The following is a 56,694-nucleotide window of genomic DNA, read 5'->3' on the forward strand; positions in this document are numbered from 1 at the left end:
GCGGGGCGGATGGTCAGAGAATTCATGCAAAAAACAGCGGCGGGGGCCCGCCTCGGCGCTGGCGAGGTAGGGCGAAAATGCTATGTTATTCATAGCGTAAACCGCTTGACTGACAAGCGGTAGCGACCGATTTCGTTCAAACCTGGCGGCGCATGGCTGCGGCGGCCTTCGCCAGTTCCGTGACCCGTGCCCAGTCGCCCTGCTCCAGCGCATCGCCCGGCACCAGCCAGGAACCGCCCACGCAGGCCACATTGCCGAGCGCCAGGAACTCGGCCGCGTTGCCTGGCTGGATGCCGCCTGTAGGGCAGAACACCACGTCGCCGAACGGGCCCTGCCAGGCCTTGAGCATCGCCAGCCCGCCGGCCTGCACGGCGGGGAAGAACTTCAGCGCATGGAAACCCTCTTCCTGCGCCATCATGATTTCGCTGCCGGTCGCCACGCCTGGCAGCAGCGGCAGACCCAGGTCGCGGCAGGCGCGACCCACGGCCGGGGTGAAGCCGGGGCTCACGGCGAAGCGGGCCCCGGCGCGCGACGCGGCTTGTGCATCGGCAGCGCTGCGGACGGTGCCCGCGCCCACCACCGCCTCGGGCACCTCGCGGGCAATGGCCTCCATGCAGGCCAGCGCCTGAGGGGTGCGCAGGGTCACTTCCAGCATGCGGATGCCGCCCGCCACCAGCGCGCGTGCCATCGGCACTGCATGGGCCACGTCTTTCAGGACAATGACGGGGATGACCGGCGCGTCCCGCATGACGTCGGTGGACGTCAGCGCGGCACCCTGCGCGGCACCCTCGGCGGCGCCGCCACTGCGGTGTTGATTCTGGTCCTGGGTAGAGTCTTTTAAAGCCACGAGCAAGCCCCCTCTTCTGCGCTCAGCGCGTTGCGCCGGAATCCGGCAAACAGTTCACGGCCCCATCCATGGCCGTTGTCCACGGCCTGGACCGGCGGCATCACGGCCGGCGTGCGCGCCTGCCATGTGGCCTCGTCGACCAGCACGTCGAGCGTGCCCGCGACGGCATCCATGCGGATCACGTCGCCGTCCTGCACGCGGGACAAAGGGCCACCCGCATGGGCCTCGGGCGAGACGTGGATGGCGGCCGGGACCTTGCCCGATGCGCCGCTCATGCGGCCATCGGTGACCAGCGCGACCCGATAGCCCTTGCCCTGCAGCACGGCCAGCGGTGGCGTCAGCTTGTGCAGCTCGGGCATGCCGTTGGCCTGAGGCCCCTGCCAACGCACCACACAGACCACGTCGCGGTCCAACTGGCCGGCCTGGAAGGCGGCCTGCAGTTCGGCCTGGGATGCGAACACGGCGGCGGGCGCCTCGATGACATGGCGGTCTTCGGGCACCGCCGACACCTTGATCACGCTGCGGCCCAGATTGCCCTGAAGCAGCTTCAGGCCGCCCGTGGGGCTGAAGGGGGTGGCAGCAGGGCGCAGCACCGCGTCGTCTCCGCTCGCGCCGATGTCGGTCCAGGTCAGGCGCTCCGTGCCGCCGTCCTCGCCGCCAGGCAGGCGCGTGAACTCGCGAATGCCGCCGGGCCGCACCGTCAGTACGTCGGCATGCATCAGGCCCGCGTCCAGCAGCTCGCGCAGCACATAGCCCGGGCCTCCGGCGGCCTGGAACTGGTTCACGTCGGCGCTGCCGTTCGGGTAGACCCGTGCCAGCAGCGGCACCACGTGCGACAGCGCGGCGAAGTCGTCCCAGTCGATCACGATGCCCGCAGCGCGGGCCACGGCCACCCAGTGGATCAGATGGTTGGTGGAGCCCCCGGTGGCCAGCAGCGCGGCCATGGCGTTGACGATGCAGCGCTCGTCCACCACCCGGCCGATGGGCGCACACGCCGGGCCGAGCACCGTGCGGGCGGCCTCCCGCGTCAGTTCCTGCCGCAGCGACTGGCCCGGGTTGATGAAGGCGGTGCCTGGCACATGCAGGCCCATGGCTTCCAGCAGCATCTGATTGCTGTTGGCGGTGCCGTAGAAGGTGCAGGTGCCCTCGCCGTGATACGCGGCGGATTCGGCTGCCAGCAGCTCGGCCCGGCCGACCAGACCTTGCGCTGCCTGCTCGCGGACCTTGGCCTTGGCATTGTTGGGCAGCCCAGAGGTCATCGGCCCGGCCGGCACGAAGACGGTGGGCAGGTGGCCGAACTGCAGCGCGCCGATCAGCAGGCCCGGCACGATCTTGTCGCAGACGCCCAGCATCAGCGCGGCGTCGAACACGTCGTGGCTCAGCGACACCGCGGTGGCCATCGCAATCACGTCGCGGCTGAACAGGCTCAGTTCCATGCCGGGCGTGCCCTGGGTCACGCCGTCGCACATCGCCGGCACGCCGCCCGCCACCTGCGCGGTGGCGCCGTGCTTGCGCGCTTCTTCCTTGATCAGGTCAGGGTAGTGTTGCAGCGGCGCATGGGCCGACAGCATGTCGTTGTAGGCATTGACGATGCCGATGTTGGGGGCCTTGGCCGCCACCACGCGCAGCTTGTCGTTCTGCGGCATGCCGGCGAAGGCGTGGGCGACGTTGGCGCAGCCCATGCGGTCGGCGCCGCGGTCGCGCGCACCGAGCGTGGCGATCTGCTGGAGATAGGCCGCCCGCGTGGCGCTGCTGCGCTCGCGAATGCGCTCGGTGACGGCGTGGACGGTGGGGTGAAGAGAAGTCATGGCGTGGGGTGCTTCATTCGGTGGCCGCTGCTGCGGAAGATGCGCTCGGGCGGAGGGTGATCGTACCAACCGAGGACGTGCGGCCCGAGGCCGACGGCCTGTCGGACGGCACTGCCAACAAGCTGGCTGCCAGGTGGCGACGCGCCCCGGCGACGAGGCGGTGGCGTGACTCAGGCATGGGCCTGCCCCGCCGCTGCAAACACCCATGCGCGGACGTGCGCGGCGGATTCCGGGAGCGGAGCCACTGCCGATACGGTCAGCACGCCGGGCTCGCCCTGAGGGGACTCCAGCGTCTGGAACTGGCTGTCCACCAGGCTCGCCGGAAAGATATGCACGGCCGAACGGGCCTGCACCCGCGCCAGCGCCTCGTCGCGGTCGATCTGCATGAACACGAAACGCAGGCCGGGAACGGCTGCGCGCAGCCGGTCGCGGTAGGCACGCTTTAGTGCGGAGCACGTCAGCACCGCTCCGGCGCGGTGCGCGGCCAGTTCCTGACCGAGCCGGACCAGCCATCCTCCGCGGTCCGCATCGGTGAGCGGCACGCCGCTGTGCATCTTCTCGATATTGGACCGGGGATGGAAATCGTCCCCTTCGATCAGCGGCAGCGCCAGATCCTCTGCCACCGCGCGGCCGAGGCTGGACTTGCCGCATCCGGACACGCCCATCACCACCAGCCAGAGGCCCTCCACGGGAGTTTGCATCGTTCGCTTCCTTGTCAAAGTCTCAGGGGCACCGCCCCCGGCCGGGGGTTTGGATCCTGCGTTCCGCTGTCCGGTTCGGTTTCTCGCCGCCGTTCGGTGGGATAGCGCTATCCTAACGCCTCCGCCAGCCCTTTTCTTCCAAACTGCGACTGCCCCCGCATTCAGATGATTGATCCCCCTTCCACGGACCGCCGACGTTCCACCGGCCGGGTGACGTTGCGGGACGTGGCCCTGGCCGCCGGCCTGAGCCCGATCACCGTGTCCCGTGCGCTGCGGGGCGAACGGGCCGTGGCCCCGGCCCTGGCGGACCGCGCCAGGGCGGCGGCGCAGCAGCTGGGCTATGTGCCCGACCCCGCCGCGCGCGCGCTGGCCTCGCGTCACGGCAGCCAGGTGCTGGTGCTGGTGCCCATGCTGTCGAATGCCGTGTTCGTGGATGTGCTGGAGGCCGTGCACCGCAGCCTGTTCCCGCAGGGCTTCCATCCGCTGATCGGTGTGACGCACTACGACGCGGCGGAGGAAGAGCTGCTGCTGCGCACCTACCTGCCCCACCGGCCCGCGGGCCTGCTGTTGACCGGGTTCGACCGCAGCGAAGCCGCCCGCGACCTCATCCAGCGCAGCGGCGTGCCCTGCGTGCACCTGATGGAAGCGCCTACGCTGCCGGGCATCGCCTGCGTGGGCTTTTCCCAGACCGATGCAGCCGCTGTGGTGACCCGGCACTTGCTGGACCGGGGACGCAGGCGCATCGCGTTCTGCGCCGCACAGCTGGATGCGCGCACCCTGCAGCGCGCCGAAGGGTACCGGCGCTGCCTGCAGGACGCGGGCTGTCACGACCCGGCGCTGGAGTTTCTCTGCCCGGAACGCTCGTCCATGGGCCTGGGCGCGAGATTGTTCGAGGAGGTGCTTGCAAGGTCGCCCGACGTGGACGCGATTTTTTTCTGCAACGACGATCTTGCCCAGGGCGGGCTGCTGGCAGCGAATCGGCTGAAGGTGTCCGTGCCGGGCCAGATCGCGGTCGCCGGATTCAACGACCTGGCCGGCAGCGACCAGATGGTGCCGCCGCTGACGAGCCTGCGCACGCCTCGCGCCGAGGTCGGCCGCGCCGCTGCGGCCCTGCTGCTCGACATGATGCGCGGCGGCAGCGCTCACGCGCCGCGCTGCGTGCGGCTCGATTTCGAACTGATCGTGCGGGGCAGCACCTGAGAGCGCGCGGGCCCTCAGCCGTCAGCCGCCCAGCGCCGCAAAAAAAGCCCGGTCGAACCGGGCTCTGGATGCGAGTGCGAAGCGCGTTACACCGGTGCCAGCGTCACTTCGACGCGGCGGGCTTCGGCGTTGCTGCCGCCAGCCTGGGTGACTTCGGGCTTGCGCAGCTCGATCTTGTCTTCCGGCACACCGGCCGACTTCAGCGCCTCGCGCACATTGATGGCGCGGTCCTTGGCCAGCTGGGCGTTCACTTCGGCGTCGCCCGTGGCGTCGTGGAAGCCGGCGACGATCACCGAGCGGCCTTCGGCGACGGCGCGCGCGATGTCGGCCAGCGCAGGCTGGGCTTCCTGCGCCAGGTCGGCGCGGCCGGTGGCGAAGTAAAAGCGCACCACGCCGCCGTCAACCACCACGCGGGCGACGTCGTCCTCGGCCACCACCAGCGTGCCGGCCGGCGCCACCACCACCGCTGCCGGTTCGACCACGGGCGCACGCGCCGCGATGCGCTGCTTGTACACCGTGACCCCCACGACGGAAGACACCACCAGCGCGATCAGCGCGAAAAGGAAACCCAGGGCGAAACGTTGCTGGCTGTCGTCATCGGACGTGCTGAAGGACATGGTCGAAACTCCGTAAATAATGGGCTGAGGGGCGGGAACCTCTGTACGCCAACGGCGCCCAATCAGCGCACCGCACGCGCTGGTCCGGCGCGGCATGCCGCAGTGGTCCCGCACAGACAAAACCCGCTGATTGTAGAGTCTCCCCCATGCCTTCCCTTGCCGCTCCGCTGCGCGATCCCGCGCCCATGCTCGAACAAGCACTGTCCGACTGGGGCGGCGCGTCCGACCTGTGGGTGTTCGGTTATGGCTCGCTGATCTGGCGCCCCGATTTCGACTTCGCCGAGAGGCGGGAGGCCAAGGTGCACGGATGGCACCGCGCGCTCAAGATGTGGAGCCGGCTGAATCGCGGCACGCCGGAATGCCCGGGCCTGGTGTTCGGCATGCTGTCGGGCGGCAGCTGCCGTGGCATGGTGTTCCGCGTGCCGCAGGCGCAGGCGCGTCAGGTGATGATCAACCTCTGGCAGCGCGAAATGGCGCTGGGCGTGTACGACCCCCGCTGGCTCGACTGCCGCACCGCCCAGGGCACGGTGCGGGCGCTGGCATTCACGCTGTCGCGTCGCAGCCCCAGCCACGCCGGCGTGCTGCCCGACGTCGAATACCAGCGCATCTTCGCCGAGGCGGCCGGCATCTACGGCACCACCCGCGACTACGCGCAGGCCACCTACGACGAACTCCTGCGCATGGGCATCGACGACCGGGCGCTGGGCCGGCTGCTGGCCGTCGCCTGTGCGCCACGCCGGGCGTGAGCGACGGGCGATCGAGCCCAACTGGCGGCGATGTCCGACGCCCGGGCGGCCCCTTTCAGGTCACCATGCGCCTCGCCTTCATTTGTCAGGAGACATATATGCCAGCCTCTTTCCGCCCCTCCCGCGCTGCGCGGGCCTTCCTGCTCGGCCTGGGCGCCGTGGCACTTGCCGGCTGCGCGAGCATGTCGTCCCAACCCACGGCCACCGCCAAGCTGGAGCCCACCCGGGGCAACCAGACGACCGGCGAAGTGCGCTTCGTGCAGCATGGCGACCAGGTCCGCGTGACGGGCGAAGTGCGGGGCTTGAAGCCCGGCACCGAGCACGGCTTCCACGTGCATGAAAAAGGGGACTGCTCCAGCGGCGACGGCAACAGCGCCGGCGGCCACTTCAATCCGCTCGCCAAGCCGCACGGCCAGCACGGCCACGGCGAGCACCACACGGGCGACCTGCCCAGCCTGGTGGCCGATTCCGCCGGCGTGGCGCGTTTCTCGTTCGAATCGCGCAGCATCAGCGTGGGCAACGGCGCCACCGACATCGTGGGTCGGGGCCTGATCGTTCATGCCCAGGCAGACGACTACATGACCCAGCCCACCGGCAACGCCGGCGCCCGCCTGGCTTGCGCCGTGATCCAAGCCGCCAAGTAAAGCCGCGCGCAGCGCCACTGCAGGGCGGCATGCGGGCACAATTCCCGCATGACCGCCAGCCTCCCTCCCTCTGTTCCCGCCCCCCTGCCCCCTTCCCAGTCGCCGTCGCCGCTGGCCGCTTCCGTGGCTGACCTGCGCAAAAGCTACGAACGCGCGGAGCTGAGCGAAGACGCCTCCGACGCAGACCCGCTGCGTCAGTTCGATCTCTGGCTCGGCGAGGCGCTTTCTGCCCAGCTGCCGGAACCGAACGCCATGACCGTGGCCACCGTGGGCGCCGACCTGCGGCCCAGCACGCGGATCGTGCTGATCAAGGGCTACGACCAGCGCGGCATCGTCTGGTACACCAACTACGACAGCCGCAAGGGCCGCCAGCTGGCAGGCAACCCGTTTGCCGCGCTGCAGTTCCACTGGGTGGAGCTCGAACGCGTGGTGCGCATCGAGGGCGTCGTCGAGAAAGTCAGCGATGAGGAAAGCGACGCCTATTTCGCCAGCCGGCCGCTGGACTCGCGCATTGGCGCCTGGGCCAGCCCCCAGAGCCAGGTGATCGCAGGGCGGGGCGCGCTGGTGGCCAACGCGGCCCGCTATGCGGCGCAGTTCATGCTGCAGCCGCCCCGCCCGCCGCATTGGGGCGGCTACCGACTCAAGCCCGAGCAGTGGGAGTTCTGGCAGGGGCGCAAGAGCCGCCTGCACGACCGCCTGCGCTACCGCCAGGAAGCCGGCGCGTGGATTCGGGAACGGCTCGCGCCCTGACCCTGCTGCCTTCTGTACGCCCGGGCGTGCGGGCGCTCAGTGCGGCAGCCACCGCGTCAGCAGCAGGACCAGCGGCAGCGTGACGAGCGCCAGTCCGGTCGAAATGGCGATGCTGGAAGACACCTCGTCCTGCATCACCCCATAGCGCTGGGTGAAGAGGAACACGTTGGCGCCTACCGGCAGGCAGGCCACGGCGAACATCACCGCCACGGACACCCCCGTCAGCCCGAGCGCCCAGGCCAGCGCGAACACCAGCATCGGGTGCAGCAGGTTCTTCACCAGCGCGATGCCCAGCGCATCGCGCCAGTGCGCGCCGATCTTGCTGTACGCCAGGGTGATGCCCACCAGCAGCAGCGCGATGGGGCCGAGGGCCGTGCCCAGCACCTGCAGCGGCTTGTCGATCACCGCCGGCAGCGCCCAACCCGTCTGCGCCAGCAGCAGGCCCGCCAGGATCGGCATGGGCACCGGATGCACGATGCCGTTGCGCACGGCCTGCAGCACCGTGAACACCATGGGCCGGGGTGCGGTCAGGCCGGCGCGCTGCTGCTCCCGGGCTTCCGCCAGCTCGAAGACGATGGTGGTGGAGGTGAGCAGGATCAGCGAGTGCAACGAGATCAGCGTCAGCAGCGTGACCAGGCCGTCCTCTCCATACAGCAGGCCGATCAGCGGCACGCCGATCATCAGGGTGTTGCCGAACATGTGGGCCAGTCCGCGTGCCGCCGAGCGCGTGGAAAAGCCGCACACCGCCATCGTGCCCACGAACACCAGGCCGCTGGCCAGGAAGTAGAGGCCGACCGGCTGGAAGTCCAGGTCCTGCACCCGCACGCCCGCCATGGTGCGAAAAAGCAGTGCCGGCGTCAGCACCAGGAACACGAGATTCGACAGATCCTTGATGGCCGTGGCGCGCACCCAGCCGATGCGGGCGGTGAAGAAGCCCACGGCAATGCACAGGATGACCGGGACGAGTGATGCGAAGACGGGGGAATTCACGAAGAGCGGAGTGCGGCCAGACAGCGCGGCCGGTCCTCGAACGGGGCCGCCGGCTGCCCGGGCCGATGGCCAGAAGGCGGGAGCCGATTATCACTGGCTCCCGCGCGCCTTCCCTCCGCCGGGCCGATGCCTGCGAACCGCGTCAGTCCGCGTACACGCCTGCCTTGCGGATGACCGGCGCCCACTTGGCGATCTCGGCGGCCAGGTGCGTGCGCAGGCCCTCCGGCGTGACCTTTTCCATGGGCGGCACCTCGGAGCTGAGTTCCGCCAGCCGCTGGGTGACCACGGGGTCCTGCAAGGCCACCCGCAGTGCCTCGTTCAGCTTCTTGAGCGCCTCCGGCGGCGTGCCGCGCGGTGCGTAGAGGCCGTGCCACACCTTCACCTCGAAGCCCTTCAGGCCCTGCTCGTCCAGCGTCGGCACATTCGGCAGCGCGGCCAGCCGCCGGGGCATGGCCACGCCGATCACCTTCACCCGGTTTTCCTTGATGAACGGCACGGTCTGCGTCGTCTGGTCGCACAGCAGATCCACCTGGCCGCCCAGCAGGTCGGTCATGGCCGGGCCGGTGCCCTTGTAGGGCACGGTGGTGAGTTCCTCGCCGATCTGGGTCATGAACAGCAGGCCGCACAGGTGCGAGACGGCGCCCAGCCCGGCGTTCGCCAGCGTGACCTTGCCCTTGTGGGCCTGGATGTAGCGCTGCACGCCCGCCAGATCGCTCGCGGGGAAGTCCTTGCGCGCCAGCAGGGTCATGGGGACGTCCACCACCTGGCCGATGGGCTCGAAGTCCTTGACCGGGTCGAAGCTGAGCTTCTTGTAGAGCGCGGGGGCGGTCGCCATGCCCATGTGGTGCAGGAACACGGTGTAGCCGTTGGCCGGCGCCCGGGCCACCTTGGCGGCGGCGATGGTGCCGCCGGCCCCGGCAGCGTTTTCGACGATGACAGGCTGGCCGAGCGACTTGCCCATCGGGACGGCCAGCATGCGGGCCACCACGTCCGTCGGCCCGCCCGCGGCGAACGGGATCACGATGGTGACCGGTTTGTCCGGAAAACTGCCCTGGGCGCGGGCCGGCTGGGCCTGCCCGCCCAGCCAGGCCACCGCCCCGGCCAGGCAGATCAGGGCGACCGCGCGGCGCAGCCCGGGGCGCAGGCCCCGCGGGCGGGCTCCGGCAAAAGCGTGGGCGGTGGCCGTGGCGGTGGGATCCGTCGGGTGGGCTGCGAACGTCATGGTGCTTGTCTCCTCTAGGTATGGATGGGCCACGTGCGAGGGAATCGGGACCGGGTGCACGGCCCCGGCCGAAATGAAAGCGGTGCTTCAGGGCGGCGCCTGCACTGCACGCAGCAGGCGCTGCGCCAGCGCGATGACGGGGGCGTCCACCATCTTTCCGTCCACGCTGCAGGCACCGCCGTGCGCCGCGGCGTCGGCCTGCAGCACCCGCAGGGCCCAGTCGCGTTCGGCGACGGTGGGGGCGAAGCCCGCATGCACTCCCGCCACCTGTGCCGGGTGGATGCAGAGCTTTCCGCCGAAGCCGAAGCGCCGCGCGCGCGCCGTGTCGGCAGCCAGGCGGGCGCCATCGGCCAGCGCGGTGGTGACGCCGTCCGCCGGGGGCGGGAGACCGGCGCGGCGCGAGGCCAGCACCAGCGACCAGCGCAGCGGCGCCAGTTCCGCCTCGTCAGGCCCGCACAGCATGCCCAGGTCGGCCTGCAGGTCGATGTGGCCGAGAGCCAGGCGCAGCACGCCCGGCGCATGGGCGATGGCGTCCACCTGCGCTGCGCCTGCGGCCGATTCGATCAGCGGCACCAGCGCCATGCGCGTGCCCAGGGGCAGCGCTGCGGCCACGGCGGCCAGGCTGCCGGGGCCTTCGGCCTTGGGGACGACGAGACAATCGAGCCGCGCCGGGGCCAGCTCGCGCACCAGTGCCAGGTCGTCGGCGTGGTCCGCCGTGCCGACCGCGTTGATGCGCACGGCTACCTGGCGCCGGCTGGCGCTGCGCAGCGACTGCCAGGCCTGGGCCAGTGCGATGCGGGCCGCCGGCCGGGCCGCGGGGGCCACGGCGTCCTCCAGATCGACGATCACCGCGTCGGCGCCGCTGGCCAGCGCCTTCGGCAGCCGTTCGGGCCGGTCGGCGGGAACGAACAGCAGGCTGCGCGCCGTGGCGAGCGGGTGCGGGGCCGGGTGGTCAGGGCAATCGGCGCTCACAGGTCCTCCCCCACTGGCAGCAGCCGCCCCACCACGGGCCAGCCGGCCACGCTCCAGAGGCGCTCCACGGCTTGGCGCATGGCGGTGGCGGGCACGCCCCCGGCGTGTTCGGCCAGGCGCAAAGCCTTGGCGGTGATCTCCTCGCGGCTCAGCGTGTTGCCGGGGTCGCCCTTGGGTTCGTCGACACGGCCCTGCAGCACGCGGCCATCGGTGGTGGTCACCGTCACCTTGCCGATCCAGCGGCGCGGGTAGGCGCCGTCCACTTCCGCGTCGAGCACCATCTCGACCCGGTCGCGCAGGGCCTGCGTCGCCGGGCTGAGGTAGTGGGTCTCGAACTCCGCCAGGCCCGCGTGGCCGTACTGCGCCACCAGCGCCAGCACCGTTCCCATCGAGAACTTGCTCTGGTGCACGGTCGCCGGGTGCACCACCGGCCCCAGCACGTCGATGGCGCCCTGGTGCACATGCGTGACGATGCGCGTGATCTCCCGGGGCGTGAGCGCATGCTGCTGCATCACCTGCAGCAGCGCATCGGCGGCCGGGTGCGTGTGGCGGCAGCTGGCGTGGTACTTGAACGAGGTTTCCGCCAGCGCCCAGCGGGTGCCCAGGCCGTCGGTCAGCCGCGCCGGGTCGGCGTCGCTGGACATGCCGGCCGCCATGCCCTGCGGGCCCTCCAGGATCTGCGCGGCGCCGGTGAAGCCGTCCGCCGCCAGGTAGGCCGCCATCAGGCCGGCGCCGGCAGCGTGCGCGGTGTGGAGCTGCTTGCTGTCCGCAGCGGTCCGCAGGAATTCCCACAGGCCCGCCGACTGCGTGCCGGCCGAGCCGAAGGCGTGCAGCATGCGCGCGGCGTCCAGCCGCAGCAGGTGGCCCACCGCAGCGGCGGCGGCCAGGGTGCCGGCGGTGCCGGTGGTGTGGAACACCCGGTAGTGCGAGCGGCCCAGGAATTCACCCACGCGAATGCCGACCTCGTAGCCCGCCACGCAGGCCGTCAGCAGTTCCCGGCCGCTGGAGCCCAACGCCTGCGCCACCGCTACCGCCGGCGGAAAGACGACCGTCGCCGGGTGGAAGACCGAGCCGTTGTGCACGTCGTCCTGCTCCGCCACGTGCGATGCCGCGGCGTTGGCCTGCGCGGCGGCGAAAGGGCTGGTGCCAGCTGCGTGCCCGATCACTTCGCAGGGCCCGTCAGTCGGCCCTTGCAGCAGGGCAAACCAGGCGATGCTGGCGACCGGCCGGGCGGTGCGTCCGCCCACGGCGGAGCCGAACCAGTCCACCAGCAGGTCTTCGGCCCGGCGCATCACCGCGTCAGGAATGTGCTCGGGCCGCAGGCCCGCGGCGAAGGCGGCCAGTGCGGCGCCCGGAGCCGCCGCAGCAGCATGCAGGGCAGGCGGGGCGGCCGAGAGGCCGGTAGCAGCGTCGGCAGAGAAGTGTTTCATGGTCAAAATGGCCTTGGGCGCTTGATATATGGGCACATGTAGCTATGCATTTGATAGCAAAAGATCAGATCGTACCGGCGGCTCGCCAGCGGGCGACGGTTTCGCCGGGCAGGCCCAGCTCGCGCAGGATGGAGTCCGTGTGCTGGCCCACGGAGGGAATGGCATCCATCCGGTAGTCGAAGCCGGAATGGCGCCCCGGGGGCAGCAGGGCCGGGAGTTCGCCGGCGGGCGAATCCACCTGGCGCCAGCGGTCGCGTGCCTTGAGCTGGGGGTGGGCCCAGAGCCCGGCCATGTCGTTCATGCGCGCGTTGGCGATCTGCGCGCGGTCGAGCCGCTCCAGCACCTCGTCGGTGGTCAGCCGTGCGAAGGCGGCCAGGATCAAGGCCTCGAGCGCCTCGCGGTGCTGGTTGCGCCGCGCGTTGGCGTCGAACCGCGGGTCGGCGGCCAGCTCGGGCGCTTGCAGCACCACGTCGCAGAAGGTCTTCCATTCGCGCTCGTTCTGCAGCCCCAGCATCACCGTGCCGCCGTCGCCCGCAGCGAAGGGGCCATAGGGGTAGATGCTGGCGTGCGCCGCACCGGCCCGCGGCGGGGGCGCGGCCCCGTCGAGGGCGTAGTACATCGGGTAGCCCATCCATTCGGCCAGCGATTCCAGCATCGACACGTCGATGTGCCCGCCCTGCCCCGTGCGGCCGCGCTGCAGCAGCGCGGCCAGGATGCTGCTGTAGGCGTGCATGCCGGCGGCGATGTCGGCCACCGAGTTGCCGGCCTTGGCCGGCGCCTGCGCACTGCCGGTGACGGAGAGGAAACCGGCCTCGCTCTGGATCAGCAGGTCGTAGGCTTTCTTGTCGCGCAAGGGGCCGTCTTCCCCGTAGCCGGAGATGTCGCAGACGATGAGCCGCGGGTTCTGCGCGCGCAGCGAGGCGTGGTCCAGCCCCATGCGGGCCGCCGCTCCCGGCGCCAGGTTCTGCACCAGCACGTCTGCCCGGGCGACCAGGGCTTTCAGTGCCTCCAATGCTTCGGGGTGCTTGAGGTCCAGCGTCAGGCTTTCCTTGGAGCGGTTGGTCCAGACGAAATGCGACGACAGGCCGCGCGCCCGCTCGTCGTAGGCGCGGGCGAAGTCCCCCACGCCGGGGCGCTCCACCTTGATGACGCGCGCGCCCAGGTCGGCGAGCTGCCGGGTACAGAAAGGCGCGGCGATGGCATGTTCGAGGGAGACGACGGTGATGCCGTCCAGGGGGCGGGTCATGGCGGGGCCTTTGTCGGTCAGAACGATCGCGGCAGGCCCAGCACATGCTCGGCCACGTACGAGAAGATCAGGTTGGTCGAGATGGGCGCCACCTGGTAGAGCCGCGTTTCGCGGAACTTGCGTTCCACGTCGTATTCGCAGGCGAAGCCGAAGCCGCCGTGGTACTGCAGGCAGACGTTGGCTGCCTCCCAGCTGGCCTTGGCCGCGAGGTACTTGGCCATGTTGGCTTCCTTGCCCATGGGCTGGTGGGCATCGAACAACTCGCAGGCGCGCCAGCGCATCAAGTTGGCGGCCTCCACCTCGATGAAGGACTCGGCGATCGGGAACTGCACGCCCTGGTTCTGCCCGATCGGGCGGCCGAACACCTGGCGGTCTTTGGCATAGCGCGTGATGCGGTCGATGAACCAGTAGCCGTCGCCGATGCATTCGGCCGCGATCAGCGTGCGCTCGGCGTTCAGGCCGTCCAGGATGTACTTGAAGCCCTGGCCTTCCTCGCCGATCAGGTTCTCTGCGGGGATCTCCAGGTTCTCGAAGAACAGCTCGTTGGTCTCGTGGTTGACCATGTTGGCGATGGGCCGCACGGTCATGCCGCTTTTCTCGGCCTGGCGCAGGTCCACCATGAAGATGGACATGCCCTCGCTTTTCTTCGTCACCTCGGCCAGCGGGGTGGTGCGCGCCAGCAGGATCATCCAGTCGCTGTGCTGCACCCGGCTGATCCACACCTTCTGGCCATTGACGACGTAGCGGTCGCCGCGCTTGACGGCGGTGGTCTTGATCTTGGTGGTGTCGGTGCCGGTGATGGGCTCAGTCACCCCCATGGACTGCAGCCGCCATTCGCCGCTGGCGATCCTGGGCAGGTAGAGCGCTTTCTGCGCTGGCGAGCCATGGCGCAGCAGCGTGCCCATGTTGTACATCTGGCCGTGGCAGGCGCCGGAGTTGCCGCCCGCGCGGTTGATCTCTTCCATGATGACCGAGGCCTCCGCCAGCCCCAGGCCGGAGCCCCCGTACTCCTGCGGTATCAGCGCGGCCAGCCAGCCGGCGCGCGTCAACGCATCGACGAAGGCTTCCGGATAGGCGCGTTGCTCGTCGATCTTGCGGTGGTACTCGTCCGGGAACTCGGCGCAGAGCGCGCGCACGGCGTCGCGGATCTCGGGGTAGCGGTCGTCGGCTGTGGTGTTCATGGGGTGCGGTTCGGTCGGAAGGTCTGAGGCGGGTCGGTGGCGGGTCGGTGGGTGTTTCGAGCGCAGCTCAGGGGGTGGGCGCGCGGGGCTCAGGCCGCCAGCGTGGCCGTGCCTTCCATGGTCAGCCAGCCCTCGTGGTCCTGCGCCCAGAGACGCACCGTGCGGCCGTCGGCGCTCGGTTGGCCGTTCAGGCGGAACGGGTGCAGGTCGAAGGTGGGCCGCACGGCCTTGAAGGCGAAGGCGGCCACAGCGGCGCCGCCGGGCCGCTGACGGCGCAGCAGATCCAGCAGCAGGGTGGCGATGAGCGGGCCATGCACGACAAGGCCGGAGTAGCCCTCCACCTGCGTGACGTAGCGCCGGTCGTAATGGATGCGGTGGCCGTTGAAGGTGAGCGCGGAATAGCGGAAGAGCAGCACGTCGTCCGGCACGATCTCGCGCTGCCACGCGGCGCCCTGCTCCGCCGCCACGGCGGCTGGCGCGGGGTCGCCTGGCTGGGCGGCCGCGCGGTAGACGATGTCGTGCTCCTCCACCAGCGCCATGCCGTGGGCGTTGGAATAGGTGTGCTCGACCTGCACGAACAGCAGATCGCCCGAGCGCCCGGCCTTGTGGCTGACCGAGACGATGCGGGAGTCGCGCCGGGCGGCATCGCCTACCCGCAGCGGATTGCCCGCCGCCCAGCGCAGCCGGCCGCCGGCCCACATGCGGCGTGGCAGCGGCACCGGCGGCAGGAAGCCGCCGCGCAGCGGATGGCCGTCTGGCCCGATCGCGCCTTGGCGGGCGTGCGGCAGGAAATAGGCCCAGTGCCACAGCGGCGGCAGCACGGTGCCGTCGTGGGGGGCGGGGTCGTCCCGGTCCAGCGTGGCGGCCAGCCCTCGCACCGGCGCGGCGGCGATCACGTCGTCGGTGGATTCGCTGCGGCCTTGCCAGCTCTGCAGATGGGCAAGCTGGGCGGCGTCCAGCGGGCGGGGGGCGGATGCTTCGGCGTTGGCGAATGCAGTGGTCATGGGTCGCATGGTGGTCTTCACACAGCAAGCGCACAATCACGCTTTTCAAGATCGACCCTTCGGCTTTGCCGAAGAGTCCGCCCGCTGCGCGCTGCCCATGCACTTCGATCTGACCGACCTGCGCCTCTTCGTCCACGCCGCCGACGAAGGCAGCCTGACCCGCGCTGCCGCGCGCCAGCACCTGTCGCTGGCGGCGGCCAGCGCCCGCATCAAGGCGCTGGAAGCGCAGGCCGGGCTGCCCCTGCTCTACCGCGAAGCGCGGGGCGTGCGCCTGGCCCCGCCGGGCGAGGCTTTTTTGCACCATGCGCGCGGCGTGCTGCGGCAGGTGGAGGAGCTGCGGGCCGACCTGCAGGAGTACGGCGGCGGCCTGCGCGGGCATGTGCGCGTCTTCGCCAACACCACGGCGGTGACCGACTTCCTGCCGGAGATCCTGCCGGCGTTCCTGGCCGACCATCCCCGCGTGAACGTGGACCTGCAGGAGAAGCCGAACGCCGACATTCCGCGCGGCGTGCTGGATGGCCGTGCCGACATGGGCATCGTGGCGGGCACGGTGGATACGCTGGGCCTGCAGGCCATCCACTTCAGCACCGACCGGCTGGTGCTGGCCACCGCCGCCGGCCACCGCCTGGCCGCCCTGCCCCGCATCGCGTTCGCCGACACGCTGCCCGAAGACCATGTGGGCCTGCAGGCCGGCAGCACCCTGCAGACCTTTCTGTCGCAGGTGACGGAGCGGCTCGGCAAGCCCCTCAAACTGCGCATCCAGCTCTCCAGCTTCGACGCCATGTGCCGCATGATCGGCGCGGGCGTCGGCGTGGGCGTGGTGCCGGAGAGCGCTGCCAGGCGGCACCAGGCCGCCTCCCGGCTGGCGCTGGTGGAGCTGACGGACGCGTGGAGCGTTCGTGAACGCTACGTCGTGGTGCGCGACCGCGAGCGGCTGCCCAGCTACGCCGCTGCGCTGATCGACACGCTGGTGGCGCACCACCACACGGCCTGAGCCCCGTCGGCCCGCGCCAGGGGCCGGCGCGCTCGCAGCCGGGGGTCAAAAAGTCAGAAGGTCAGAAGTCCACCTTGACCCCCACCTTCAGGCTGCGACCCGGCAGCGGCGCCTTCGGGAACGCGGTCGTGGTCAGGATCGATGTGGCGCTGTAGGCCAGCTTGTCGGTGAGGTTGTCCAGCCGCGCATACCAGAGCACGTTGCTGCGGCTGGCGCCGAACTGCCACTGCGTGCGGTAGCCCAGCGAGGCGTTCCAGAGCGTGTAGGCACCGGTCGCCCGCGAGCCGTCCGAAGGCACGCGGTTCTGCGCCGCCACGTAGTCGAAGCCCAGGCCCGCTCGCCAGGGGCCCTGCGCCCAGGCCAGCTTGCTGCCCAGCCGGTAGGGTGCGATGCGCGGCAGCGGCTCGCCGGTGTCGCGGTTGGTGGCGCGCACCAGGTCGCCCCGCCACTGGAGGTCGAGCGTGGAGCCGCCGGCCGCCGACGCCCCCGCCTGGCTCAGGCCCGATTCGCCCAGCAGCCGCAGGTTGCCGCTGGCCTCGATCCCATAGAAGCGTGCGCGCACGCCCTGGTAGCGGTATTCGGGCAGCGCGCCCTCGGTGCCGGCAGGCACCGGCTCACCCTCTTCCGACAGCAGCGCCCCCGTTGGCGTGAGGCCGATGTAGTTGGCAAAGCTGCTGTGGAAGGCCGTCACGGCAAAGCGGTGCGGCCCGCTCTTCCAGGCGGCGCCCACATCCACGCTGGTGGATTTCTCCAGGCCCAGGCGGCTGTCGCCCGTCTCCCACGCGGCCGTGGCGATGTGCGGGCCGTTGGCGAACAGCTCGTAGTCCTTGGGCGCGCGCTGGGTGTACGAGAGGTTGGAGGTGAGCTGCCAGGCAGGCGTCAGGTTCACCAGCGCGCCCAGGGCGGCGCTGTGCGGGTGGAAGTCGCGCTTGCCGATCTCGAAACGCTCCACGTCCGGGCTGCCGAACGATTCGACGCTGGCGCGTTCTGTGCGCGCCCCGAACGTGAGCTTGCCCCAGTCCGTGCCCAGCTCTTCATGCAGGAAGAGCGCCGTGCTGCGGCTGCGGCTGCGGGGCGCGAACGCCTCTTCGCCGATGGCGGAAAAGCGGCTGGCTTCGGCCTGCACGCCGATCACCCCCTGCACGGGGCCCAGCGGCGCATGCCGCGCCTCCAGCCGCAGGTCGTTGCCGGCGTTGCGGAAGGTGGTGCCCGGCTCGCCGCCTTCGTACTCGGTGTGTTGGTAGTCGGTGTGGCTGGCCTGCAGGCGCACGCTCTGCAGCGGCCCGGCGCCGATCCGCCAGAGGCCGTCCAGCGCGTAGCGGTTCGACCGCATGCCGATGGTCACGTCGTCTTCGGCGACAGTGCCGTAGTCGCTGCGATAGGTGCTGGCGGACAGGCCCAGGTAGCCCTGGTCGAAGAAGGCGGTGCCGCCGACCGCGCCGCCGCGCGAGTGGCTGGCGGAATTGCAGATGCGACGCGCGAGGCCGGGCGAGCCGGGCTTCTCGCATGCCAGGTCGGCAGGCACGCGCACGTCGGCGGTGTCGCGGTCGAACACGTCTGCGTGCAATGCGAAGCGCTCGTTGCCGCCCTCGATCATGGCGGCGCCGGCGCGTTCGCGGTTGCCGGTGGCGGCCGACGCCTCCACCTTGCCGTCCACGCCTTGCAGGGGCTCGCGGGGGATGCGGTTGTCGATGACGTTGACCACGCCGCCCACGGCACTGCCCCCGTAGAGCAGTGCGGCGGGGCCGCGCAGCACCTCGATGCGCTCGGTGGTGAGCGCTTCGGCCGGCACCGCGTGGTCGAAGCTGAGCGCCGAGGCGTCGAGCGTCGCGCCGCTGTTCTGCAGCACGCGGATGCGGTCGCCGTCCAGGCCGCGAATGATTGGGCGGCTGGCGTTGGGCCCGAAATAGGTGCTGCTCACGCCCGGCAGTCCGTCGAGCGTCTGCCCCAGGGTGGACTGGGTGCGCAGCGTGAGCGCATCGCCCGACAGCTGGGCCGCGGGGGCCACCACCGCCTCGGCGCCCAGGGGGTTGCCGGTGACGGTCACTTCGGGCAGCCGCAGGGCGGGCGCAGCGTCTGCCGGCGGAACGGTTTGAGCGCCCGCGCCGGTGGCCTGCAGCGCCAGCAGCGCCCACACGGCGCAGGCCAGGGGCTGCAAGGTAGCGCGGTGCGGCGCGCGGAAGGAAATGGAAGGATGGGAAGTCATGGAAAGGCCGAAAACGGAGTGAAACAGGGTGCGGCGACGCGCCGCGCGCAAACGGCTGCGCCGCCGGGATGGGCGTGATCTCTCACGCGACGCCGCAGGCAGGCAGTCGCTGCCGGTCCTGCCGAGGGTCGGCAGCACCGGGAAGGCGGACGTCGAAGAGGGAAACGAGCGGGGGGCAAGCGGACCGGGCCGCAGCGCGCAAGCCCCCGGCACCCCATGCCGGGGTGCGGGCGCCGCGCGGCGTCAGGCGCTTGCCAAGGGCGGCGGGGCGCGCGCCAGGAAGCTCCGCTGCCGCCGCGCGTCGATCCCGCTGGGGGGCGCAATCGCGGCCAGCGGGGCGGCAGCCAGGGCGGCGACGAGCAGCGCCGGGGGCAGCAAGGCGCCGCCGAACAGCAACTGGTCCAGCAGTTCGCAGTCGGCGCTGGCGTGCCCGTGGAACAGCGCCTGCATGCCGCTGTGGCCGTGGCCGGACTGGGCCTCCTGGCCGGGCACGTGCTGCAGGGCCGCAGCGGCACGCATCGCGAGCGGCCCATGCAGCACCTGGTGCATGCGCCCCAGCGCCGGCCCCAGCACCAGGCAGGCGGCCAGCCACCACAGCGCGAGGCGGGCGCGCATGGGGCGTGGGGTGCTGAGGGCGGCGGCGGTCATGCCGGAGGGTTCGATCGAATGAAGAAGGGGGACGAGGGATGGCGCAGGTTGGGTGGGTCAAGCCTGGGTCGGGGCCGGGTCAGGGCCGGGCCCCACCCGCAGCAGCCATCACTCCACCTGGCGGGCTTCCACCAGCCGGTAGAACAGGCCGTACTGGTCGTCCTGCAGCGTCTGGAAGCGGCCTTCCACCACGACGGGCTCCAGCGAATAGCGGACCGGCGTGCGCGCCTTCACCTCGATCATGCTTTCTGGCCCGCCAGGGATGCAGAACGCACAGGTCAGAGGCACGGAGGTGAGCAGGAAGTGCTTCTGCCCCGGCTTGGTGTCCATGGGCACCATGAAGCCCTGCACCCGGCGGATGGTCATGTGCATGGCTTTCTGCTCGCTGGTGAAGACGGGCTCGATCCGGTCGTGCAGGGTTTTCTTGGTCAGGTTCGACAGGCTGGACCAGGGCACGACATCGCTGCGGGGCTGCAGCGGCTTGATGGGGCTTTGCGGGCTGTGATAGCCAGCGCCCTGCCCTGCCGGCAGGCCGCCGGCCCCCATCGGCGACGAGAGCCCGCTGCCGCCGTCGGCGGGGGCGGCGGGCGCCGAATTCGGCGCCGGAACTGGTTGCGCCGCGCTCGGCGTGGCGGCCAGGGCGCCGGCGCTGGAGACGATGGCTCCCACGGCGCAAGCCAGGGCGCAAACCGGGGCGGGAAGGCGGTGATGCAGTGACAGCATGGCGGGTCGGCCTGGGTGAGACGGAGAAAAGCAGCGCGGTGCCGGCCGGCTTCCGCGCCAGTGCCGGCCCTGCGGGGCCGGCGCCCATTGTCATTCAGTGCACATGCTTCATGCCGCAGTACTTGCCGATCGCGAGCGTCTTGCAGGCGGCCTGCAGTTCCTTCATGCACTGGTCGTGGCCCTTGCCCGATTCCAGGCACTTGGCAGCGGCTTCGTGCGCGGCGGCCATGGCACGGTGCCGCTCGATGTCGGCCTGGGTTTCCTTGTCGGAATGGCCCTGGGCATGCGCCAGCGCGGCCAGGGCCATCAGCGGAGCGAAAGCGAGCGTGGAGAGGAGGCGTTTCATGGAAAAAAGTCCTTCAGACAGGGTTGAGAAAACGGAGGAAGGCAGATGGCGGTCGGATCGGCCCGTGCATCACGCCGGCTGCGCCAGCAGGTCGGCCACGTCGGTACGGTAGGCGCGCACCACCGGCAGCAGGGCGGCCAACGCCGCCACCGCCACGGCCAGGCCGGGCACGGCCCATTCCTCGGGCAGCCAGATCGCGCCGGTCAGCGGCATGGAGCCCTCGGCCCGCAGCCAGTGGCCGGCAACGCCCGCGAGTGCATGGCCCAGGCCGAGCCCCAACGCTGCTGCCAGCAGCGCCAGCCACAGCGCTTCGGTCAGCACCAGGGCCGCCACCCGCGCGCGCGGCGCGCCCAGCAGGCGCAGCAAAGCCAGGTCGGCCTGCCGTTCCCGCACCGCGTTCCAGAGGGCGATGAACACGCTGAGCGCGGCCACGCCGAGCAACACGCCGCCCAGGGCGCGCAGCAGGTCGGCGCCCACGCCCAGCAGTCGCACCAGCCGGGTGATTTCGACCGCAGGCACGGCGGCCTGCATCGGGGTTCCGGCGTTGATGGCACGCGGCAGCGTCACGGCGGCAAGCGGGCTGCGCCAGCGCACCAGGGCAAGCGTGATCTCCCGCTCGTCCCGCAGCACGGCCAGGTCTTCGGGGTCGTCGGCCTGGGCGGACTCGTGTACCTGCCAGACGGATTCGGTCGAGGTCAGCACCAGCCGGTCGAGCACGCAGCCGCAGGCTGCCAGCACACCGGACACCTGGTAGGGATGGTCGCCATGCGCGTGGCCGCCAGCGCCCAGGCCGTGGCTGCCGACGAAGCTGCGCCCGATGAGCGAGGCGCCCTCTCCGGCCCCACCGTGCGGGCCCCCGCCCTCGCCGCCCGCCCCCGACGACATGGCACGGGCCACGTCGGCACCGAGCACCGCCTGCAGCGGCGCCCGCCACAGCGCGCCCTGCGCGAGGGTGGCGCGGTAGTGCGCCGGATAGTCCGGCGTGGTGCCGACGATGCGAAAGCCCGCGAAACTGTCGCCCAGGCTGAGCGGAATGGCCTGCGCCACCATCGGGTTGCGCTGCAGGGCCCGGAAGTCCGCCAGCGCGATGTTGCCGGGAGGCACGTCGATGTGGAACACACCCGCCAGGATGAGTTGCAGCGGACTGCCCTTGGCGCCCACCACCATGTCGATGCCCTGCACGTCGCGCTCGAACCCGCGGTCGATCTGCGTGCCCACCAGCAACACCAGCGTGATCATCGCCAGGCCCATTGTCAGCAGCAGCAGGTTCAGCCCCGCCTGCAGCGGGCGGAACCAGAGGTAGCGCCAGGACAAGGCGGCGATCGATGCTATTTCTTTCATAGCATGTCACCCCCGTCATCCGGGCGCTGCAGCCCATTCTGGCTTGCATTCCGCAGGGGCTGGGTCGCTGGGGTGGCACCCGGCAGGCGAAGGGTCTGGGCGCCGCCGAGCGCCATCAGCCAGCGGGCCGCCCGTGCATCGTGGGTCGCCACCACCAAGGTGGCGCCGCAGCCCTCCGCCGTGGCGTGCAGCAGGGAAAGGGCGGCGGCACAGGCCGCGTCGTCCAGGCTGGCCGTGGGCTCGTCGGCCAGCAGCACGCGGGGCGACAGCAATACGGCACGCGCCAGGGCCACGCGCTGGGCTTGCCCGCCCGACAATTCGTGCGGTCGCCGCTGCGCCAGACCGCTGAGGCCCAACCGCTCCAGCACGTGGCGGATCGCCTGGTCGTCGCGCGCCAGCCCGGCAGCGAGATACGGCAGCGCCAGGTTGCCCACCACCGTCAGCGCCGCGCTCAAGTGCAGCCGCTGCGGCAGAAACCCCAGGGTGCGGGCGCGCCAGCCATCCAGGCGCGCACCGGCCAGATCCTGCAGCGGCGTGCCTGCCACTTCGATCGATCCGGCGGTGGGCCTGCGCAGCCCGCCAACCAGGGCGAGCCAGGTCGATTTGCCCGAGCCCGATGGGCCCTGCAACAGGAGCCGGCCGGCCTGCGACACCTGCACGTCAGGAAACGTCAGCGCAGCGCCCTCAGCATGGGCGAAGGCCAGCGAACGGGTGACGATCATGCGCCGGCCCCCGCCCCGGGCCGGGCGCAGCCCGCGCAGCGCCCATGCACGGCGATGTCCACCGCCGTGCCTTCATGGCCGGCCAATGCCAGCGCCTGCAGCATCAGGCGCGTGGCGGCCTGCAGGCTTTCCGCGCCTTCCGACAGGGGAAAGTGCCGATGGCAGTCATCGCATTCGAAGCGGGACGCGGTGCTGTCGGACGGGGTGCCCTGCACGAGTGCATACCGCGCGATGCGCTGTGCGTCCACCTGCCGGCGCAACACGCCCGCCGCCGCAAGCCGGTCGAGCAACCGGTACACGGTGACGCGGTTCACCGCGACACCCGCCTGGGTCAGCGCTGCCTCCACCTGGGTTTCGGACAGTGCCTCGCCCGCCCGTTGCGCCACCAGCTGCAGCACGGCGCGCGTGGCCCGCGTGGAACGCAGGCCCGCGGGCAAGGCGGGAACGGTGTCGGACGGCGCGGCAGCTCGGGGCATGGGCTTACTCATAACGCAAACGGGTTGCATTATGCGGCAGCCCGCAAGGCCGTCCGGGTGCGCGCTGCCTTCTGCCTCCTGCATCCCCCCCGCCCGTCAGGCCTCGGGCGTCAGGCCGCCTCGGCCTTCAGGTGCTGGGTGAAGGTCTTGCGGAATTTCTCCACCTTCGGACCCACCACGAAGGCGCAGTAGCCCTGCCCTGGGTGGTTGAGGAAATAGTCCTGGTGGTAGTCCTCCGCCGGCCAGTAGCTTTCCAGCGGCTGCACTTCGGTGACCACTGGCGCGCCGAAGGCACGGCTCTCGTTCAGCTGGGCCACCATCTCCTCGGCCACGCGGCGATGCTCGGGGTCGGTGGTGTAGATGCCGCTGCGGTACTGCGTGCCGACGTCATTGCCCTGACGGTTCAGGGTCGTCGGGTCGTGCGTCGCGAAAAAGATTTCGAGAATCTGCCGCACGGTGATCACGGCCGGGTCGAAGGTCAGTTTGACCACTTCGGCGTGGCCGGTGCGGCCGGTGCAGATCTGCTCATACGTCGGCGAAGGCACCTGCCCGTTGGCGTAGCCGCTTTCCACGTCGGTGATGCCGCGCACGCGGTCGAATACCGCCTCTGTGCACCAGAAACATCCGCCACCCAAAACTATCGTCTCATTCATAAATTTCCTTATAAAACAACGGCTTGCGTAATTACTGCGCACCTCGAATAATGATGAGCAGCCTACCACGTGGCCTCCAACAAGTTCGTCGCAAGGGCAATTCCTAGTACAGAGTGCGTTTTAGCAGGAACCGTTTCAGACTAAAGATTACTTGACCTACCTGAGCGTTTACTCCCAACGCGAGCTCGACACGATCGCTTGGGAGCTCAACATCAGTCCTCACAAGGCACTCGGCTGGAAAAGCCTTGCCGAGGTGTTCTTCGACAACTTGGCAAAATGTGACCTCAAGTGGCCCTCTTCCACCCGGTGACTACAGGTACGTTGTCGAAAACATCAGTGGAAATACTGAATCTCTTGATTTGCGGTAGAAGTACCCAGTGTTCTAAACGATGAGTTGAAAAGGGGCGCAGAGCGCCCTTTTTTACTGATCTTTAGAATCAAAGTCAGATTTACTTAACGCTATCCCGTAGTCCGCTAGCTACAGAGACCATATTCTTCAAGGCGGTCAATTCTTCGTCTCTTGATTTGAGGCTTACAGGCGATGGGGTCTTTGCAGTTTCAGCCATCAGTTCCATGTGCGCAATCATGTTGATGGGTTTGTCCCTAGGCACTGCCTTTACCAAGTCTATGTGCGTACCCATGAAGTTGCCTGCGACTTCGCCTGAAATTTGCTTGCGTGCAAGGAGTTCTGCGGCGAGCTCAGCAAAATCTTCTGGAGTGACATTTTTGAAGTCATATCTGGCGAGCAAATCTTTCAAACTTACGCCAGCCAGTGGCCGATTTGTATTGACCGACTGGGAGCTATCTAGATCAGCAGCCTGGTAGGCGTCTTTTGAAATCGTGACTTTAGTGCCTGTGTTCTGGGCATCCAAGCCTGGCGGACTATTGATTTTGAGACGGATTGTTGGCTTAAAATCGCCTGACATCGCGCGGTTAATTTGAATGGTCTCGATTCTCATGATCAACTCCTCCCCATCAAGTGCAATCAAATATCTCCAATTCAAAAATCCATGTGCGTTTGTGCATGGGACTCTTGGGTTTTTGGTTTTTTTCGGCACTATCCGAAATTTCTGAAGATGTATTTTGTAACAGACATATGCATCTTGATAAATTTGAAAAGAGGTACGGTGATGGTGTTGGATCCTCCCGGGTTTTCTAGACACTTCTGAGCCTTTGAACCCAAGCCCCAATGGCGGATGCCATAAGTCAGCAGAGATACCCCAGAGAATCCAAGACCGAAGCGGTCAAGCAGATCAAGGAGCGCGGGCACAAGGTGGCGAACGTGTCAGCCAGGCTTGGCGTGAGCCAGCACAGCCTGTACGAGTGGATCAAAGCGCCGAAGCCACCAGGCGAGCGCCAAGCCGAGCCGCCACCAACCGACGAGTTACGTCGCATGAAGGCCGAGCTGATACGCGTGACCGACGAGCGCGACTTTTCAAGGAAAGCCGCGGCGTACTTTGCCCAGCAGTCCGGGCGTGCCCCGATGGCTCAAGTGCGGAGGGCTGCGCTTGCACACGGGCTACCGGCGCCGCCTTGGCGTGCGTGGTGGCAAGCCAGCCGTCTCGGCACCCAACCACCAGCAACGCCGGTTCTCGGATGGGTTGCCACCATGATGGAATCGCCCCCGCATTGACGGTGCGGTAGGGCCTTGCTACATTACTAACCAGTCAGTCAGTAACACATGAGCCTCGCCGCCCCTTCCTCCTCTCCCGGTTCCGACGATGCGCCGCGCCGCGGCCGCCGCAAGGAGGCGCGTCCGGGCGAGCTGCTCGATGCGGCCCTCGACCTGTTCGTCGAGAAAGGGTTTGCCGCCACCAAGGTGGACGAGGTGGCCGCCCGGGCGGGGGTGTCCAAGGGCACGCTGTTCCTCTATTTCCCCAGCAAGGAAGATCTCTTCAAGGCCGTGGTGCGCGAGAACATCGCCGGGCGCTTTGCGGAATGGGACATCGAGGTCAACAGCTTCGCCGGCACCACCAGCGACCTCGTTCGCGGCTGTCTGCACGATTGGTGGGCCCGCATCGGGTCGACCAAGGCGTCGGGCATCACCAAGCTGATGCTCAGCGAGGCGCAGAACTTCCCCGAAATCGCCCTTTTCTACCGTCAGGAAGTGGTGGAGCCCGGCAACCGGCTGATCCGGCGCATCCTTCAGCGGGGCGTGGAGCGCGGCGAATTCCGCGCGATCGATCTCGACTATGCGGTGTATCTGGTGCTCGCGCCGCTGGTGTTCCTGACCATGTGGAAGCATTCGCTGGGTGCCTGCATACCCGACGCGCCCGACCTGTCGCCCGAGCGCTATATCGATACGCAAGCCGACACGCTGCTGCGCGGCCTGTGTGTGCGCGCGGATGAAGCCCCCTCCCCGCCTAGAATCGTGGGTTTGTCCTGATCCACGAGCTTCGGAGTAATCCCCATGAACATGCCCCTGAACACGTCCGCCAACACCAGCGACCCGATCGCTCAGGCGCGCTACAACATGATCGAGCAGCAGATCCGCCCCTGGAACGTGCTGGACGTGGACGTGCTGGACCTGCTGGCTGTGGTGCGCCGGGAGGACTTCGTGCCGGCCGCCCACTACGGCATGGCGTTCATGGACACCGAGATTCCCCTGAACAGCTCGCACGACGAAGCCCGCCGTCTCGGCCAGTTCATGCTGGCGCCGCGCCTGGAGGCGCGCATGCTGCAGGACCTGCAGGTCAAGCCGACCGACCGCGTGCTGGAGATCGGCACGGGTTCGGGCTACATGGCCGCGCTGCTGGCCGCTCGCGCCCAGCACGTGGTGACGCTGGAGATCGCACCCGCCCTGGTCGAATTCGCCCAGGAAAACCTGCGCAGCGCGGGCGTGACCAATGTGGAAGTGCGCCAGGCCGACGGTGCCAAAGGCCCGCTGCCCGATGGCCCGTTCGATGTGATCGTGCTCAGCGGATCGGTGGCCGAAGTGCCCGCGAACCTGCTGGCGCTGCTGGCCGAGGGCGGCCGCCTCGGCGCCATCGTCGGCAAGGCGCCCATGATGCGCACCACCCTCGTGCGCCGGGTCGGCGACCGCTTCGACACCACCACGCCCTGGGACACGATCGCCCCGCGCCTGCTGAATTTCCCCGAGCCTTCGGCGTTCACGTTCTGACCCCTCCCTGCCCGGGCCGCGCCGCGCTTGCCGATGCGCCCGGTTTTCCTTCCTTTCTCCTGACCTCCCATGATCGACCACGTCCGCCCCGCCCAGTTGACCGACTGGTTTGCCGCCGCCCCCGATAGCGGCCGCCCGCTGGTGCTGGATGTGCGCGAGCCCTGGGAACTGCAGACCGCGAGCGTGGCTGCGGACGGCTTCGAGCTGGTCGCGATTCCGATGGGCTCCCTGCCCGAACGTCTGGCGGAGCTGGACGCCAGCCGGCCCGTGGCCTGCCTCTGCCATCACGGCATGCGCAGCCTGCGGGTGGCGGCGTTTCTCGAACACCAGGGTTTCGAACGGGTGGCCAACATCAGTGGCGGCATCGATGCCTGGTCGCAAGAGCGCGACGCGGGCGTGCCGCGCTACTGAGACGCCCCGCCCTGCCGGCCGAGCCGGCCTGCCGGGCGATCAGACGCAGCGGCCATTGCCGTTGCCGTTGCGGGACGCCCTGCCGGGTTTTGCTGAAAGAGGAAGGCTGTAGTCATGAAGTCGTTGTTGCGGATCGTCCCCGTTGCCCTGGCCGTGGGCGCCTGTTGGACGGCGGGCCCTGCTGCGCATGCGCAGAGCCTGGTCGAGCTGGCCTCCATGGCGCGCAGCTACGACGCGCCTTGGCTGGCCGCCCGTGCGCAGCTGGATGCCGCCGGCAGCCGTGCCGAACAGGCCCGCGCCGGCCTGTTGCCCAGCGCCGGGCTGGCCGCCGGTGTCAGCGCCGCGCGCACGGAGGTGAGCCGCCCGGCCATCGAATTGAATGCGCCCACCCAGCAGGTCGGCGTGAGCGCGTCGCAACCGCTTTACCGTCCGGCCAACCGCATCGTGTTCGAGCAGGGGCAGCGCGGCGTGGACATCGCCCGCGCGCAGCTCGACGCCGCCAGCCAGGATCTGCTGGTGCGGGTGAGCCAGGCGTACTTCGATGTGCTGGCGGCGCAGGACACCCTCGCCTTCGTGCAGGCGCAGAAGGCCGCCGTGACGGAGCAACGGGCGTTTGCGCAGCGCAATTTCGAGATCGGCACTGCCACGATCACCGATTCGCGCGAGGCGCAGGCCCGGTTCGACCTGGTGACCGCGCAGGAGATCGCGGCGCAGAACGACCTGCTCGTCAAGCGGCTGGCGCTCGATCAGCTGGTGGGCCGGTCCGGCACCGCTCCCCTGCCCCTGGCGCAGCCGGTGCAACTGCCTGCGCTGGTTCCGAACGACGTCAACGAATGGGTGCGCGCGGCCGAGACCGGGCAGCCGCAGGTCCGGCAGGCCACCATCGCCCTGGACGTGGCGCGGCTGGAAACCCGCAAGGCCGAGACCGGCCACCTGCCCACCATCGACCTGCAGGCCGGCTATGCCGTGGCCCGCAACCCGCGCGGCACCGTCACCGCACCGCACCTGAATCAGCGCAGCACCAACGCCACCGTGGGCGTCGCCCTGAACCTTCCGCTCTTCGCCGGCTTCGCGGTACAGAACCGGATCAAGGAAACCCTGTCGCTGGAGGACAAGGCCGCCGCCGACCTGGACAACGCGCGGCGCACGGTGGCGCAGAGCGCGCGCGCAGCTTTCTACGGCGTGCAGTCCGGCCAGGGCCAGGTGGCCGCGCTGCAGGCCGCCGAAGCCTCCAGCCAGAGCGCACTGGAAGCCAACCAGCTCGGATATCTGGTGGGTGTGCGCATTAACATCGACGTGCTGAACGCGCAGAGCCAGCTGTTCCAGACACGGCGCGACCTGGCGCAGGCGCGCTACAACGTGCTGATGGGCAGCCTGCGTTTGCGGCAGGCCGCAGGCACGTTGTCGGACGATGACCTTGCCGCATTGAGCCGGCTCACCGTCCAGTAGGCCTTTGGCGGATCTTCCGCTTTCCGGCGCAACCGAGGGTGCAGTGGAGGAATGGGGAACGGGGCGCCCGGGGCACCCGGTGCAGCGTCACAGAGTCACAGCGTCACAGCGTCAGAGCGTCGCTGCCGATAGTCCTGCCTTGCAGGGCGGCAGTGACGTCCTTCTGCAGCATCGGCCGACTTGTAAGACAATGTAGCCGTGTCGGCGGGCGGGGGACTGTGCCTGCCGGAGGCCTCGTGCTGGCGCACGATTCGGCCGGCTCCCAGCCTTCCTGAGCGGGGCGCTCCACCGCTACAGGTCATCGTTTGCCTGCGGCCCTCAGTGACTCACGACGAAGACCTTGCGGACTGGCGCAGATGACGATGAACAACAAGACAAGTCCGGCGCCGAAGCCTGGCCACGAGCGCAAGGCGCCGAGCTGGCTCGCCGCTGGCCAGCGCATGAGCCGGTCGCCGGCCTGCCAGGTGGGTCTGGCGCTGCTCGTCCTTCTGTCCCTCTTGTGGGGTGTCATCGCCTGGGATCTCCAGGCCAGCAAGGCCCGGCTGGAGCTGGAAAATTCGCGCGACACCTCCAGCCTCCTGCGGCTCTATGCGGAAGAAGTGCGCTCGTCGATCCATGCGGTCGATCTCACCATCCTGGGTTTGCGGGACCGCTGGCAGGACGAGGGCTTCACGCACTTCGCCGGACGGGTGCTGCTGCAGCAAAAGCACCTGGAGCGCGACGTCATCTTCCAGGTTGCCATCATCAACGCACAGGGAAGGCTGGCTTTTTCCAGCGCCGACCCTTATGCCGCGCCGATCGACCTCAGCGACCGCGAGCATTTCAGGATGCACCGCCGCGCCGACGCCACCGATACCCTCTTCGTCAGCAAGCCGGTGTTCGGCCGCATCACCAAGCGCTGGACCATTCAACTGACGCGGCGGCTGACCGATGCGCAGGGCCAGTTCGCCGGGGTGATCGTCATCTCGATACCGGCGGACTACTTCACCCGGTTCTCCCGCGCGGTGGATCTGGGCGAAGGCAGCGCGGTATCCATGCTGCGGAACTCGGGCGAGCTGCTGACCCGGGCACCGCCGCCGCCGCAGGGCATGGATGCCTCCATCCAACAGTTCCCTGAGCGGCTCGCGCGGATGGAACAGGGGCGCGACGAAATCGCGCCGTTCCCGGCCGTCTCCGACATCGACGGCGTGAAGCGCCTGTTCGCGGCGCAAAGGCTGCGCGAGTATGGCCTGGTGATGCTGATGGGGCGTTCGGCAGCCGTGCTCATGGAGCCCTACGAACGTCTCAGGCTGACCTATCTGATCGCAGGCAGCGTGATTTCCGCGTTGCTGCTGCTGGTGGGCTACATGCTGGTCGCCAGCCTGCGCCAGCGCGCGCGGACTCGCGAGTCGCTGGAGCGGAGCGAATTCCGCTGGAAACATGCGCTCAAGGGGGCCAGTGACGGCGTCTGGGACTGGGACATCGCCTCGGGCACGGTGTACTTCTCTGAAGACTGGCGCAAGATGCTGGGCTACGCCCCCCATGAGGTCAGCGGCGATCCGCAAGCCTGGCGGGAAGTCACCCACCCGGAGGACGTGGCAGCCACCTCGGCGGCCCTGCGCAGCTGTCTGGCGGGCGTGCGGCAGGAATACTCGGTCGAATTCCGCATGCGGCACCGGGACGGAAGCTGGCGCTGGGTGCACAGCCGGGGCGTTGTGGTGCAGCATGCGCGCGAGGTCCGGCCGCAGCGCATGATCGGCACCTTCGAAGACATCACCCAGCGCAAACTGGCGGAGGAAGCGATGCAGCTGGCGGTGCTGGTCTACGAGCACAGCCATGAAGGGCTGCTGGTGATGGACGCGGACAACGTGATCCTGTCGGTCAACCGCGCGTTCAGCGAGCTGACCGGCTACGGCGCCGAGGAGATCGTCGGCCAGACCATCGACACGCTGCTGCGCGTGGAGGGACAGGACGAGCAGCCCAGGTTCGAGACGCTGTGGCGGCAGGTCCGAGCGACCGGCGAATGGCAGGGAGACATCTGGAGCCGCCGCAAGAATGGCGGCGTCTATGCCGAGTGGCTGAGCATCAGCACGGTGTTCGACCGCGAGCAACGGCCCCATCGCCGGGTTGCGCTGTTCAGCAACCTGGCCAGCAAGAAGGAATATGAGCAGATCCTCTGGCAGCAGGCGCACTGCGACCCGCTGACCGGACTGCTCAACCGCCGCATCTTCCGCGAGCGGCTGGAGCGCGACCTCGTGCAGGCGGCGCAGGACGGCCGCTCCATGGCGCTGCTGTATCTCGACCTGGACTATTTCAAGGAAGTGAACGACGCGCTGGGCCACAGCGTGGGCGATTCCCTGCTGCAGGAAGCGGCGCAGCGGCTGCGCGATTGCGTGGCGGCGGGCGACAGCGTGGCGCGCCTCGGCGGCGACGAGTTCGCGATCACGACGGGCGCCCTGGCCCCGACCGAGCTGGCACAGGCCATCCTGCGGCGCATGAGCGAGCCTTTCGTCCTGGGGACCGAGACCGCTTTCGTGTCCGGCAGCATCGGCATCACCACCTACCCTCGGGGAGACGCGAGCGCCGAGACGCTGTTGCGTGACGCTGACCAGGCGATGTACGCCGCCAAAGCCCTCGGCCGCAATGGCTTCCAGGAGTTCACTCCGTCGATGCAGGAGTCGGCCCAGCAGCGCATGCGCCTGACCGCCGACCTGCGCAGCGCCGTGGGCGAGCACCAATTGCGTCTGGTGTATCAGCCGATCGTGCAGCTGGCGACCGGCCTGATCCACAAGGCCGAGGCGCTGGTGCGCTGGGAACACCCGGCCCGCGGGCTGGTCAGCCCGGCCGAGTTCATTCCGATCGCCGAGAAGACGGAGGTCATCCACGCCCTGGGCGACTGGGTGTTCGAGCAGGCCGCAACCAACCTGCGGCAGCTGCGCGCGTTGCATCATCCCGGGTTCCAGATGAGCATCAACACGTCGCCGGCGCAGTTCACCGGCAACCGGCAGCTCTGCGAGAACTGGCTGAGGGTGCTGCGCGAGATGGACCTCCCCGGCAGCAGCATCGCCATCGAGATCACGGAAGGCATGCTGCTGGACGCGAGCGCCACGGGGGGCCTGCGGGAACTTCTCGCCAGCGTGCAGGCCGCGGGCATCCAGCTGTCGCTGGACGACTTCGGCACGGGCTATTCGTCGCTCAGCTATCTCAAGAAGTTCAACATGGACTACCTGAAGATCGACCAGTCGTTCGTGCGCAATCTGAACGAAAGCTCCAGCGACCTGGCGCTGTGCCGCGCCATCATCACCATGGCGCATGCGCTCGGTCTGCGGGTCGTGGCCGAGGGCATTGAGACGGACTACCAGCGTGACCTGCTGAAGGGCATGGGCTGTGACTACGGCCAGGGCTACCTGTTTTCGAAGCCGGTGCCGTACGAGCGCCTCGCAGCCATGCTGCAGGACGCTCGCGGATCGCAGCAGGCCCGCGAAGCGGCCTGAAACGCCGGACGGATGGCCGGCGTGCGTCCGCTCACAGCTGGTGCACCACCAGCTTGAAGTCGCGGTCTTCCTCGAAGGCCTTGACCTCGAAGCCCAGGCGGCGCATCAATTTCAGCATGCTGGGGTTGTTGGCCAGCACCAGCCCATTGATTTCCGCCAGGCCCCGGTCGCGGGCCACGTCCATGATGCTCAGCATCAGCCGGGAGCCCAGCCCGCGTCCGTTGAAGTCGTCGGCCACCACCAGCGCGAATTCACAGCTGGACTGATCGGGGTTGGTCACATAGCGCGACACGCCCACCACCCGCTCGGTCTCGGTGACGTCGCCAGCCGCGTTCACGCTGCGTTCGCGCACCACGGCGACCAGCGCCATCTCGCGGTCGTAGTCGATGAGGGTGAAGCGGGCCAGCATGCTGGCGGGCAGCTCGGCCAGCTGCGAAATGAAGCGGAAGTAGCGGCTCTCGGGCGACATCTCCCGCACCAGCTTCTGCAGCATCTGCGCATCGTCCGGGCGGATCGGCCGCACCAGGAATTCGCCCCCGCCGCGCATCGGCCAGATCTGCTCGTAGCGCGCCGGGTACGGCAGGATCGCCAGGTGGTGGTAGCTGCTGCTCCCGCCGCTGTCGGCCCGGGCGCTGGCCGACTGGGCCGCCGTGGCCAGCACGATGCGCGCATCCACCGCGACGGCGCCCTCCTCGTCCGCGATCAGCGGGTTGATGTCCATCTCGCGCAGCTGCGGCAGCGCGCAGACCATCTCCGAGACGCGCAGCAGCACCTGCTCCAGCGCTTCGCGATGCACCGCGCTGGCGCCGCGCCATTCGCCCAGCGTTTCCGCCACGCGCGAGCGGTCGATCAGCCGGCGTGCCAGGAACTGGTTCAGCGGCGGCAGTTCCATGGCGCGGTCATCGATCAGCTCGACCATGGTGCCGCCCGCGCCGAAGGTGATGACCGGGCCGAAGGGCTCGTCGGTCACCACGCCGATGCAGATCTCGCGCCCGCGCCGGGCGCGCGCCATGTTCTGCACCGTCACGCCGTTGATCCGCGCGCCCGGCTGCAGGCGGGCCACCCGCTGGACCATGTCGGCGTAGGCGTCGCGGGCCGCCGTGCCGCTGTGGATGTTGAGCGCCACCCCGCCCACGTCCGACTTGTGCGTCACGTCGGGCGAATCGATCTTGAGCGCCACCGGAAAGCCCAGTTGCGTGGCGATCATCATCGCCTCGTGGCTGCTGCGCGCCAGGATGGTCTTGGTGACCGGAATGTGGAAGGCGGCCAGCAGCGTCTTCGATTCCATCTCGGTCAGCACGTTGCGGCGTTCGGCCAGCACGCTTTCGATGACCAGCCGCGCCCCTTCGATGTCGGGCTTGGCCAGCGCCGTGAGCGGCGGCGGCGTCTGCTGCAGCAGCTGCTGGTTCTGATAGAACGACGCGATGTTGCCGAAAGCGCCCACGGCGGCCTCGGGCGTGCGGAAGTTGGGAATCTCGGCTTCGCGCAGCACCTCGCGCGCCGGCACGACCGACTCGTCGCCCATCCAGCAGGCCAGCAGCGGCTTGCCGATGCGCGGCTTGGCCTCGGCCAGCACGGCGGCCACGGCGGCGGCATCCGCCCCCACCTTGGGCGAGAAAATGGCCAGCACGCCATCGACCTGCCGGTCGCGGGTGGCGGCCTCCAGCGCCGCGCGGTAGTGCGACGGACCGGCCTCCTCGGACAGGTCGATCAGATCGGTCAACGACGCGAGCCCCGGCAGTTGCGGCGACAGGGCCGCCACGGTTTCCGGCGCCAGCCGCGCCAGGTCGAGGTGGATCTCGTTCACCCAGTCGGCTGCCAGCACACCCGGCCCGCCGCCGTTGGTGATGATGGCCAGGCGCTTGCCCACCGGCCGGTAGCGCGAGGCCAGGCACTTGGCCGCCGAGAACAGCTCAACGAAGGAGCGCACCCGCACCGCGCCGGCCCGCCGCAGCGCCGCGTCGAACACGTCGTCGCTGCCCACGATGGTGCCGCTGTGGGTTTGCGCCGCCTCGTTGCCGGCGGGCTTGCGGCCGGCCTTCAGCACCACCACCGGCTTGGCATTGGCGGCCGAGCGCAGCGCGCTCATGAACCGGCGGGCGCTGGAGATGCCTTCCATGTACACCACGATGCTCTGCGTGCGCGCATCGTTGGCCAGGAAGTCGAGCACCTGGGCGATGTCCACGTCGGTGTTCGGCCCGAGCGACACCACGGTGGAGAAACCCACGCCGTTCTTGCAGGCCCAGTCGAGGATGGAGGCGGTGAGCGAGCCCGACTGGCAGACCAGCGCCAGCGAGCCCTCCCGCGCCAGCGGGCCTGCCGCGCTGGCGTTGAGCTGCAGGTGCGGCCGCTGCAGACCCAGCGAATTGGGGCCGAGCAGATGCATGCCCTCGCGCCGGGCGATCTGCTTCATGCGGGCGGCCTGGTCCGCGTCCAGGCCGCTGGAGAGCACCAGCGCCGCGCGGCAGCCGATGCGCCCGGCCACTTCCAGCGCTGCGGCCGCATCGGCGGGCGGCAGCGCAATGACCGCCAGGTCGGCACGGGTCTGGGCCAGGTCGGCCAGGGTGCCGCTGGTGTGGATGTCGAGAAACTGCAGCGTGCCGGCAAAGCGCTGTGCCCGCAGGGCCTGGTGCACCGCGCGGCCGCACGGCGTCAGCGTGTCGGGAGCGTCCGCCCGCCCGGCCAGCACGGCGATGGAAGTGGGGGCGAAGAGCGGGGTGAGGTAGTGTTTTTCGATCATGGACGGTGGGGCCGGGGTGGCCGGTGGAGCCTGCGCCGGCCGGGCGACGGGCCGGGCGACAGGTCGGGCGACAGGTCGGTGACTCCAGCCCGCATTTTGCGGTAACGGGGGGGCCGGGGTGGCGCAGGCCGCGCCGCTCCCCGGGGACGGCTCAGTCGCCGACCTGGGCCGGCAGGCGAAGCATCTGCACCACCGCCATGGCGCTCGACAATGCGGCCCCCCGGTGGGCGCGGGTGAAGGCCAGCGCCTCGTCCTGCGTGGCCTGCAGGCGGTCCGGGTCGTGCACCAGGCGGGTCGCGGTGGCGATGCCTTCCGCCATGTCCGCCACCCGCAGCGCCGCACCCGCCTCGCAGGCCAGGCGTGCCGCTTCGGCGAAGTTGAAGGTGTGCGGGCCGGTGACCACGGGGCAGCCGCAGGCCGCCGCCTCGATCAGGTTCTGCCCGCCCAGGGGCTCGAAGCTGCCGCCCAGCAGCGCGGCATGGGACAGGCCGTAGTAGAGCGCCATCTCGCCGAGCGAATCGCCCAGCCACACGTCCGCCGCGCCGGGCGACGCCGCCCAGTCGCTGCGGCAGGACACCGTCAGCCCGGCGCCTTCGATCAGCTGGCGCACGTCGGCAAACCGCTGCGGATGGCGCGGCACCACCAGCCACTGCACGGCGTCGTGGTGGTTTGCTATGCTTTCAATAGCATCGAGCGATGGCGTATCAAGCGCTTTCGAGCGATTTGCCATCAAGGCGTCGAGCCACAGGGCCTCTTCGCCTTCGCGGCTGCTGGCCAGCAGCAGCACCGGGCGGCCGGCCGCGTCGCGCCAGGCCCGGCCTTGCGCGAGCTGCGCCGCATCGGGCACGGTGTCGAACTTCAGGTTGCCGAACACCCCGTCCACCCGGGCGCCGGCCGCGCGCAGGCGGTCGGCATCCGCCTCGGTCTGCGCCCAGACTGCGGCCAGCCCTGCATAGGCCGGGCGCGCCAGCCAGGACCAGCGGAGGGCCCCCGCAAGCGACTTGTCGTTCAGCCGCCCGTTCGCCAGCACCAGCGGAATGCCGCGCTGGCGGCAACCCGCCACCAGGTTGGGCCAGATTTCGGTTTCCATCAGCACCCCGATGGAGGGGCGGAAGGTGTCCAGGAACCGGCCCACGGCGCCCGGCGTGTCCCACGGCTGCCAGACCTGCATGTCACCGGGGCGCAGCAGCTTCGCGCCTTCGGCGCGGCCGGTCGCGGTGCCGTGCGTCAGCAACAGGCGCAGGTGCGGCAGCAGCGTGCGCAATTCCGCCAGCAGGATCGCCGCCGCGCGCGTCTCCCCCAGGGACACCGCATGCAGCCAGATGAGCGGTGCCTCGTCGTCCGGCACGGCGTCGTTCGGCCCGGCGATGCTGTCGAGCGCAGGGGGGTAGTGCCCGAAGCGTTCGGGCACGGCCTCCAGATAGCCCGGCTCGGTCTCGCCACGGCGGCGCAGCTTGGCGCGCAGCAGCGGCTGGGCACAGACCATCAGCGCCGAATACAGCGCTCGCGCAAGGCGGCTCACGGGCAGGAGGTACTGCGAGGCGGGCTAGGTAAGGACTCGGGCGCGCTCAGTGCGCCGCGCTGCCGACCTGGGCGCCGGGCTTGACGCGTTCCAGCAACGCCAGCATCTCGCCTTCGATGCGGTGCATGGCTTCGGGCGTGTGGCCCTCGAAACGCAGCACCAGCACCGGTGTGGTGTTGCTGGCGCGGATCAGGCCGAAGCCGTCCGGCCAGTCCACGCGCAGGCCGTCGATGGTGTTGATCTGCGCGGGCGCGGGGAAGGTGGCGGCGGCCAGCGACTGCAATTCGGCCGTGAGGCGGTGCGGCTCGCCCTCTTCGCAGCTCACGTTCAACTCGGGCGTGGAATGGCTGGTGGGCAGGCCGTTGAGCACCGCGCCGGGGTCGCTTTCGCGGCTCAGGATCTCCAGCAGCCGGCAGCCGGCATAGGTGCCGTCGTCGAAGCCGAACCAGCGCTCCTTGAAGAAGATGTGGCCGCTCATCTCGCCGCCCAGGGGCGAGTCGAGTTCCTTCATGCGTGCCTTGATAAGCGAGTGGCCGGTCTTGTACATGACGGGCTCGCCGCCCGCTTCGGCGATGGCCGGCGCCAGGCGCTGGGTGCATTTAACGTCGAACAGGATGTGGCCACCGGGCACGCGCGAGAGCACGTCGCGGGCGAACAGCATCATCTGGCGGTCGGGGAAGATGTTCTGGCCGTCCTTGGTGACGATGCCGAGGCGGTCGCCGTCGCCGTCGAAGGCTAGGCCCAGTTCGGCGTCCGTGGACTGCAGCTTGGCGATCAGGTCGCGCAGGTTCTCCGGCTTGCTGGGATCGGGATGGTGGTTGGGGAAGTCGCCGTCCACCTCGGAGAAGAGCTCGATCACCTCGCAGCCCAGCGCACGGAAGATGCCGGGCGCCGACGCGCCTGCGATGCCGTTGCCGCTGTCCACCACGATCTTCATCGGGCGGGCCAGCTTGACGTCGGAGGTGATGCGCTCCGAATAGTCTTTCAGCACGTCGGCCTGGCGCACGCGGCCGCCTTCCTTCAGCTGCCAGCTTTCTGCTTCCATGGTGCGGCGCAGGCCCTGGATCTCCTCGCCATAGATGGCGCGGCCGGCCAGCACCATCTTGAAGCCGTTGTAGTCCTTCGGGTTGTGGCTGCCCGTCACCTGGATGCCGCTGCTGCACAGGGTATGGGCCGCGAAGTACAGCATCGGCGTGGTGACGGCGCCGACGTCGATGACCTCGATGCCCACGTCCACCAGCCCGGCGATCAGCGCGGCCGACAGGGCCGGACCGGAGAGGCGGCCATCGCGGCCCACCGCCACCACCGTCTGGCCTTCGGCCAGCGCCGCCGTGCCGAACGCACGGCCCAGGCCACGCGCCACCTCTTCGTTCAGGGTACTGGGCACGATGCCGCGAATGTCGTAGGCCTTGAAGATGGCGGGCGTCAGTTGCACGGGAAATTCCTTTGGATGTCGGTCGAATCGGAGGGCCGGGTGCGTCGGTGCAGCCGGCCAGCGCCCCCGCAGACTGAGGGAGCGGCAGCGCCTGGGGCGCAGTTGGCGCGGATTGTAGGCGCGGGGCGGTGCCGGTCCGGCGCGTCGCCGCGTAGGCCGGCGCCGCGAGTTGGCGGGCCGGCCACCGGCCGGGGCATGGGTCCGGAAACGGCCAGCGCGCTCGGTGCCGCAGCCTATGATCTGCCGCATGCCGCGCACCTCGCCCCGTCCTGCCGCCGAACCCGCCTCTGCGCCGGACGACGCACGCTACCTGGCGCTGGCTGCGCGCGACGCGCGTTTCGACGGCCGTTTCTTCACCGGCGTGACCAGCACCGGCATCTACTGCCGCCCGGTGTGCGGCGTGCGCACCCCGCGGCGCGAGAACTGCCGCTTCTACGACCTGGCGGCCCAGGCCGAGGCGGCGGGATTCAGGCCCTGCCTGCGCTGCCGGCCGGAGCTGGCCCCGCGCCAGCTGGTCTGGTCCACGCAGGATGCGCCGGCGATCCTGGCACGCGAGGCCGTGCGGCTGCTGGAAAGCGGCACGCTGCAGGACCCCGCCCACGGCGCCGGCCTGCAGGCGCTGGCTGCCCGGCTGGGCGTGAGCGACCGGCACCTGCGCCGGGTGTTCGAGGCATCGCTGGGCGTGTCGCCCCTGCAGTATCTGCAGACCCGCCGCCTGCTGGCCGCCAAGCAGCTGCTGACGGACACCGATCTGCCGGTGACCCAGGTGGCGCTGGCCAGCGGATTCGGCAGCGTGCGTCGCTTCAACGCGGCTTTCCAGGGCCACTACGGACTGAACCCCACCCAGCTGCGGCAGCGGGGCGCCGCCCGCGCGCCGGGCGCCACCTTGCGGCTGGCCTACCGCCCCCCGCTGGACGTGCCTGCCCTGCTGGGCTTCTTCGGGCAACGCTGCATGCCGGGCGTGGAGGAGGTGCTGGTGACCGATGCTCTGCAGGCGCTGCGCCGCACCGTGCGGTGGCCGTCTGCGGCGGGCGGTGCGGCCCCTCATGCGGGCTGGATCGACGTGCGCTTCGACCGCGCCCGCCCGCTGGTCTGGCTGCAGGTGAGTGAAAGCCTGTATCCGGTGCTGCCGCAGGTGATGGCCCGGGTGCGCGGCATGCTGGACCTGGATGCCGACCCCGAGGCTATCGACGCCGTGCTGGGCGCGGCCTTTCCCGGCACGGCCGGGCTGCGGGTGCCGGGCGCGTTCGATGGTTTCGAGCTGGCCGTGCGGGCGGTGCTGGGCCAGCAGATCAGCGTGGCGGCGGCGCGCACGCTGGCGGCGCGGCTGGCGGACCGTTTCGGCGAGCCGGTCGCGACGCCGTGGGAAGCGCTGACGCGGCTGTTCCCCTCGCCGGCCACGCTGGCGGCGGCCGAGGGAGATGCGCTCGGCGCGCTCGGCATCGTGCGCCAGCGCCAGGCGGCCATCGTTGCGCTGGCCCGGGCCGTGGATGCGGGCCGGTTGGCGCTGCATGCGGGCGCCGACGTGGCGGCCACCACCGCCGCGCTGTGCGCCCTGCCCGGCATCGGGGACTGGACGGCCCAGTACATCGCCATGCGGGCGCTGCGCTGGCCCGATGCGTTTCCGGCAGGCGACGTGGCGGTTCACGCCGCCCTGGGTCTCAAAGGCACGGCGCGCCCCGCGGTGGCCGCGGCCGCAGCGGCGGATGGCTGGCGCCCGTGGCGCAGCTATGCGGTGGTGCGGGCCTGGCACGCCGGGCCCGCCGCGTCGTCTGGCGTTGGAAAGCTCCCACATCAATAGCTACGGGCCCTTATACGACAAGCGCTAGAGGCTATTTTCACTAAGATTTCACCATGCCATTCCATCCCGACACCGTTCAAAGCCGCATCACCACTCCGCTGGGCGACGTGCGCCTGGCCGCATCGCCGCAGGGCCTGGCGGGCCTGTGGTTCGACGGCCAGCGCCACCAGCCGGTGCTGCCGCTCGATGGGCCTGCCGCCTGGCCCCAGGTGCCGGACCACCCGGTGCTGGTGCAGGCCGCGCAGCAGTTCATCGACTATCTGGCGGGGCGCCGCACGCACTTCGATCTGCCGCTGGACCTGGGTTCCGGCACGCCTTTCCAGCAAGCCGTCTGGCAGGCGCTGTGCAGCATCGCGCCGGGCGCCACGGTCAGCTACGCCGCGCTCAGCCGCCAGGTCGGCCGGCCGCTGGCGGTGCGCGCGGTGGGTGCCGCAGTGGGCCGCAACCCGGTCAGCGTGGTCTTGCCCTGCCACCGCGTCATCGGCTCGGGCGGCGCACTGACGGGCTATGCCGGCGGGCTGGAGCGCAAGGCGGCGCTGCTGCGGCTGGAAGGGGCGCTGGCGTCGCAGACCGACGCGCTGCCGCTCTTCGCCCCGGCAGCAGACAAGGCGCCGGCATGACCGCCGCCGCCCATGCGCCCGCCACCGCCGCCGCGCCGCGCTGGCTCGGCGAATTCGTGCTGCTGGCAGCGCTGTGGGGCGCATCGTTCTTGTTCATGCGCCTGGGTGCGGCGGAATTCGGCCCGTTGCCGACCGCCGGGCTGCGGGTGGCGCTGGCCACGCTGTTCCTCTGGCCGTTGCTGCTGCGCCATGGCCAATGGCCGGCGCTGCGCCGGCACTGGCGGCCGGTGCTGCTGGGCGGGGTCATCAATTCGGCGATTCCGTTCGCGCTCTACGCCTGGGCGGTGATGCACATTGCCACCGGCCTCACGTCCATCCTGAACGCGACCGTACCGCTCTTCGGGGCGCTGGTGGCCTGGGTGTGGCTGGGCGACCGCATCACCCGGCTGCGCTGGCTCGGCCTGGGCCTGGGCTTCGTCGGCGTGGCGCTGCTGGCCTGGCGCGCGCCAGCGGGGGCGGGCTTCAAGACGGCGCATGCCGCCTGGGCAATGGCGGCCTGCCTGCTGGCGTCGCTCTGCTACGCGGTGGCGGCCAGCTTTGCCCGGCGCCACCTGCAGGGTGTGCCGCCGCTGGTCACGGCCACCGGCAGCCAGCTGGGTGCGACGCTGGGCCTGGCGGTGCCGGCGATCTGGTTCTGGCCGGCGCAGATGCCGGGCCCGCGTGCCTGGGCGGCGGTGGTGGCCATTGCCGTGCTGTGCACCGGCATCGCCTACATCCTCTATTTCCGGCTCATCGCCCGGGCGGGGCCCAGCCGGGCGCTGGCCGTCACCTTCCTCGCGCCGGTGTTCGCGCTTCTCTACGGTGCGCTCTTCCTGGGCGAGGCCGTCACGCCGTGGATGCTGGGCTGCGGCGTGGTCATCATCTGCGGCACGGTGCTGTCGACCGGGCTGCTCGGCGCGGGCTCCGGCAGCCCGTCCGCCCGCCGCTGACAGAGAGCGCACCGTTTCGGCCGGACCGAGCCAGCGCCAGCGCCGTGGTGCGCCTACACTCGCGCCCATGCCCGACGCCCCGCCCCTTCACCTGCCGTCCGCCCAGCCTGGATACACCGGCGAACCTGGTGGCTGGCGTGGCGCTTGATTCGCTGTTCGTCGGCCTGTTTCATCTGGCCTGGCTGGGTCTTCTGGCCAAGTTGCCGCAGGGTGTGCTGCTGACGCCCTCGCTGCGCGCACGGTTGGCGATCGGCCTGGCGGGCGGCACGGTGACGCTGCTGGTCTCACCGTTCGTTCCCGAGCCCGGTGGCGCAGAGTGGCTGGCCATCTTCCCCAGCATGACCGCCGTGTGCGCGTTCTGTTTCGGCCCGCTGGCGGGTGCCGTGGCGGGTGGGGTGTCGCTCGCCTTCCAGGCCGCCATCCACGGCTCGGCCGACTTCCCCTGGCTGGCAGCCACCGTGCAGACCGCCACCGTGCTGGGCGTGGCCAGCGCCTGTCACGCGGGCCGGAGCGCGGGCGGGCGGCAGGTCTGGCGGGCCCTGGCCCAGCTGTCCCTGGCGCTGCCGCTGGCCCTGCTGTGCTGGCGCCTGGCCTGGCCCGGCGCGCCCTTCGGCGCGGGGATGCGCATCGAAGACTGGCTGGAAGCCGTCCCCTGGCGCTACACGCTGGCCGTGCTGGTGCTGGGGGGCGGTGTCGAACTGCTGCAGCGGCAGGTGCGCACGATGGCGCTCCTGGCCGAGCGCGAGCAGGAACTGCGCATGGTGATCGACGCCTCGGGCGGCGGCCGGTGGCACTGGCAGGTGGACGCCCAGCGCTTCACCTACGAGGGCTCGCTCTACCGCACCTTCGGCCTGCCGGCACCGGGCACGCCGGGCGTGGACGCGGACCGGGTGTGGCAGGCATGGAATGCGCGGCGCCACCCCGAGGACATGGCGCGCATCGGCCCGCACCTGCACAACGCCATGCAGGGCCGGGAAGAGTGCTACCAGGCCGAATACCGCATGCGCGACGAGGACGGCCGCTGGCGCTGGCTGATCTCGCGCGGCCGCGTGCTGCAGCGCGCGGCCGATGGCTCCGTGGCGAGCCTGGTGGGCATGGACCTGGACGTGACCGAGCAGCGCGAGCTGCAGAACGCGCTCGTCGAAGCCGAAGCGCGCTACACCATCGTCTACCAGACGCTGCCCGATCCCGCCGGCATCACCCGTCTCTCGGACGGACGCTATCTGGACGTGAACGACGCCTTCTGCCGCATGGCCGGCATGGCGCGCGCAGAGATTCTGGGCAAGACATCCGTCCAGCTGGACCTTTGGCAGTCGCCCGCCGACCGCGAGGCGCTGCTGCGGGCGCTGCAGCTGCAAGGCGAGGTGGTGGGCCAGTCGGTCACGCTGAACGTGCTGGGGCGGCTGCAGCGCGGGCAGATCTCCGCCAGCGCCACACGGGTGAACGGCGAGCCGAGCATGGTCTTCGTGTTCCACGACATGACCGAGCAGCTGCGCACGCGCGACAAGCTGGTCGCCGCCTATGGGGTGCTGCAGCAGGCCGGCCGCATGGCCCGCCTGGGCGTGTGGGTCAATGCCTATCCCGACCCGGGCGGGCCGCTGTACTGGTCGGAGGTGTGCCATGCCATCCACGGGCTGCCGCAGGGAGCACCGCTGCCCTCGGCCGCCGACTACCTGCAGCAGTACGTGGCGCCGGCCTGGCGCGACGTGGTGCGCGAACAGTTCGAGCGGACGCTGGCGGAGCCCGAGCCCTGGCGGCTGGAACTCGAGATCGTGCGCACGGATGGCCGGCATGCCTGGGTCCGGGTGAGCGCGGAGCCTGAACTCGAGGACGGCCGGCTGGTGCGCCTGCGCGGCGTGATCCAGGACATCGACGAGAGCAAGCGATCCGAGCAGCGGCTGCGCCAGTCCGAAGCGCGCTTCGCGCAGATGTTCCAGGCCATGCCCTACCCCATGGGCCTCACCCGCCGCAGCGACGGCCGCTACGTGGACGTGAACCCTGCGTGGGAGCGCGCGATGGGCTATAGCCGGGCCGAGGCGTTGGTGAGCACGGCCCCGTCGCTGGGCATCTACACGGCGGAGGTGCGCGAGTCGCTGGTGCGTGCCGCCCAGTCCAGCGGGGAGCTGCTGGGCCAGGAAGCGGAGATCACCACCCGCAGCGGCGAACGCCGCACGGTGCTGCAGTCGATGAGTGCGGTGGAATCGGACGGCGTGGCCTGCTGGCTCTTCGTGCTGCACGACATCACCGAGCGCAAGCGGGCGGAGCAGCAGGTGCGCGAGCGCGAGGCGCTGCTCTCGCTCACCATTTCCGCCGCCGCGTTGAGCCTCTGGGACTGGGACCTGCAGTCGGGCCGGGTGACCGGCGACGCCCGCTGGCAGGCGCTGCAGGGCGTGAGCGGGCCGGCGGGCCAGCCGTCCGATCCGCGAGCCGGCGTGCACTGGACGACCGGCATCGCGCCCTCGCAGCTGGATGCCATCGCCGCGGAGCTGCAGCGCCATGCGGGGGAGCCCTCCACGCCCTTCGACGCGACCTGGCAGGTGCTGCGGCCGGACGGCACCGGCCACTGGGTGCGCAACCTGGGCAACATTGTGCACCGCGACGCGCAGGGCAAGCCGCTGCGCATGGTGGGCGTGGGCATCGACGTGAGCCACCAGCGGGCGCAGCAGGAAACCCTGCAGCGGCTGGCCCACCACGATGCGCTGACCGGGCTGCCCAACCGCGTGCTGCTGGCCGAGCGGCTGCAGGCCGCCATGGCCACGGCGCGCCGGGGCGGCCGGCTGCTGGGCGTGGCCTATCTCGACCTGGACGGCTTCAAGCCGGTCAATGACCGGCTGGGCCACGACGCCGGCGACCGGCTGCTGGTGGTCATGTCGGGCCGGCTCACGCGGTCGCTGCGGCCGGTGGACTGCGTGGCGCGCCTGGGAGGCGACGAGTTCGTGATCCTGCTGCCCGAACTGGGCTCCCGGGCCGAGTGCGAGCAGCTGCTGGCGACGCTGATGGCCAGCGTGTCCGCGCCCTGCACGCTGGACGGCGAGCGGGTGGTGGTGACCTCCAGCATCGGCTACACGCTCTACCCCGACGACGAGGCCGACGCCGACGCGCTGCTGCGCCATGCCGACCAGGCGATGTATCTGGCCAAGCAGGCCGGGCGCAACCGCTTCCATTCCTTCGACACCGCCCACGAGCGCGCCGTGCAGGTACGGCGGGCGCAGACGGCCGAGCTGTCGGAGGCCCTCGCTCAGGGGCAGTTCGTGCTGTACCTGCAGCCCAAGGTGGACATGCGGCGCGGCGTGGTGGTGGGCGCCGAGGCGCTGGCGCGCTGGCGGCATCCGGAGCGCGGACTGCTGGCGCCCGGCGCCTTCCTGCATCTGATCGAGAACACCGAACTGGAGGCCTGGTTCGGGGAATGGGTGGTGGACAGCGCGCTGCAGCTCATCGCCCAGCTGGACCAGCAGGGCCTGGCACTGGCCGTCAGCATCAACATCTCGGCCCAGCACCTGCAGCACGCCGGCTTTGCCGACTGGATGGAACACCGCATGGCGCTGCGCCCGGAGGTGCCGGCCCACCGGCTGGAGCTGGAGATCACCGAAAGCGCCGCGCTCTACGACATCGACCACGTGGCTGCCGAGCTGGAGCGCCTGCGCCGCCTCGGCCTCACCGTGTCGCTGGACGACTTCGGCACCGGCTACTCGTCGCTGGCCTACCTGCGCCGCCTGCCGCTGGACCACATCAAGCTGGACCGCAGCTTCGTGCACAACATGACGACCGACCTGGGCGACCGGGCCATCGTGCAGGGCGTGATCGGCCTGGGCGCGTCGTTCGGCCACCGCATCATCGCGGAAGGGGTGGAGACGGTCGAGCAAGGCGCACTGCTGCTCGACCTGGGCTGCGCCTGGGCGCAGGGCTACTGCATCGCCCGGCCGATGCCGCCGGAGGCCTTCGCCGGTTGGGCGGCGGAGTGGAGGACGCCGGCGGAATGGCTGGACCGCCCGGCCGCCTGACATGGCGGCGGGCCTGCCGCAAGCCCGTGGCGTGCAGCGCGGCCCGCGCCGCCTCTGGGGGCCCAATCCCCCTTCCGCGCAGGCTCTGCCTGGGTCTTCTGCTATGGAAAACGAAGTGACTGCGCTTTCCGCCCGTGCCCGGGTCAGCCGAAGAGGTCCTTCACCTGCTGCAGCGCGGCGGGGTCTTCCATGGTGGTCAGGTCGCCCGGGTCCCGCCGCTCGGCCACGGCCTGCAGGGCGCGGCGCAGCAGCTTGCCGCTGCGGGTCTTGGGCAGCAGGCTCACGAACAGCACCCGTGCCGGCCGGGCTACGGCGCCCAGCTGGCCGTCCACCTGCTGCATGACTTCGCCTTCCACCCGGCGGGCCGCCGTGGCGTCGGTCACCACCGCAGCATCGCGGGGCACGGCGAAAGCCAGCGCGACCTGCCCTTTCACCGCATCGGCCACGCCGACCACCGCCACCTCGGCCACGGCGGGGTGCGCGGCGATGCTTTCCTCGATCTCGCGCGTGCCGAGCCGGTGGCCGGCCACGTTGATGACGTCGTCGGTGCGCCCGAGGATGAAGAAGTAGCCGTCCTCGTCGCGAATGCCCCAGTCGAAGGTGCTGTAGCGCAGCGGGCCCGGCAGGCTTTTCCAATAGGTGTTCACGAAGCGCTCGTCGTCGCGCCAGACGGTCTGCATGCAGCCGGGCGGCAGCGGCCCGTCGATGGCCACCACCCCTTTCTGGCCGGCGCCGGTCAGTTCCTCGCCGGTGTGCTCGTCGATCAGCTTCACGTCGTAGCCGTAGACGGGCCGGCCCGGGCTGCCCAGGCGCGGCGTCTGCGGCGCAATGCCGGTGGGCAGGGTCAGGATCGGCCAGCCGGTTTCGGTCTGCCAGTAGTTGTCGATGATGGGCACGCCCAGCCCAGCGGCGATCCACTGCGAGGTGGGCGCGTCGAGCGGCTCGCCCGCCAGCCACAGGCCCTTGAGCGACGACACGTCGTGCCGGGCGAGCAGTGCGGCGTCGTGCTTCTTCAGCACGCGCACGGCCGTGGGGGCCGAGAACATGTGCGTGACCCGGTACTTCTCGACGATGCTCCACCAGACACCGGCGTCCGGCCGCGTTGGCAGGCCCTCGTAGAAGATGGTGGTCATGCCGGCCAGCAGCGGGCCGTAGACGATGTAGCTGTGCCCCACCACCCAGCCGATGTCGCTGGTGGCGAAGAACACCTCGCCCGCATGGGCATCGAACAAGTGCCGCATGCTGGCGGCCAGCGCGACGGCGTAGCCGCCGGTGTCGCGCTGCACGCCCTTGGGCCGGCCGGTGGTGCCGCTGGTGTAGAGGGTGTAGCTGGGGTGGGTGGCATCGACCCATTCGCAGGGCACCGACGCCGCGGCGTGCCGTGCCCGCAGGTCGGCCCAGGCGTGGTCGCGGCCTGGCTGCAGCGGCATCGGCGCCAGGCCCCGGTCCACCAGCACGACGGCCTGGGGCTGGTGGCGCGCCAGCCGCAGGGCTTCGTCCAGCAGCGGCTTGTACGCGATCACCTTGCCGCCCCGCGAGCCCGCGTCGGCGCTGATCGCCGCCACCGGTTCGGCATCGTCGATGCGCGAGGCCAGCGAGCCGGCGGCGAACCCGCCGAACACCACGCAGTGCAGCGCACCGATGCGCACGCAGGCCAGCATGGCGAAGGCGGCCTCGGCAATCATCGGCATGTAGATCAGCACCCGGTCGCCCCGCCCGACGCCCAGCGACTGCAGGGCTGCGGCCATGCGCTGCACCTCGTGGTGCAACTCGGCATAGCTGTAGCTGCGCTCCGTGCCGGTTTCGGTCGAGATGGCGACCAGCGCCGCCTGGTCGGCCCGCGCGGCGAGGTGCCGGTCGACCGCGTTGTGGCACAGGTTGGTGGTGCCGCCCGCGAACCACCGCGCGAAGGGCGGGTGGCTGGCGTCGCAGATCTGCGAGGGCGGGGTCTGCCAGTCGATCAGCCGGGCCTGTTCGGCCCAGAAGGCGTCGCGTTCCTCGATGGAGCGGCGGTGAAAGTCGTCGGCAGCTTGGTTGTGGCCCATGGCGGATGTCTCCTGAAAGTCGTTATGACCGCCATCATTCACCATGCGCTTGCGGCAGGCTGACAAAGACCCGTCATCCAGCCCATCATGGGGCCCTGCCGGCACAGGCGCGCCGCCGGGCGGCCCTATTTGATGAGCGCCAGCACGTCCTTGAAGGCTTCGTGCTCGCAGCCGCGCAGCCATTCGAAGGCGACCATCTCGGTGGTGACCAGCTCGGCACCCGCGCCGGCCAGGCGGTCGAAGGCGGCATCGCGGTTGCGCTCGGTGCGCGATCCGCAGGCGTCGGTCACGACCCAGACCTCGAATTCGTCTTCCAGCAGGTCGAGCGCCGTCTGCAGCAGGCAGACATGCGCTTCGCAACCGGCGATGACGATGCTGCCGCGCGCGTCGGCGCCGCCCTGTGGCTGGGCCGGCTTTTGCAGATGGCGCGGCAGGCTGCGCGCATTGCCGCCCTGCTGGGGCCGCGCCGGGGGGCGCAGCCATTCGCCCAGGCCTTCCTCTGCGGCGCTGAATTGCATCTTGGCCAGCGTGCGGCGGCAGGCAGCGCGCAGCGCAGCGTCGTTCGCCCCCAGGCGGGACGGATTCTGTTCCGTGCCCCAGACCGGCACGTCCAGCGCCGTCGCCACCTGGGCCAGGATCCGGGCGTTCGCCAGCACCTGCGGGCCCTCGAAAATGGCGGGCATCAGGCGTTCCTGGTAGTCGACCAGAACGAGTTGGGATTCGAGGGCGTCGAGGAGCATGGCGGGTCCTGGTGCTTCAGTTGCAGACAAAAAAGGCTGCCGGCGCTTGATCTGTCGATGCCGGCAGCTATCAATGATATAGCAGCGCAGGCGGCGCGGAGCCCGGGGTCTTCCTTCAAGGCGCCTCGCGCGCCGCAGGCGGTTCAGGGCTTGAGGCGAAGCAGCTTGCCCTCCGGGCTGTCGGTCAGCAGGTAGAGCCAGCCGTCCGGTCCCTGGCGCACGTCACGAATCCGGTCGCCACCCCGTTCCAGCAGGTATTCATCGCGCGTCACCTGGCCGTTGGCGTCCAGCTGCAGGCGGTGCAGGCGGGCGAAGCGGAGGGATCCGACGAACAGGCTGCCCTTCCACTCCGGACCATACCGGTCGCTGGTGAGAAAGGCCATGCCCGAAGGCGCGATCGACGGCACCCAGTAGTGCAGCGGCTGCTCCAGCCCGGCCTTGGCCGTGCCCTCGCCGATCTTGCCGCCGCCGTAGTTCTCGCCATAGGTGATGGCCGGCCAGCCGTAGTTGCGGCCCGCCTGCGCGACATTGATCTCGTCACCGCCCTGCGGGCCGTGCTCATGCACCCAGAGCCGTCCGTCCGCCGCCAGCGTGGCCCCCTGCACGTTGCGGTGGCCCCAGCTCCAGATCTCCGGCAGCACCCTGGGCCGGGATGCCGGCGGGTTGCCGGGGGCGGCGCCGCCTTCGGGCCGCACGTGGACGATCTTGCCGTGGTGGTTGTCCAGGGTCTGCGCATCGTCCTTGCGCTGGAAGCGGTCGCCCAGGGTCAGGAACAGATCGCCCTGCCGGTCCTGCACGATGCGGCAGCCGAAATGGGCGGTGCTGCGCACCTTGGGCTGTTGGCTGAAGATGACCCGCACGTCCTCGAGCGCCGTGGCGTTCACTGCCAGGGTGGCGCTGGCGAGCGCCGTGCTGTTGGCGCCGCTGCCGTCCGGGGCCGGCTCCGAATAACAGAAGAACACCCGGCGGTTGCGCTCGAAAGCCGCATCCGTGATGACGTCGAGCAAGCCGCCCTGCCCGCCGGCCGCGATAGGCGGCAGTCCGGTCAGCGCAGGCCCGAGCCGCCCGTCTGCGCCGACGACCCGCATGCGGCCCGGCCGTTCCGTGACCAGAAAACGCCCGCCGGGCAGAAAGGCCAGTCCCCAGGGGCTTTCCAAGCCGGAGGCGACCGCCTCGACCGAGGCTGGCTTGCGCGCGGGCTGCGGAGGCACCGGGCTGCTGGCCGCCGCACCCGCCGCCAGCCCGGCCAGCGCTATCAGAAGAGAAGCAACCCGTGCATGGACGGCAAGGCCCGCATACGCATTTTCTTGCAAATTCATGGAGGGTCTTTCTGAATGCTGGCGAGCCAGCGAAATCCGGGCAGATCGGCAGCCGAAGCCGGCAGTTCGAGCCGAATGCGCACCAAAGCCTCTGACTATCGAACTTCCGCTGCCTATGAAATAAGCAGCCGTTACGCATTGCCGGCGTAGGACAACCACCCACACCGTGGTACTCTCGCGACCCATGTCCCGTTGGCTTTGCTTTTTGTTACTCGTTTGTGCCCAGGCCCATGCCGCCCCCGGTAGCACCCGCTCAGACGAAATCGACCGCATTCTTCAAGAGCGCGGGCTCCTCACCCAGTTGCAGGAGGTCCGTCACGACGTGGCCGACCGCACGACCACCCTGGTGTCCACCGCCATGGGTTTTCTCGGCGTGCCCTACCGCCGCGGCGGCAGCAACGCCGAAACCGGTTTTGACTGCAGCGGCTTCGTTCGCACCATCTTCGAGCAGGCGAAGGGCCTGGCGCTTCCTCGCCGTGCCAACGAGCAGGCGGCGGCCACCGAAGTCATCGACAAGAAAGACCTGCAACCCGGCGACCTGGTGTTCTTCAACACCATGCGCCGTGCGTTCAGTCATGTCGGTATCTACGTGGGTGACGGCAAGTTCATCCATGCGCCCCGCAGCGGCGCCAAGGTGCGTGTCGAGGACATGAGCGGTTCGTATTGGCAGCACCGCTTCAACGGCGCCCGCCGGGTCGCTGGCGAAGACGACCCGATCGAGGCGCTCGCCAACGCTCCAGCGGCCCGCTGAGACACCCCCAGGCCCGCAACAGCGGGCTTTTTTTCGTCCACTCGCTCGGCCTGGCCGTCTTGCCCACGGCAGGGCATCGGCTGCAGAGGCGCAGGCGCAGGCGCAGGCGCAGGCACACGCACAGGCACCCAACGCATTGTTGACAGTTCAGCGGCCGCATCCCTGGGATCGCCCGGCCTAGACTGCGGCGGTCGCCGTGGCGGCGCGTGCAGGCAGGGCGATTTCCGCAGCGCGCACGCACGTGCGGCGTCGTCCTATAGGGCGTGTGCAGCAGCGTGCCAACAATGCGCATGCGACCGGCAGGTCCGTGCGACGGGCCTGCCACCTTCCTCCTTCCAACCTTCCCAGACGTGAAAGCAACACCATCATGATGTCTCTCCTCGGCACCCTCTTCATCGGCCTGATCGTCGGTCTGCTGGCCCGCGCCATCAAACCCGGCAACGACAAGCTCGGCTGGATCATGACCATGCTGCTGGGCGTGGCCGGCGCCTTCCTCGCCACCTACGTGGGCGTGGCCATGGGCTGGTATGCGCAGGGCGAGGCGGCTGGCTGGATCGCCTCCATCGTCGGTGCCATCGTCCTCCTCGTTCTGTACGGCCTGATCCGCCGCAAGGGCTGACCACAGGGAGCGTATTCGATGGGCCTTCGGACCAAAGTCCCCACGGCGCACGAGCTTGCGGGCGGCGACTCCGATCTGGAGGCCGCCATCGACCGCAGCCGCAGCCTGCTGCACCGCCGGGCCCTGCTCGCGGCGGCGGCGGGCACGGTGCCCCTGCCGGGTCTCGATTGGGCGGTGGACGCCGCCTTGCTGTCGCGGCTCATCCCGCAGATCAACGAACAATTCGGCCTCACCCCCGCCCAGATCGACCGGCTGACACCGCACAAGCGCGAGCAGGTGCAAAAAGCCGTGTCGATGGTGGGCTCGGTGCTGATCGGCAAGCTGGTCACCCGCGAACTGGTGATGCGGGCCACCCGCATGATCGGGGTACGGCTGACGGCCCGGCAGGCAGCCAAGTTTGTGCCGCTGGCCGGACAGGCGGTGTCTGCGGCGCTGGGCTACGCCACGCTGCGGTTTCTGGGCGAGCAGCATGTGCGCGACTGCATCGAGGTGGTGCGGCAGGCACAGCTGGCGCTTCCACCGGGCCCCAGGCGAGTTGCCCAGTCCCGCGCCGAGGATTGAGGCGTTTCTGGCCTGAAAGCCCCGACGTGCCTGCGCAGGCACGTCAAAAAACATAGCAAACCGGGCTTCGCATGATTCGGCACAATCGGCAGCCCATGACCGATGCTGCCGCCGACGCCCCCGCCCTGCCCGGCACCTTCCGCCCGCGCCTCACGCTCATGACGCTCGGCCGTGGCGACGGTCTGCTCGGTCTGCAGCCGCAAGGGCGCGTGGGCCCGCGCGGCGGCAGCGTCACGGTGGCACGCATCGACTGGACCTACCGCTCCCCCCAAGGCCACGACTGGGAGACGCTGGCACCCACCAGTGTGCTGGGCGGGCGCGCTCCCGACGAGGTGGAACTGTTCGATACCGGCGGGCCCGTGGCGCGCCTGCGCCGCGACCCCAGTGCGGAGGCCGACGCGATGGACCAGGTCTGGGGCCTCGGCCTGGTTCCGGTGGACCCGGCCAGGCTGCAATGGCGCCACCGCGCCATGGGCGAACACCTGGGGCCCGTCTGGACCTTGCCTCAGGAAGCGCAATTCGGCGACTTCTGGGCCGAACAGGTGCCGGCCCTTCGCGCCGCCGGCTGGAGCGTGGTGGTCCGGCCGGGTTTTGCCCACCAAAGCGTGCCGGTCGAACGCTGGAAGCTGCTGATTGCGCCCGACACCGGCGAAGTGCGCGGCCAGGAGGTCGATGGCCCGCTGGCGGAGCGCGAACGGCCGGTGCAGAAGCTGCAGCTTCCGGCGCGCGAGGGCGCCTGGCTGCTCACGCTGGGCGTGGAGATCGACGGCCAGACGGTGGACCTCGCGCCGCTGCTGGCCGATCTCATCCAGCGTGACCCGCGTTGGCTCGATGCCGCGCAGCTGGCCCTGATCGCCGATGTCGCCACCATCCGGTTGCGCGCGCCCGGTGGCCGGCGCATCGATGCCCCTGCCGCGCCGCTGAAGGCCATCGTCGGCGCTCTGGTCGATCTGCTGACGGACCCCGGCCGCCGGCAACCCCGGGAAGGCGAGCCGCTGCGCCTGGGTGGCTGGGAGGCGAGCCGTCTGGATGGCCTGCGTTCCGCGCTGCAGACCAGCGGCCAGGCATGGCAGCTGCAGGGCGGCGCCGGGCTGGCGCTGCTGGCGCAGCAGCTGAAGCTGGCCGGCACGCCGCAGCCGCTGGCACCCCCGCAAGGGCTGGCCGTCACGTTGCGGCCCTATCAGCTGGCGGGCCTGTCCTGGCTGCAGTACCTGCGCGCCCAGCACCTCGGCGGCATTCTGGCGGACGACATGGGCCTCGGGAAAACGGCGCAGGCCCTGGCGCACGTGCTGGCCGAAAAGGAAGCGGGCCGGCTGCGGTCCCCGGCGCTGGTGGTCATGCCGACGTCGGTGCTCTTCAATTGGCAGGCCGAGTCAGCACGCATGGCGCCCGGGCTGCGCGTGCTGGCGCTGCACGGTCCGGATCGCGCCCGCAGCTACGAACTCATCGCGTCGCACGACCTGGTGCTGACCACCTACCCCCTGCTGTGGCGCGATGCCGACCGGCTGGCGGCGCAGCCCTTCCATCTGTTGATTCTGGACGAGGCGCAGATGGTGAAGAACGCTGGCAGCCGCAGCGCCCGCGCACTGCGCACGCTGCAAGCCGGCCACCGCCTCTGCCTGACCGGCACGCCGGTCGAAAACCATCTGGGTGAGTTGTGGGCGCAGTTCGACTTCCTGATGCCGGGCTTCCTGGGCGATGCCCGGCAGTTCGCCCAGCGCTGGCGCAAGCCCATTGAGGAGAACGGCGAGACCCTGCGTGCCAGGCTGCTGGCGCAGCGGGTGCGCCCATTCATCCTGCGCCGCCGCAAAGCCGATGTGGCGACGGAACTGCCCCCGCGCACGGACATCCTGCAGCGGGTGCGCTTGCAGGGCCACCAGCGTGACCTGTACGAGGCTGTGCGTGCCGGGGCGGACAAGCAGGTGCGGCGCGCGCTCATCCGGCAAGGCTGGGCGGGCGCGCAGATCGCAGTGCTGGATGCGCTGCTCAAGCTGCGGCAGGTGTGCTGCGACCCGCGCCTGGTCAAGGGCGCGAAGCTGCCGGCGGGCATCGAGCGCGCCAAGATGGAATGGCTGGCGGACACCCTGCCCGCCCTGGTGGCGGAGGGGCGCCGGGTGCTGGTGTTCTCGCAGTTCACCGCCATGCTGGACCTGGTCGCCCAGCAACTGTCGGAACTGGCGCTGCCGTTCCTGGCGCTGACCGGGCAGACATCGGCCGGCCAGCGGGCGGAGGTGGTGCGCCGCTTCCAGTCGCAAGCCGAAGGCAGCGCGCCCGTGCTGCTGGTCAGCCTGAAGGCGGGCGGCACGGGCCTGAACCTGACGGCCGCCGACACGGTGATCCACGTCGACCCCTGGTGGAACCCGGCCGTGGAGGCGCAGGCCACGGCGCGCGCACACCGCATCGGGCAGGACCAGCCGGTGTTCGTCTACCGCGTCGTCGTGGAGGGCAGCATCGAAGAGCGCCTGCTGGAACTGCAGGCCCGAAAGCAGGTACTGGCCGACGGGGTGCTGGGGAACGATGCGGCCGACGCCGTCAAGTTCAGCGAGGCCGATCTGGAAGCCCTGCTCGCGCCCCTGGCGGAGCCGGCGGACAACCCGCTGGCCATCCCGGCAGAGGACGCCCTGCGGTGGGGCGGCACGGGCCTGCGGACCGGCGCTTCCGGTCGCTGATCCGGCGCGAGGGCGAGGCGGCGGGCCCGGCGGGTGGCGACTCCGGCCGGGCGAGAATACGCGGATGAACGACGCCGCTTCCCCCGATCCAGCAACACGCGCCGCCGCAGAGGCCGGCCGTTACTGGCTGATGAAATCCGAACCTGCGGAATGCTCCATCGACGATGCCCTGGCCGCCCCGGACCGCACCGTCGCCTGGACGGGCGTGCGCAACTACCAGGCCCGCAACTTCATGCGCGATGCCATGCGCGTCGGCGATGGCGTTTTGTTCTACCACTCCAGCTGTGCCGAGCCCGGCATCGCCGGCCTGGCGCGGGTCGCGTCCGGCGTGCGGCCCGATCCCACCCAGTTCGACCCGGCCTCGCCCTACCACGACCCCCGGTCACGCCCCGAGCAGCCGCGCTGGCTGCTGCTGGACGTACAGGCCCTGCGCAAAACCCGCCTCGTCAGCCTGGCCGAACTGAAGGCGTGCGCCGCGCTGCGCGACATGCGGGTACTGCAACGCGGCAACCGGCTCTCGATCACGCCGGTCGAGCCAGCGGAGTGGGAAGAAATCGTCCAGCGGCTGGTGCCAGGCGGCTGACTGCGGCGCGCCGCCGGCACCGGCAGCGGGTGTCAGAAGCGGAAGTCGAGGCTTTTGGCGCCCATGCCGACCGTGACCGACTGCCGCTGGGTCTTGCCGGCAGCGGTGGCCTCCACCGCGTACTTGCCCGCGGGCAGGTTCACCAGGCAGATCGGGCCGTTGGCGGTGAAGCGCATGGGCTGGCCGGCATTGCCGCCTTCCGGTTGCACGGCGACCTGGACGTCCGCCTGGTAGGCGCCGCCGGGTGCCGCGAACAACAGCGACAGCGGGTGGTCCTTCATCGCCGCGCGCATGGCCGTCGATTCGTCGATGCCGATGCCGCCGCAGCGGTATTCCAGGCCGCCCTGCTTTTGGGCGGCCGGAATGGCGGCGGGCGCGGCCGTGCCGGCGGCGGATTCCGCGGGCTGCTGGGCGAACGACGGGCCTGCCAACGCAGCGCCGGCCAGAGCGGCGATCAGGGCGGCATGGCGGGCACGGGGGACGGCGGACGTGAACAGGGACATGGCGGAATCCTTTCGGGCAGTTGAAACGGGCCATCGTGCCCTCCGCTCCCCGCGCCGTCTGTCAGCCGCGTTCCGCTCCGCGTGGCCGCCGGTTCGTGCGGGCCGCCGGTCCGCTCAGGCCAGCGTGCCGCCTGCCAGATCCGGCGCGCGGTAGATCAGCACCTTCAGCGCCCGCTCGGTGTCCACGTCGGCAAACGCGGCGGGGTTGGCCACCCGGCCGGCGAACGCGAGTTCCGGCGCCTGGGTCTGCATCTGGTCGCGCAGAAAAGCGGTGTCCAGCTCTGGCGCGTTCAGGCAGAGCAAGGCGTGGCCGCCCGGCGCCAGCAGGTCCGGCAGGCGGCGCATCAAGCGGGCGTAATCCTTCGTCGCGATGAAGCTGCCCTTCTGGTAGCTCGGCGGGTCGGCAATCACCAGGTCATAGGGGCCGCTGCGGGTGATCTTGCCCCAGGTGCTGAAGATGTCGTGCGCCAGGAAGCTGGCGCCGGCGGTCAATCCATTGAGCTGGTGGTTCTGCTGTCCGATGGCCATCGCGCCCCGGGCCATGTCCACGTTGACCACCTGGCGGGCCCCGCCCTGCAGCGCGGCGACGGAGAAGGCGCAGGTGTAGGCGAACAGGTTCAGCACCTTGGCGCCGCGCGGCTGGCGCGACTGGTGGTCGGCCATCTGCTGGCGCACCCAGCGGCGGCCTTCCGCCATGTCCAGGAACAGGCCGTGGTTCTGCCCCTTGAGCACGTGGACGCGGTAGCGTGCGCCCTGCTCGGTGACGGTATGCGGGTCGGGCACGCTGCCGGCCATCAGCCGGGTGTCCGCCAGGCCCTGCTGGCGCAGCGCCTCATGCCGGCACTGGTACACCCAGTTGAGCGGTTCGCCGGCCGGGGCGACCTGCGTCCACCGTGCCTGCAGGGCCGCGCCGATGGCCGCAAGCGCCTCGTCCGCCAGCGGCGCGAAGCTGGTCAGCACGAAGACCGGCGGGTAGGCGTCGAGCGACACGTGTTCGAGCCCGGGAAAGCGCCCTCCCCGGCCGTGGAAGATGCGTTGGGCATCGTGGGGAAGATCCATCGCGGCGATGGCGTCGAACAGGGCTTGCATGCCCGCATTGTGGCAAAGAAACCCGGCCCCATCGCCCCGCAGCGCTCGTTTTCACTGCACGAGCAGCTACGCAAATCATAGCAAGCGCGGGTTCTCGTTCCGCAGCCGCGTGAGGTGCCTGGCGTGCTTGGCGTGCTTGACGTGCTTGACGTGCTTGACGTGCTTGGCGGGGGGGCAGCCGGGCCCCGTCCGGCAGCGCGGCAGCCCGTGCGCGCTCACCGCGCAAGATCCGGGGCGTGGCAGCCAGCGCCTCAGTCCACCGACGCGCCGGACTGCTTCACGGCCTTGCCCCACTCCACGATCTCGCTGGCGACGAACTGGTCCATCTGTTCGGGCGTGCCGGGCGCCGGCTCCGACCCCCGGTCGCGGATGAATTTCTGCATCTCGGCACTGTTCAGCACCGCCACCGCTTCCCGGTTCAGCTGGTCCACGATGGCGCGGGGCGTGCCCTTGGGGGCCATCAGGCCCAGCCAGCCCACGGCCTCGAAGCCCTTGAACTCAGGCAATCCGGATTCGGCGATGGCCGGCACTTTGGACAGCTGGCTGGACCGGGTGGCCGAGGTCACGCCCAGCGCCACCGCCTTGCCGGCCTGGATGTTGGCCAGGCCCGCCGTGACGGAATCCACCATCAGCGGCACCTGTCCACCGATGAAATCGGCCTGCGCGGGGCCGCTGCCCTTGTAGGGAATGTGTTCCATCTCGATCTTCGCCCGTGCCTTCACCATCTCTGCGCTCAGGTGCTGCGTGCCGCCGATGCCCGCGCTGGCGTAGCTGAGCTTGCCGGGCTCGGCTCGGGCCTTGTCCACCAGATCCTGCATGCTGCGGATGCCCGAGGCGGGGTGCGCC

Annotated in this window: 49 protein-coding genes and 1 pseudogene (2 of these 50 cut by a window edge); 20 read left to right on the forward strand and 30 right to left on the reverse strand. The window is 70.1% G+C overall.

Translation table 11 applies throughout. The features are described from left to right. The 4 genes from ASF94_RS08370 to ASF94_RS08385 all read right to left on the reverse strand — a co-directional run. Positions 1-26, reverse strand: partial view of a GNAT family N-acetyltransferase gene (locus tag ASF94_RS08370; protein ID WP_056664238.1) — the start only. 466 nt of this gene lie to the left of the window's left edge; only the first 26 of its 492 coding nucleotides appear in the window; its start codon is at positions 24-26; the stop codon falls past the left edge of the window. Positions 27-136: 110 nt separating this feature from the next. Continuing rightward, a complete protein-coding gene (eda, locus tag ASF94_RS08375; protein WP_255355239.1) occupies positions 137-766 on the reverse strand; it encodes a bifunctional 4-hydroxy-2-oxoglutarate aldolase/2-dehydro-3-deoxy-phosphogluconate aldolase in 630 nt (209 codons plus the stop codon). A 71-nt stretch (positions 767-837) separates the two neighbouring features. Further along, positions 838-2,655, reverse strand: coding sequence for a phosphogluconate dehydratase (edd, locus tag ASF94_RS08380; protein ID WP_056664241.1), 1,818 nt, complete (start codon positions 2,653-2,655; stop codon positions 838-840). 170 nt (positions 2,656-2,825) lie between these two features. Further along, entirely contained in the window at positions 2,826-3,356 is a 531-nt protein-coding gene (locus tag ASF94_RS08385) for a gluconokinase (protein WP_056664244.1), read from the reverse strand. Positions 3,357-3,521: 165 nt separating this feature from the next. Here ASF94_RS08385 and ASF94_RS08390 point away from each other — a divergent pair, with 165 nt between their 5' ends. Further along, positions 3,522-4,556, forward strand: a complete 1,035-nt coding sequence (locus tag ASF94_RS08390; RefSeq protein ID WP_056664247.1) for a LacI family DNA-binding transcriptional regulator — start codon at positions 3,522-3,524, stop codon at positions 4,554-4,556. A gap of 86 nt (positions 4,557-4,642) precedes the next feature. On the opposite strand, the gene ASF94_RS08395 is transcribed toward ASF94_RS08390, so the two are convergent. Then, positions 4,643-5,173: an OmpA family protein gene (locus ASF94_RS08395; RefSeq protein WP_056664248.1), complete on the reverse strand. Its 531-nt coding sequence runs from the start codon at positions 5,171-5,173 to the stop codon at positions 4,643-4,645. 146 nt (positions 5,174-5,319) lie between these two features. Here ASF94_RS08395 and ASF94_RS08400 point away from each other — a divergent pair, with 146 nt between their 5' ends. The 3 genes from ASF94_RS08400 to pdxH all read left to right on the forward strand — a co-directional run bounded on the left by ASF94_RS08400 (position 5,320) and on the right by pdxH (position 7,313). Beyond that, on the forward strand, positions 5,320-5,919 hold the full coding sequence (locus ASF94_RS08400) for a gamma-glutamylcyclotransferase (protein WP_056664251.1): 600 nt from the start codon (positions 5,320-5,322) through the stop codon (positions 5,917-5,919). A gap of 98 nt (positions 5,920-6,017) precedes the next feature. Continuing rightward, positions 6,018-6,563, forward strand: a complete 546-nt coding sequence (locus ASF94_RS08405; protein WP_056664254.1) for a superoxide dismutase family protein — start codon at positions 6,018-6,020, stop codon at positions 6,561-6,563. Positions 6,564-6,611: 48 nt separating this feature from the next. Next, complete coding sequence (gene pdxH / locus ASF94_RS08410) at positions 6,612-7,313, forward strand: pyridoxamine 5'-phosphate oxidase (protein ID WP_056664256.1); 702 nt, start codon at positions 6,612-6,614, stop codon at positions 7,311-7,313. 36 nt (positions 7,314-7,349) lie between these two features. On the opposite strand, the gene ASF94_RS08415 is transcribed toward pdxH, so the two are convergent. The 7 genes from ASF94_RS08415 to ASF94_RS08445 form a co-directional block, all read right to left on the reverse strand. Next, positions 7,350-8,303 (reverse strand): AEC family transporter, encoded by a 954-nt coding sequence (locus tag ASF94_RS08415; RefSeq protein WP_056664261.1) that lies wholly within the window; start codon positions 8,301-8,303, stop codon positions 7,350-7,352. A gap of 142 nt (positions 8,304-8,445) precedes the next feature. Beyond that, the gene (locus ASF94_RS08420; RefSeq protein WP_082493082.1) at positions 8,446-9,525 is read right to left on the reverse strand and encodes a tripartite tricarboxylate transporter substrate-binding protein; all 1,080 of its coding nucleotides are present in this window, start codon (positions 9,523-9,525) and stop codon (positions 8,446-8,448) included. An 87-nt stretch (positions 9,526-9,612) separates the two neighbouring features. Further along, positions 9,613-10,497, reverse strand: coding sequence for a CoA ester lyase (locus ASF94_RS08425; protein ID WP_056664263.1), 885 nt, complete (start codon positions 10,495-10,497; stop codon positions 9,613-9,615). Continuing rightward, complete coding sequence (locus tag ASF94_RS08430; protein WP_082493083.1) at positions 10,494-11,927, reverse strand: MmgE/PrpD family protein; 1,434 nt, start codon at positions 11,925-11,927, stop codon at positions 10,494-10,496. The genes ASF94_RS08425 and ASF94_RS08430 overlap by 4 nt, the downstream gene beginning before the upstream one ends. Before the next feature lie 64 nt (positions 11,928-11,991). Next, positions 11,992-13,173: a CaiB/BaiF CoA-transferase family protein gene (locus tag ASF94_RS08435; RefSeq protein ID WP_056664266.1), complete on the reverse strand. Its 1,182-nt coding sequence runs from the start codon at positions 13,171-13,173 to the stop codon at positions 11,992-11,994. Between the two features lie 17 nt (positions 13,174-13,190). Beyond that, positions 13,191-14,354 carry an acyl-CoA dehydrogenase family protein gene (locus tag ASF94_RS08440; protein ID WP_056664270.1) on the reverse strand — a complete coding sequence of 388 codons (1,164 nt, stop codon included), beginning with the start codon at positions 14,352-14,354 and terminating at the stop codon, positions 13,191-13,193. Between the two features lie 89 nt (positions 14,355-14,443). Beyond that, positions 14,444-15,358 (reverse strand): MaoC family dehydratase N-terminal domain-containing protein, encoded by a 915-nt coding sequence (locus ASF94_RS08445; protein ID WP_056664272.1) that lies wholly within the window; start codon positions 15,356-15,358, stop codon positions 14,444-14,446. Positions 15,359-15,455: 97 nt separating this feature from the next. Here ASF94_RS08445 and ASF94_RS08450 point away from each other — a divergent pair, with 97 nt between their 5' ends. Continuing rightward, positions 15,456-16,352, forward strand: coding sequence for a LysR substrate-binding domain-containing protein (locus tag ASF94_RS08450; RefSeq protein WP_056664899.1), 897 nt, complete (start codon positions 15,456-15,458; stop codon positions 16,350-16,352). A 61-nt stretch (positions 16,353-16,413) separates the two neighbouring features. On the opposite strand, the gene ASF94_RS08455 is transcribed toward ASF94_RS08450, so the two are convergent. The 9 genes from ASF94_RS08455 to ASF94_RS21150 form a co-directional block, all read right to left on the reverse strand. Then, positions 16,414-18,558, reverse strand: a complete 2,145-nt coding sequence (locus ASF94_RS08455) for a TonB-dependent receptor (RefSeq protein ID WP_056664276.1) — start codon at positions 18,556-18,558, stop codon at positions 16,414-16,416. A gap of 243 nt (positions 18,559-18,801) precedes the next feature. Further along, positions 18,802-19,206: a hypothetical protein gene (locus ASF94_RS08460; protein WP_235505302.1), complete on the reverse strand. Its 405-nt coding sequence runs from the start codon at positions 19,204-19,206 to the stop codon at positions 18,802-18,804. A gap of 108 nt (positions 19,207-19,314) precedes the next feature. Next, positions 19,315-19,929, reverse strand: a complete 615-nt coding sequence (locus tag ASF94_RS08465) for a hypothetical protein (RefSeq protein WP_056664278.1) — start codon at positions 19,927-19,929, stop codon at positions 19,315-19,317. Between the two features lie 94 nt (positions 19,930-20,023). After that, positions 20,024-20,275 (reverse strand): hypothetical protein, encoded by a 252-nt coding sequence (locus ASF94_RS08470; RefSeq protein ID WP_056664282.1) that lies wholly within the window; start codon positions 20,273-20,275, stop codon positions 20,024-20,026. 69 nt (positions 20,276-20,344) lie between these two features. After that, complete coding sequence (locus ASF94_RS08475) at positions 20,345-21,616, reverse strand: FtsX-like permease family protein (protein WP_056664285.1); 1,272 nt, start codon at positions 21,614-21,616, stop codon at positions 20,345-20,347. Further along, positions 21,613-22,338 carry an ABC transporter ATP-binding protein gene (locus ASF94_RS08480; RefSeq protein WP_082493085.1) on the reverse strand — a complete coding sequence of 242 codons (726 nt, stop codon included), beginning with the start codon at positions 22,336-22,338 and terminating at the stop codon, positions 21,613-21,615. Before ASF94_RS08480 ends, ASF94_RS08475 begins: the two co-directional genes overlap by 4 nt. Next, entirely contained in the window at positions 22,335-22,814 is a 480-nt protein-coding gene (locus ASF94_RS08485) for a Fur family transcriptional regulator (RefSeq protein ID WP_200933041.1), read from the reverse strand. The genes ASF94_RS08480 and ASF94_RS08485 overlap by 4 nt, the downstream gene beginning before the upstream one ends. 110 nt (positions 22,815-22,924) lie before the next feature. Next, positions 22,925-23,467, reverse strand: coding sequence for a peptide-methionine (S)-S-oxide reductase MsrA (msrA, locus tag ASF94_RS08490; RefSeq protein ID WP_056664287.1), 543 nt, complete (start codon positions 23,465-23,467; stop codon positions 22,925-22,927). Between the two features lie 449 nt (positions 23,468-23,916). Beyond that, entirely contained in the window at positions 23,917-24,426 is a 510-nt protein-coding gene (locus ASF94_RS21150) for a hypothetical protein (RefSeq protein ID WP_156382452.1), read from the reverse strand. Positions 24,427-24,668: 242 nt separating this feature from the next. On the opposite strand from ASF94_RS21150, the pseudogene ASF94_RS21155 reads away from it, so the two are divergent. From ASF94_RS21155 to ASF94_RS08515, 6 genes and pseudogenes are all read left to right on the forward strand, one after another. Then, positions 24,669-25,059: pseudogene (locus ASF94_RS21155) on the forward strand (transposase); the annotation flags it as partial. An 89-nt stretch (positions 25,060-25,148) separates the two neighbouring features. Next, entirely contained in the window at positions 25,149-25,853 is a 705-nt protein-coding gene (locus ASF94_RS08495; protein WP_056664292.1) for a TetR/AcrR family transcriptional regulator, read from the forward strand. 24 nt (positions 25,854-25,877) lie between these two features. After that, a complete protein-coding gene (locus ASF94_RS08500; protein ID WP_056664293.1) occupies positions 25,878-26,588 on the forward strand; it encodes a protein-L-isoaspartate O-methyltransferase in 711 nt (236 codons plus the stop codon). Between the two features lie 69 nt (positions 26,589-26,657). Further along, complete coding sequence (locus ASF94_RS08505) at positions 26,658-26,999, forward strand: rhodanese-like domain-containing protein (RefSeq protein WP_056664295.1); 342 nt, start codon at positions 26,658-26,660, stop codon at positions 26,997-26,999. A 114-nt stretch (positions 27,000-27,113) separates the two neighbouring features. Continuing rightward, a complete protein-coding gene (locus ASF94_RS08510) occupies positions 27,114-28,448 on the forward strand; it encodes a TolC family outer membrane protein (RefSeq protein WP_056664299.1) in 1,335 nt (444 codons plus the stop codon). Positions 28,449-28,810: 362 nt separating this feature from the next. Further along, a complete protein-coding gene (locus ASF94_RS08515; protein ID WP_162244632.1) occupies positions 28,811-31,921 on the forward strand; it encodes an EAL domain-containing protein in 3,111 nt (1,036 codons plus the stop codon). Between the two features lie 31 nt (positions 31,922-31,952). Here ASF94_RS08515 and ASF94_RS08520 read toward each other — a convergent pair whose 3' ends face one another. From ASF94_RS08520 to ASF94_RS08530, 3 genes are all read right to left on the reverse strand, one after another. Then, the gene (locus tag ASF94_RS08520) at positions 31,953-34,661 is read right to left on the reverse strand and encodes a bifunctional acetate--CoA ligase family protein/GNAT family N-acetyltransferase (protein ID WP_056664305.1); all 2,709 of its coding nucleotides are present in this window, start codon (positions 34,659-34,661) and stop codon (positions 31,953-31,955) included. 151 nt (positions 34,662-34,812) lie between these two features. Further along, positions 34,813-36,183 (reverse strand): 3-deoxy-D-manno-octulosonic acid transferase, encoded by a 1,371-nt coding sequence (locus ASF94_RS08525; RefSeq protein ID WP_056664308.1) that lies wholly within the window; start codon positions 36,181-36,183, stop codon positions 34,813-34,815. A gap of 46 nt (positions 36,184-36,229) precedes the next feature. Beyond that, positions 36,230-37,618, reverse strand: a complete 1,389-nt coding sequence (locus ASF94_RS08530; RefSeq protein WP_056664312.1) for a phosphomannomutase/phosphoglucomutase — start codon at positions 37,616-37,618, stop codon at positions 36,230-36,232. A gap of 247 nt (positions 37,619-37,865) precedes the next feature. Here ASF94_RS08530 and ASF94_RS08535 point away from each other — a divergent pair, with 247 nt between their 5' ends. The 4 genes from ASF94_RS08535 (at position 37,866) to ASF94_RS08550 (ending at position 44,969) form a co-directional block, all read left to right on the forward strand. Next, complete coding sequence (locus tag ASF94_RS08535; protein ID WP_056664906.1) at positions 37,866-39,419, forward strand: DNA-3-methyladenine glycosylase 2 family protein; 1,554 nt, start codon at positions 37,866-37,868, stop codon at positions 39,417-39,419. Positions 39,420-39,472: 53 nt separating this feature from the next. After that, on the forward strand, positions 39,473-40,039 hold the full coding sequence (locus ASF94_RS08540) for a methylated-DNA--[protein]-cysteine S-methyltransferase (RefSeq protein ID WP_056664315.1): 567 nt from the start codon (positions 39,473-39,475) through the stop codon (positions 40,037-40,039). After that, positions 40,036-40,968: a DMT family transporter gene (locus ASF94_RS08545; protein ID WP_056664318.1), complete on the forward strand. Its 933-nt coding sequence runs from the start codon at positions 40,036-40,038 to the stop codon at positions 40,966-40,968. Before ASF94_RS08540 ends, ASF94_RS08545 begins: the two co-directional genes overlap by 4 nt. Positions 40,969-41,105: 137 nt before the next feature. Beyond that, complete coding sequence (locus ASF94_RS08550) at positions 41,106-44,969, forward strand: EAL domain-containing protein (protein ID WP_369818648.1); 3,864 nt, start codon at positions 41,106-41,108, stop codon at positions 44,967-44,969. Positions 44,970-45,112: 143 nt separating this feature from the next. Here ASF94_RS08550 and ASF94_RS08555 read toward each other — a convergent pair whose 3' ends face one another. The 3 genes from ASF94_RS08555 to ASF94_RS08565 form a co-directional block, all read right to left on the reverse strand. Beyond that, positions 45,113-47,059 (reverse strand): propionate--CoA ligase, encoded by a 1,947-nt coding sequence (locus tag ASF94_RS08555; protein WP_082493087.1) that lies wholly within the window; start codon positions 47,057-47,059, stop codon positions 45,113-45,115. An 80-nt stretch (positions 47,060-47,139) separates the two neighbouring features. Continuing rightward, complete coding sequence (locus tag ASF94_RS08560; protein WP_056664327.1) at positions 47,140-47,754, reverse strand: isochorismatase family protein; 615 nt, start codon at positions 47,752-47,754, stop codon at positions 47,140-47,142. A 143-nt stretch (positions 47,755-47,897) separates the two neighbouring features. Continuing rightward, positions 47,898-49,073 carry a PQQ-dependent sugar dehydrogenase gene (locus ASF94_RS08565; protein ID WP_082493088.1) on the reverse strand — a complete coding sequence of 392 codons (1,176 nt, stop codon included), beginning with the start codon at positions 49,071-49,073 and terminating at the stop codon, positions 47,898-47,900. Between the two features lie 184 nt (positions 49,074-49,257). On the opposite strand from ASF94_RS08565, the gene ASF94_RS08570 reads away from it, so the two are divergent. From ASF94_RS08570 to ASF94_RS08590, 5 genes are all read left to right on the forward strand, one after another. Further along, entirely contained in the window at positions 49,258-49,824 is a 567-nt protein-coding gene (locus tag ASF94_RS08570) for a C40 family peptidase (RefSeq protein ID WP_056664330.1), read from the forward strand. A gap of 367 nt (positions 49,825-50,191) precedes the next feature. Next, positions 50,192-50,443 carry a GlsB/YeaQ/YmgE family stress response membrane protein gene (locus ASF94_RS08575; RefSeq protein WP_056664332.1) on the forward strand — a complete coding sequence of 84 codons (252 nt, stop codon included), beginning with the start codon at positions 50,192-50,194 and terminating at the stop codon, positions 50,441-50,443. Between the two features lie 18 nt (positions 50,444-50,461). Continuing rightward, the gene (locus ASF94_RS08580; RefSeq protein ID WP_056664335.1) at positions 50,462-51,004 is read left to right on the forward strand and encodes a hypothetical protein; all 543 of its coding nucleotides are present in this window, start codon (positions 50,462-50,464) and stop codon (positions 51,002-51,004) included. A gap of 95 nt (positions 51,005-51,099) precedes the next feature. Beyond that, entirely contained in the window at positions 51,100-53,673 is a 2,574-nt protein-coding gene (locus ASF94_RS08585) for a DEAD/DEAH box helicase (RefSeq protein ID WP_056664339.1), read from the forward strand. A 130-nt stretch (positions 53,674-53,803) separates the two neighbouring features. Next, on the forward strand, positions 53,804-54,256 hold the full coding sequence (locus ASF94_RS08590) for an EVE domain-containing protein (protein WP_200933042.1): 453 nt from the start codon (positions 53,804-53,806) through the stop codon (positions 54,254-54,256). Positions 54,257-54,288: 32 nt separating this feature from the next. On the opposite strand, the gene ASF94_RS08595 is transcribed toward ASF94_RS08590, so the two are convergent. From ASF94_RS08595 to ASF94_RS08605, 3 genes are all read right to left on the reverse strand, one after another. Beyond that, on the reverse strand, positions 54,289-54,759 hold the full coding sequence (locus tag ASF94_RS08595; protein ID WP_056664344.1) for a hypothetical protein: 471 nt from the start codon (positions 54,757-54,759) through the stop codon (positions 54,289-54,291). Between the two features lie 114 nt (positions 54,760-54,873). Beyond that, positions 54,874-55,848: a class I SAM-dependent methyltransferase gene (locus ASF94_RS08600; RefSeq protein ID WP_056664347.1), complete on the reverse strand. Its 975-nt coding sequence runs from the start codon at positions 55,846-55,848 to the stop codon at positions 54,874-54,876. Positions 55,849-56,099: 251 nt separating this feature from the next. Beyond that, on the reverse strand, positions 56,100-56,694 hold the 3' portion of the coding sequence (locus ASF94_RS08605; protein ID WP_056664350.1) for a tripartite tricarboxylate transporter substrate binding protein. It continues 371 nt past the right edge of the window; 595 of the gene's 966 nt are visible here — the last part of the coding sequence; its start codon lies beyond the right edge, outside the window; the stop codon is at positions 56,100-56,102.

Source organism: Acidovorax sp. Leaf160 (assembly GCF_001424265.1).
In the GTDB taxonomy this organism is placed as follows: Bacteria; Pseudomonadota; Gammaproteobacteria; order Burkholderiales; family Burkholderiaceae_C; genus Paracidovorax.

Coding starts and splice junctions, on each gene's coding strand:
- edd (WP_056664241.1), bottom strand. CDS start 2,655: ATGACTTCTCTTCACCCCACCGTCCACGCCGTCACCGAGCGCATTCGC.
- ASF94_RS08390 (WP_056664247.1), top strand. CDS start 3,522: ATGATTGATCCCCCTTCCACGGACCGCCGACGTTCCACCGGCCGGGTG.
- ASF94_RS08465 (WP_056664278.1), bottom strand. CDS start 19,929: ATGCTGTCACTGCATCACCGCCTTCCCGCCCCGGTTTGCGCCCTGGCT.
- ASF94_RS08575 (WP_056664332.1), top strand. CDS start 50,192: ATGATGTCTCTCCTCGGCACCCTCTTCATCGGCCTGATCGTCGGTCTG.
- ASF94_RS08435 (WP_056664266.1), bottom strand. CDS start 13,173: ATGACCCGCCCCCTGGACGGCATCACCGTCGTCTCCCTCGAACATGCC.
- ASF94_RS08405 (WP_056664254.1), top strand. CDS start 6,018: ATGCCAGCCTCTTTCCGCCCCTCCCGCGCTGCGCGGGCCTTCCTGCTC.
- ASF94_RS08430 (WP_082493083.1), bottom strand. CDS start 11,927: ATGAAACACTTCTCTGCCGACGCTGCTACCGGCCTCTCGGCCGCCCCG.
- ASF94_RS08560 (WP_056664327.1), bottom strand. CDS start 47,754: ATGCTCCTCGACGCCCTCGAATCCCAACTCGTTCTGGTCGACTACCAG.
- ASF94_RS08515 (WP_162244632.1), top strand. CDS start 28,811: ATGAACAACAAGACAAGTCCGGCGCCGAAGCCTGGCCACGAGCGCAAG.
- ASF94_RS08480 (WP_082493085.1), bottom strand. CDS start 22,338: ATGATCGTCACCCGTTCGCTGGCCTTCGCCCATGCTGAGGGCGCTGCG.
- ASF94_RS08590 (WP_200933042.1), top strand. CDS start 53,804: ATGAAATCCGAACCTGCGGAATGCTCCATCGACGATGCCCTGGCCGCC.
- ASF94_RS08385 (WP_056664244.1), bottom strand. CDS start 3,356: ATGCAAACTCCCGTGGAGGGCCTCTGGCTGGTGGTGATGGGCGTGTCC.
- ASF94_RS08595 (WP_056664344.1), bottom strand. CDS start 54,759: ATGTCCCTGTTCACGTCCGCCGTCCCCCGTGCCCGCCATGCCGCCCTG.
- ASF94_RS08570 (WP_056664330.1), top strand. CDS start 49,258: ATGTCCCGTTGGCTTTGCTTTTTGTTACTCGTTTGTGCCCAGGCCCAT.
- ASF94_RS08485 (WP_200933041.1), bottom strand. CDS start 22,814: ATGCCCCGAGCTGCCGCGCCGTCCGACACCGTTCCCGCCTTGCCCGCG.
- ASF94_RS08400 (WP_056664251.1), top strand. CDS start 5,320: ATGCCTTCCCTTGCCGCTCCGCTGCGCGATCCCGCGCCCATGCTCGAA.
- ASF94_RS08535 (WP_056664906.1), top strand. CDS start 37,866: ATGCCGCGCACCTCGCCCCGTCCTGCCGCCGAACCCGCCTCTGCGCCG.
- ASF94_RS08395 (WP_056664248.1), bottom strand. CDS start 5,173: ATGTCCTTCAGCACGTCCGATGACGACAGCCAGCAACGTTTCGCCCTG.
- ASF94_RS08500 (WP_056664293.1), top strand. CDS start 25,878: ATGAACATGCCCCTGAACACGTCCGCCAACACCAGCGACCCGATCGCT.
- ASF94_RS08440 (WP_056664270.1), bottom strand. CDS start 14,354: ATGAACACCACAGCCGACGACCGCTACCCCGAGATCCGCGACGCCGTG.
- ASF94_RS08460 (WP_235505302.1), bottom strand. CDS start 19,206: ATGACCGCCGCCGCCCTCAGCACCCCACGCCCCATGCGCGCCCGCCTC.
- ASF94_RS08510 (WP_056664299.1), top strand. CDS start 27,114: ATGAAGTCGTTGTTGCGGATCGTCCCCGTTGCCCTGGCCGTGGGCGCC.
- ASF94_RS08470 (WP_056664282.1), bottom strand. CDS start 20,275: ATGAAACGCCTCCTCTCCACGCTCGCTTTCGCTCCGCTGATGGCCCTG.
- ASF94_RS08600 (WP_056664347.1), bottom strand. CDS start 55,848: ATGCAAGCCCTGTTCGACGCCATCGCCGCGATGGATCTTCCCCACGAT.
- pdxH (WP_056664256.1), top strand. CDS start 6,612: ATGACCGCCAGCCTCCCTCCCTCTGTTCCCGCCCCCCTGCCCCCTTCC.
- ASF94_RS08555 (WP_082493087.1), bottom strand. CDS start 47,059: ATGGTGAATGATGGCGGTCATAACGACTTTCAGGAGACATCCGCCATG.
- ASF94_RS08505 (WP_056664295.1), top strand. CDS start 26,658: ATGATCGACCACGTCCGCCCCGCCCAGTTGACCGACTGGTTTGCCGCC.
- ASF94_RS08545 (WP_056664318.1), top strand. CDS start 40,036: ATGACCGCCGCCGCCCATGCGCCCGCCACCGCCGCCGCGCCGCGCTGG.
- ASF94_RS21150 (WP_156382452.1), bottom strand. CDS start 24,426: ATGAGAATCGAGACCATTCAAATTAACCGCGCGATGTCAGGCGATTTT.
- ASF94_RS08495 (WP_056664292.1), top strand. CDS start 25,149: ATGAGCCTCGCCGCCCCTTCCTCCTCTCCCGGTTCCGACGATGCGCCG.
- ASF94_RS08585 (WP_056664339.1), top strand. CDS start 51,100: ATGACCGATGCTGCCGCCGACGCCCCCGCCCTGCCCGGCACCTTCCGC.
- ASF94_RS08540 (WP_056664315.1), top strand. CDS start 39,473: ATGCCATTCCATCCCGACACCGTTCAAAGCCGCATCACCACTCCGCTG.
- ASF94_RS08520 (WP_056664305.1), bottom strand. CDS start 34,661: ATGATCGAAAAACACTACCTCACCCCGCTCTTCGCCCCCACTTCCATC.
- ASF94_RS08420 (WP_082493082.1), bottom strand. CDS start 9,525: ATGACGTTCGCAGCCCACCCGACGGATCCCACCGCCACGGCCACCGCC.
- ASF94_RS08450 (WP_056664899.1), top strand. CDS start 15,456: ATGCACTTCGATCTGACCGACCTGCGCCTCTTCGTCCACGCCGCCGAC.
- msrA (WP_056664287.1), bottom strand. CDS start 23,467: ATGAATGAGACGATAGTTTTGGGTGGCGGATGTTTCTGGTGCACAGAG.
- ASF94_RS08580 (WP_056664335.1), top strand. CDS start 50,462: ATGGGCCTTCGGACCAAAGTCCCCACGGCGCACGAGCTTGCGGGCGGC.
- ASF94_RS08445 (WP_056664272.1), bottom strand. CDS start 15,358: ATGACCACTGCATTCGCCAACGCCGAAGCATCCGCCCCCCGCCCGCTG.
- ASF94_RS08455 (WP_056664276.1), bottom strand. CDS start 18,558: ATGACTTCCCATCCTTCCATTTCCTTCCGCGCGCCGCACCGCGCTACC.
- ASF94_RS08565 (WP_082493088.1), bottom strand. CDS start 49,073: ATGAATTTGCAAGAAAATGCGTATGCGGGCCTTGCCGTCCATGCACGG.
- ASF94_RS08475 (WP_056664285.1), bottom strand. CDS start 21,616: ATGAAAGAAATAGCATCGATCGCCGCCTTGTCCTGGCGCTACCTCTGG.